Here is a 55063-nt window from a genome sequence, read left to right as displayed (position 1 = left end):
CCGGAGATACCTGGCAGGCCGTCGACTGCACCCTGGCCGTGCCGCCCGCCGCCGTCGCGCGGGTTCTCGACACGGAGAGCGACGAGCCCGTGCACATCGTGCGCAGGCTCCTCGTCTCGCACGGTCAGCCGGTGGCCACCGAACTCCTCTACGTCCCGGGCGCCTCCGTGCCCGATCGCTCCGGGATCGACGCCCCCTCGGGGGCGACCCGCGCCCGAGGGGTGCTGCGCGAGCTGCAGCGTCTGACCCTCGAGGGCCAGGACCGCGCCGTCGAGCTCGGCTCGGCGCGCGCCGACGACGCCAGGGAACTGGACCGCCTCCCCGGCGCCCCCGTCCTCGTCGTCACCACCCGGTACTTCTCGGAGGGCCGTACCGCCATCGCGTCGGTCGCGACCTACCGTGCCGACACCTGCCGGCTGACCTTCGGCGACTCGGGCGACCTGGAGATCCGGCACGACAGCCGGCGCCGCGCCTCCTGACCGCTGCCCGGCTCCCCGCCCCGACACGCTCAACGCCGGGCCGTGACCGCACCCTCGACGGCGAACAGTTGCCCCTCCACATGGTCGAGTGCCAGCCGCAGCGCTCCCGTCGCCACAGCCGCTTCGCCGAGCAGCGAGAGCTCCACGCGAGGCGGTCGCAGACAGTAGCGGGACAGTTCGTTCCGAAGCGGAGCGAGCACACCGTCCAGCCCCGCGGCCCAACCACCCACCACCACCAGCTCCGGGTCCAGCGCGAGCACCAGCGCCGCAACATCGTGCACCAGCCGCTGGATGAACCGGTCGACCGCCGCCAGGGCCCGCTCGTCACCCTCGCGGGCCTCCGCGAACACCTTGGCCACCGCCTGCTCGTCCAGGGGATGCAGCGGCTCTCCGGTCGTCGACAGGAGCGTTTCCGGCGTGACGTCCCTGCCGAGCAGATGCAGAGCGCCGATCTCGCCGGCCGCGCCGCCGTAGCCCCGGTGCAGCCGGCCGCCGATCAACGAACCCGCTCCGGGGCTGAGCCCCGCGAGGACGAAGACGATGTCGTCCGAATCCGTCCCCGCCCCCTTCCAGTGCTCGGCCACGGCAGCCGCGTTGGCGTCGTTCTCCACCAGAACCGGGCACCGGAACGACCGCCTCATCCGCTCGCCCAAGGCCAGCCCCGTCCAGCCGGGCAGCGCCGTGCCCAGCCGGACGGTGCCGTCCGCCTCGACGATGCCCGGCGTTCCCACCCCGACCGCGCGCAGCGAGCTCCTGGCGACCCCGGTCCGCCGCAGTACGTCGGCGACGACGGTGCGGACCCGTTCGAGGCGGTCGTCCGCGCAGGCGGTCTCGCCCACCTCCCGGGAGCCGGCCCCGATGATCCGGCCGTCGAGGCCCGAGAGCAGCGCGGCGACCCGATGAGGACCGATCTCCACACCCAGAAGATGCCCGGCCTCGGCACGGAACCGGAACCGGCGTGCCGGCCGGCCCTGCCTGCGGACCTCGCCCTCGCCGGGTCCGGTCTCCATGACCAGTCCGGAGGCGACGAGCCCTTCGAGGACGCCCTCGACGGTCGGCCGGGACAGACCCGTGATCCGGGTCAGATCGGTGAGCGTGGGGGAGTCCGACCCCCGCAGCGCGTCGAGTACCACCGCGGAATTGATCCGCCGCAGCAGCGACGGGTCGCCTCCGGTCAGCCGGCCCACGGTGTGTCCTCCCAGCTCGTACGCGTGTCTGGCGGATCGTACTCAATGGCGGCGGGGCGCGGCGAGCACTCCGAGCCATGCCTCAGAGGTCCCGGAGGAGCAGCGTCCGGGGTCAGGCCGGGGCGACGAAACCGGACTCGTACGCCGCGATCACAGCCTGGGTGCGGTCCCGGGCGCCCAACTTCGACAGCACGGCGCTGACATGGGTCTTCACCGTCTCCGTCCCCACCATCAGCTCCGTGGCGATCTCCGCATTGGACATGCCCCGTGTCATCAGCCGCAGCACCGTGCCCTCCCGCTCCGTCAGCCCTGCCTTCTCCATCGCTGCGCGTGCCGCGCAGTTGCCGTATTCGGCCGCGAGGGAGCGCACCGCGGCGGGGAACAACAGGGACCCTCCCTCGGCGACCAGGCGTACCGCGTGCACGATCTCCGTCGGCCGGGCGCGTTTGAGGAGGAAGCCGTCCGCTCCCGCCCGCAGCGCTTCATACACGTACTGGTCGTTCTCGAAGGTCGTGATGATCAGGATCCTTGGCGGCTCCGGTACGCCTCGGAGCACCACACGCGTCGCCTCGATGCCGTCGAGGAGCGGCATCCGGACATCCATGGCCACGACGTCGGGACGCAGGCTCCGCACCATGGGCAGCACGGCCGCTCCGTCGGCCGCCTCACCGACGATGGTGATGTCGGGCTGTGCTTCGAGGACCACGCGCAGTCCCGTACGCACCAGGGGTTCGTCGTCGACCAGGAGAACGCTCACGGACACCACGTCAGCGTATTCCGTCCAACGGAAGCTGGACGCGGACCTTCCAGCCCTCCTCGTGCGGGCCCGAGCGCGCTTCTCCACCGAGCAGCGCCGCCCGCTCGTGTATGCCCCGCAGACCGCTGCCGCCTCTCGTCCTACTGATCGTGGCAGAAAGCGGGTTGGTCACCTCCATCTCCAGACTCCGGTCCACGACCGTCACATTCACCTGGACAGGAACGGGACCGCAGTGGCGCAGGACGTTCGTCAGCGCCTCCTGGAGGATGCGGTAACCCTCGCGCGACACCGGCCCGGGCACGGTGTCCAGGGCCCCCGAGATCACGGCATCCACCGGTGCCCCCGAAGCGCGGGCCGACTCCAGCAGGTGATCGGCCTCTCCCAGCGTGGGCCGCGGACCGTTCCTCCCTCCTGATGCGCGGAGGACCGTCAGTACGCGCTCGAGATCGTCCATGGCGGCACGGCCCGTCTCCTCGATCGCCGCGAGTGCGCGTGCGGTGAACTCGCCGTCTCCGGCAGCCCGGGCGGCTCCGGCCTGCACCACGACGATCGTCAGCGCGTGCCCGATCGAGTCGTGCAGCTCCCGGGCGATCCGATTGTGTTCAAGCAGCAGTTCGGTACGGGCTTCGAGCGCGGCCAGCCGCTCGGCCGCGGACGGCCCGAGCAGCCGGCGGGCGACGGCCGTGACCAGTCCGCCCAGCCCCATGATCACCACCGGCAGTGCCAGGAGCGGCAGCGGGGCCAGTGCCCCGTACAGCCAACGCGGTCCGGTGACGGGCGAGAGGAAGTCCTCGCCCGGCGCAGATCCGCCGGCGACCCGGACCAGATCCACCGCGAGCAGGGGAAGCCGCACCGTTGCGAAGGCCGTCGCCACCGCGAGTACCGCCCGTGTCTCCAGCCACAGCACCGTCCGCAACCGGTCCGTCCAGGACGTGGCCGGACCGACGGTGATGCTGGGATGCGGAGCGTCCCGCTCCTCGCGCACGAGCATAAGCCGTGCCTGCAGCCCCTCGGCCGTGCGGACTGAGGGAACGAGCCCGAGAAGCAATGGGAACAGGAACGGAACGAGGACCATCGGTCCGGACGGGAACGTGAACAGCCACACCGCGTAGACCAGCACCGGTATGCACAGGTGCAGCCAACGGGTGTAGGTGACCGACCGGAAAAGTAGCCGGATGAATCGGGACATGCCGCCATCGTGTCAGCACGGTGATCGCCTGGCCTCCCCCGCACGGGGGAAGCGAACCCCCTTTCCGGGGGAAGCCGTTGGATCCGGCTCAGGGCCACGCTGAACCCATGGAAACGATCGACGTTCAGCAACTCACCAAGCACTACGCCGGCGTCCGCGCCGTGGACCGGCTCACGTTCACGGTGCGCCCCGGACGGGTCACGGGATTCCTCGGGCCGAACGGCGCCGGCAAGTCCACGACCATGCGTCTCGTCCTCGGACTCGCCCGTCCGACTTCGGGCAGTGCCTCCGTCGGCGGCCGTGCCTACGGCTCCTTCCACGCACCCCTGCGTCATGTCGGGGCCCTGCTCGACACGCACGCCGCACACGGCTCGCGGACGGCCCGGAACCATCTCCGATCCCTCACCGTCGCCAACGGCATTCCCGATCGGCGTGTGGAGGAGGTGCTGGACGAGACGGGACTCACCGAGACCGCGCACCGCCGGGTCGGGGAGTTCTCGCTGGGCATGCGGCAGCGACTCGGAGTCGCCGCAGCACTGCTCGGCGATCCGGGGGTGGTCATGCTGGACGAGCCGTCCAACGGACTCGACCCGGAAGGCGTCGTCTGGATCCGTGGACTGCTCCGGCGGCTGGCCGCGGAAGGGAGAACGGTTCTTGTCTCCAGCCATCTGATGGGCGAGACCGCCGAGTTCGCCGACCATCTCGTCGTGCTCGGCCGCGGACGGCTTCTGGCCGACACCCCGATACGGACGTTCCTCGCCGGGAGCGCTCCGCCGCGGGCACGGTTCCGCACGACCCAGCCGGCGAGACTGGTCGCCGCCCTGACCCGACGAGGACACTCCGTCGAGTTGGGCGAGGACGGACGCGTCAGCGCCGCAGGGCTGAGGGCGGAGGACGTGGGCACCATCGCCGCGCGCGAAGGGATACCCGTCCTCGAACTGACGGATGAGCGGACGTCGCTGGAGCAGGCCTATCTCCGCCTCACCGCCGACGACGCGCAATTCGTCAGCAGTGCTCCGTCGACCCGTCAGGAGGTATGAGATGCCGCTCATCGCCGTGATCCATTCGGAGTGGATCAAGATCAGATCGCTGCGGTCGTCCGCCGGTTCACTGCTGGCTGTCTTCGGCGTCACGGTCGCCCTCGCCGTGCTGGTCGGTACCACGGTCGGTCAGGCCGAGGCGCACGACACGGGCTACGACCCCGTGTTCGGGTCCTTCTACGCCGTGAACTTCGGGCAGATAGCGGCCATCAGCTTCGGAGCGACCGCCGTGTCGTCCGAGTACCACGGCGGCGCCCTGCGTATCTCGCTCTCGGCCGTGCCCGACCGGACGCGCTTCTACGCCGCCAAGACAACGGTCGTCGGTGTGCTCGCCTTGAGCGTGGGGATCCTGACGACGTTCACCACGTTCCTCTCCGTTCAGTTGTTCATGGGCAGCTACGCGATCGGCCTGGGCGAGCCGGGTGCCCTGCGCGCGACAATCGGAGGCGGTGTCTACCTGGCCCTGCTCGCCCTGCTGGCCGCGGGCGCGACGGCCCTTCTGCACAGCGGTACGGCCGCATTGAGCATTCTCATACCCTTCGTCCTCATTGCCTCCTTCGTCGTGGGTGACACGATGGGAAGCGTCGCGGACTACCTGCCGGACCGGGCCGGGCAACTCGTGCTCCACCAGCACCCGGACGGATCCGTCGGTCCGTGGACCGGCTTGGTGGTCACGGCCGCATGGGCTGCCTCCGCCGTGTTCGCCGGATGGTGGGCGACCCTGCGCAGGGACGCCTGACAGTCCGCCACCTGTCAGTGGGGAAAGGTTTACTGGATCCATGACCATCGCACGGCATCTGGCGACCATCGACCTTTTGCGCTCCCGGCCCTTCCCCGCGCAGCCGGTCCGGTCGGACGTGGGCACCAGTGCCCCGGGTTACCACACGGCCGAGCTGAGCACGAGCGAGGAGTTCTGGGACCAACGGTCGCACATGGAGGTCGTCGGGGAGCAGTACGAAGCCGAGCGAGAGGCGCTCGCCGCCGTGCTCAGCGAACGGTGGGGCCGGCCACAGGTCTTCGGCCTGAGTTCGATGCTGACCAGATCCGTCGAGGAGGAGCACATTCCGCAGCCCTGGGACCTGCTGTGCGCATCGGTGCCGGACGTGCATCTGTGGCACGTCGACGGACAGTGGGTGGTGCTGGGAGTCTCGAAGTGGGACACCGAACTGCCCTACCAGCTGCTGGCTGTCGTCACCGAGATCGACCCACCCTAGGGGTTGCAGGGAATCAAGGTGTTGCTTCCCGTGTGGGGGCTCGTTGGTGTGGTATGCGCATCCCGGACGAGGTTCGTGACCAGCTCTCGGTGAATGTTAATGATCTGCAAGCCCTTAGTGCCGCATCAGACGACGTTCGCCCCGTCACGACGCCCGGCACGGCGACTCGGTGGGTTGCCGTATCGACCGAGTAGGCCCACGGCGAGGTCGATCCGGTGCCTTGCGATCCTTCCCCTCGGCCCTGAGGTCCGGGGAGACCTCGTGCACTGGACGACGCTCCTTGAAGGCACCCCCCACCCGACGCGGCACCGGACACCACCTCCGCGACGTAACCCCGCCTGCGCAAGCGCGGCGTCCGGCGTTCAGGAGCCGGGCGGTGCCGCAGCCGTGCGCAGCCGCCCGTACTCCTCCGCCATGGTCTGCAGCGTCCAGTGGGCGTTGAGCCCGCTGGGGTTCGGCAGGGCCCAGATCCGGGTGTCGCCGATCATGCGGTCCTGTGCGCCGATGCGCGCCCCAGGGTCACCGAAGGCCGTACGGTAGGCCGTTATCCCCGCGACGGCCAGCCAGCGGGGACGATAGTGCTCCACCTTCTCCCTGAGGATCCGGCCGCCCTCGCGGAACTCCTCGTCGGAGAGTTCGTTCGCCCGCGCGGTGGCCCGGGCCGCGACGTTGGTGATGCCCAGGCCGTGGGCCAGGAGTTCGTCCTGCTCGGACGGCTTCAGCTGCCGTGGGGTGAAGCCCGACGCGTGGAGCACGGGCCAGAAGCGGTTCCCGGGCCGGGCGAAGTGGTGACCGGTCGCTGCCGTCATCAGTCCCGGATTGATGCCGCAGAAAAGGACGGACAGACCGTCCGCGATCACATCGGGGACGAGACGATCGCGGGCGGCCTCCAGCTCGGCGGCGGTGATCCGGGGCATGTGCGGGATCGGATCAGAGGATGGAACCCGGCGTGTACGCGGCGGCCTCCGGGTGCTGCTTGGCGATCTCCTCGACGCGGGAGACCACCGAGGCGACCTGTTCACCCGCCGCACCGGTGAAGGACAGCTTGTCCGCCATCAGCGCGTCCAGCCCGGCGCGGTCCAGCGGAATGCGGTCGTCGGCGGCGAGCCTGTCCAGCAGCTCGTTCCGCTCGGCACCCTGCTCGCGCATGGCCAGGGCGGAGGCGACCGCATGCTCCTTGATGGCCTCGTGGGCGACCTCGCGGCCGACACCCGCCCGCACGGCGCCCATCAGCACCTTGGTGGTCGCCAGGAACGGCAGGTACCGGTCGAGCTCGCGGGCCACGACCGCGGGGAAGGCCCCGAACTCGTCGAGCACGGTCAGGAAGGTCTCCAGCAGACCGTCGAACGCGAAGAACGCGTCCGGGAGGGCGATCCGCCGTACGACCGAGCAGGAGACGTCGCCCTCGTTCCACTGGTCGCCCGCCAGCTCGCCGGTCATCGAGGCGTAGCCGCGCAGGATGACCATGAGGCCGTTGACGCGCTCGCAGGAGCGGGTGTTCATCTTGTGCGGCATCGCCGAGGAGCCGACCTGGCCCGGCTTGAAGCCCTCGGTGACGAGTTCGTGCCCGGCCATCAGCCGGATCGTCTTCGCCAACGACGACGGCGCGGCGGCGAGTTGCACCAGCGACGTGACCACGTCGTAGTCCAGCGACCGCGGATAGACCTGTCCCACGGAGGTGAAGGCATGAGCGAAGCCGAGATGACCCGCGATGCGCTGCTCCAGCGCCTCGAGCTTCGTGGCGTCCCCGCCGAGGAGGTCCAGCATGTCCTGAGCCGTGCCGACCGGCCCCTTGATGCCGCGCAGCGGGTAGCGGGCGAGGAGCTCCTCCACCCGGGCGTGGGCGACCAGCAACTCGTCGGCCGTCGTCGCGAACCGCTTGCCCAGCGTCGTGGCCTGTGCCGCGACGTTGTGGGAGCGTCCCGCCATCACCAGCTCGGCGTATTCGGCGGAGAGCTTGCCGAGTCGTGCCAGCACGGCGACCGTCCGGTCCCGCATCAGCTCGAGCGAGAGCCGGATCTGGAGCTGCTCGACGTTCTCGGTGAGGTCGCGGGAGGTCATGCCCTTGTGCACGTGCTCGTGCCCGGCAAGGGCGTTGAACTCCTCGATCCGCGCCTTGACGTCGTGCCGGGTGACCTTCTCCCGCTCGGCGATCGACGACAGGTCGACGTCGTCGAGGACCCGCTCGTAGTCGGCGAGGGCGGTGTCCGGCACCTCGATCCCGAGGTCCTTCTGCGCACGCAGCACAGCCAGCCAGAGCTGACGCTCCAGCTTCACCTTGTGCTCGGGGGACCACAGCTCGGCGAGCTGCACGGAGGCGTAGCGGCCGGCCAGGACGTTGGGAATACGAGGCTTTGCTGTCACGTGTACGGATTCTACTGGCGGTTCACGCAGGCCAGCGCCCCGCCCCGGTTTGTGGCTTGCTACGAGAGGTCGGCGCCCTGCCGTCCCGCCCGACTGCTCCCGTCCGCGTCCCACACCAGCAGCTCGGGCCTCTTCGGCGGCAGACCGTCACCCGACGAGCGTCCGGTCACACGGCGCCCGATCCACGGAATCAGGTGTTCCCGGGCGAACCGGAGATCGGCGGACCGGCGGGCCGCCCAGCCGAGAGGCGCAGGCGGGGGGAGGGGGGACCGCCAGTCGTCCTCGGCGGCCAGGCCCAGCGTCTGCCAGACGGCTTCGGCGACCCTCCGATGGCCCTCGGCCGTCAGATGCAGCCGGTCCACGTCCCACATGCGCTGGTCGCCGAGGACGTCGGCTCCGTACAGGTCGACCACCAGCGCGCCGTGGCGGGCCGCCAGACCGTCGATGTGCTCGAAGAGCTCCTCCATGCGGGGCCGGAAGCGTTCCATCACCGGACCCTGCCGTCCCGGGCTGCGCATCAGTACCAGCCGGCGGCAGCTGGGAGCGAGGCGTTCCACGGCCTCTTCCAGCAGGTCGCGTACCCGGACCAGGTCGCACTTGGGGCGCAGCGCGTCGTTGAGGCCGCCGACCAGCGTCACCACGTCCGCCCGCATGGCGGCGGCGAGGCCCACCTGCTCCTCGACGATCTGCCCGATGAGCTTGCCCCGGACGGCCAGGTTCGCGTACCGGAAGCCGGGGGCGCGGGCTGCCAGCCGGGCGGCGAGGAGATCCGCCCAGCCCCGGTACGTGCCGTCGGGGAGCAGGTCGGACATGCCCTCGGTGAACGAGTCACCGACCGCGACAAGACTGGTGTATGAGGCATTCATCTCCATGGCGATGCGATCATACCGCGCGGTATGCCGCGTGCTCGCCGCTGCTCCCAGCCACCGTCGCCCGTCAGCGGAGCTGCCCCGGAGGCCCGACAAGGATCCGGAGCACGTCCTCCATCGTGACCAGGCCTGCGAGTTTCCCGTTCTCGTCCAGGACCGCAGCGAGGTGGGTGCGGCTGCGTCGCATGGCGGTCAGCACGTCGTCGAGCGGGGTCTCGGCCCGGACCCGGGCGATGGGCCGCAGCGCCGACACGGGGAACGGCCTGTTGCGGGGTGCTTGGTCCAGGGCGTCCTTCACATGCAGATAGCCGAGGATCCGTCGAGTGCTGTCGACGACGGGGAAGCGCGAGAATCCGGACTCCGCAGCGAGCCGCTCCAGCTCTTCGGGCGTCGTGCCGACCTGTGCGTAGATCACGCGCTCAACGGGCGTCACCACGTCCACGACCGGGCGGCGTCCCAGTTCCAGGGCATCCTGCAGCCGCTCGGCGGCCCGGTCGTCGAGCAGCCCGGCGGCTCCGGAATCGCTGACCATCCGGGCGAGCTCGTCGTCCGAGAAGGTCGCGGAGACCTCGTCCCTGGTCTCTACCCGCAGCAGCTTCAGCAGTGCGTTGGCGAAGGCGTTGATCGCGAAGATGACCGGCCGCAGCGCCCGGGTGAGCCCCACCAGGGGAGGGCCGAGGAGCAGCGCGGCTCGGGCGGGCTCCGCGAGGGCGATGTTCTTGGGGACCATCTCACCGAGCAGCATGTGCAGATAGGTGGCGACGCCGAGGGCGATCACGAACGAGATCGGATGGATCAGCCCGTTGGGCACCCCGACGGCGTCGAAGACCGGCTCCAGCAGATGGGCGATGGCCGGCTCCGCGACCACACCCAGCACCAGGGTGCACAGCGTGATGCCGAGCTGGGCCGTGGCGAGCAGGGCCGAGACGTGCTCCAGCCCCCACATGACGCTCCGGGCACGCCGGTTTCCGGCATCGGCCTCGGGCTCGATCTGGCTGCGGCGCACGGAGATCATGGCGAACTCGGCGCCGACGAAGAAGGCATTGACCACCAGGGTCAGCAGACCGATGAAGAGCTGAACCGCGGTCATCGTGCATCCCTCCCTCTGCCGGAGCCCCCGGAGCCCCCGGAGCCCCCGGTGCTTCCGGCCCGGCCCGTGTCTCCCGCGTCCGTCCCTCCCGACCCGCCGGGGAGCCCCGGCCGGTCGGCGGGGCCGGAGGCGTCCGGGTGTCCTCCGGAGGCGTCGGGTGCCTCCGCCCCCGCCCTCGTACCGGGGGACCTGTCGTACCCGTGCGCCGCCCTCTCGCGCGGCCTGCCCGGCATGCCTTCCGTTGTCCTCGCCCGAGAACCGTCGGACCCGTCGGGCGCCGCATCAGGCTCGTCGAGCGCTTCGGGCCCGTCCCGCCCCTCAGGCCTGTCGGACGGGCCGGACCCGGCTCCGGCGGACGACTCGGACCCGGCTCCGGTGGGCGCCGCGTCCCGGCTCCGTCGCTGTCCGCGAAGCCGGCCCTGCTGCCCCGGGGGCTCGTCAGCGACCCGCGGTTCGTGGAGCAGCACCCGTGCCGCCCGCCGCCCCGACGCGTCGACCACGTCGAGGCGCCATCCCGACAGCTCGATGGTGTCGCCGACGGCGGGGATCCGGCCCAGCCGCGTCGCGATCAGGCCCGCCAGGGTCTCGTACGGCCCTTCGGGCACCCGCAGCCCGATGACCTCGAGCTGGTCCATCCGGGCCGCGCCATCGGCCGACCACAGCGCGCGGCCGTCCGCGTCCTCGCCCGCCCGGGCGAGATCCGGCGTCTCGTGCGGATCATGCTCGTCCCGGACCTCCCCGACGACCTCCTCGACGATGTCCTCCAGTGTCACCACACCGGCCGTGCCGCCGTACTCGTCGATGACGACGGCCATGGTCCGCTTGCCGGACAGCAGGTCGAGCAGCCGGTCGACGGTCAGCGTGGCAGGAACGAGCAGCGGTTCGCGCATCAGCTCGGAGACCGGATGGCGCGGTCGGCGCTCGGCCGGTACGGACAGGACGTCCTTGATGGGCACGACCCCCACGACGGTGTCCAGACCGCCCCGGTACACGGGGAAGCGGGACAGCCCCGTGGCGCGCGTGGCGTTCGCGACGTCCTCGGCGGTGGCCTGCGCGTCGAGGGCGGTGACCTGGACGCGCGGGGTCATGACGTTCTCCGCCGTCAGTTCGGCGAGCATCAGGGTCCGGACGAACATCTCCGCGGTGTCCGCCTCCAGCGCCCCCTTCTTGGCGGAGTGGCGGGCCAGCGCGACGAGCTCTTGCGGGCTGCGCGCGGACGCCAGTTCCTCGGTGGGCTCCATGCCGAGCCCGCGCACGACGCGGTTGGCCGTGCTGTTCAGATGGCCGATCAGCGGACGGAAGGCCGCGGAGAAGAACCGCTGCGGTGTGGCGACCACCCTGGCCACCGCGAGCGGTCGCGAGATCGCCCAGTTCTTGGGGACCAGCTCGCCCACGACCATCAGGAACACGGTGGACAGTCCGGTGCCGATGACGAGAGCGAGGGACGACGCCACGGACGGTGAGGCGCCCAGGGCCCTGAGCGGGCCGCTGATCAGCTTGGCGATGGACGGCTCTGCGAGCATGCCGACGACGAGATTGGTGACCGTGATGCCCAGCTGGGCGCCGGAGAGGTGGAAGGTGAGTTCCCGTACCGCCTTCAGGGCGCTGCCGGCGCCGCGCTCTCCCCGTTCGGCCGCCTTCTCGAGCTCGGCCCGCTCGACGGTGGTGAGGGAGAACTCGGCGGCGACGAATCCCCCGCAGGCGAGCGCGAGCAGCACTGCCACGAGAAGCAGGAGCACTTCGGTCATCGGTTCACCTCCGTCCCATGGTCGGCCAGGGCGGGAAGGACCGCGCGGTGTCTGCCACCCGAGGCTCGCGCATGGGCTTGAACTCACACCTTTCGTCCACACGGAGAGGAAGCGGCCTCTCCCGGTCATGGGCCGGTACGGCGGTCCGGGGACCGGCGGGGCCCGGGTGCCCCTACCGGGGGCAGGGGCCCTGCCCCCGTACGTCCGGCGGCCGGCCGGGGCGGGAAGGGGCGGCTCCGGCCGTTTCCGTGCCCGGCCGCTTCCTAGCGGAGCGGTTTCACCCAGCGACTCCACTGCGGCTCGGGCGCGTATCCGGCCGCCTTCCATGCGGGGTGCGCGGACTCGTTCCGGTCGCGCACCATCGCGTCCGAGCGCCGCCCGCCCAAGCGCAGGAAGCGCTCCTCCGCAGCCCCGAGCAGCGCGCCGGCGATCCCCTGCCGCCGGTGATCGGGATGCACCGCCAGCCGGTAGAGATGACAGCGCCAGCCGTCGAAACCCGCGATGACCGTTCCGGCCAGTGCTCCGCCGCGTTCGGCGAGTATCAGTGCCTCGGGGTCCGCGGCCACCAGCCGCTCGATCCCGTCCCGGTCGTCGCTGATGCTCGTGCCCTCGGCGGCCACCTTCCAGAAGGCGAGTACGGCGTCGAGATCGGCCGGGGTGGCGGCCCTTGTCCGAAGATCGCTCATGGCGGCCATCCCATCATCGTCCCGGTCGCGCAGTCGAAGGGATTCCCGGGTGCTTCCCCCGTGCCGCCCGCCGCGTGCGCCGTACCGTCCGGCAGAGCGTCGCTCCGCCGCCGTGCCGGCCCGCACCACCGGCTCCACCGGTGCGCTCGAGGCCGCACCGTGCCGCCGTCCCAGCGCCTGCCCTTGCCCACGTCGGAGTCTCCCCGCACCTGTTTCGGTGGCACGCTCGCGCGCGCCCGCTCCGACACGCGCTTTCCCCCGACCGTCCCGGCCATGCGCCGCAACCGGGTGGTTCAGGTGTCGCGCGGGCTCCTCGACCACCTGGCGGAACGCCTCCGCCGAGGGGTCGAGGACCGTCATCGACGAGAAGCCGCAGCGCTCGCGCCGCGCCCGCTGCCGGACCGCGCGCCTGTCCGGCGGCGGGAACTCCACCCCTGCGGTGTCGTGTTACTTCTCCGTGCCCCTCCGTGCCCCTCCGTGCCCCTCCGTGCCCCTCCGTGCCCCTCCGTGCCCTTCCGTGCCCAGGGCGGGCGTCGCCGCGCTGGGCACGAACCGGACCGGCTTCGTCAACTCTCGTTCTCCGGGAGTCGTTCACGTGAGAGCGGCGACGAGGGACGTCCTCCCTCCGGACTCCCCTTCCTCTTGCCGGTACTAGCGCGGCGGCGCTAGCTTGGACGAGTGGCCAAGACACAGCTGAACGTACGGGTGGACGAGAGCACCGCCGCAGCTGCGCGCCGCAGGGCGCATCAGCGCGGGCTCAGTGTGAATCGGTACATCGAGGAGCTCGTCAAACAGGACGCGGGCGAGGCGGGGCGCGCTTTCGTCGAGGCCGCAGCCGACTTCATGAAGCAGTACGAGTCGGTGTTCGCCGAGGAGTTCGGGGCCCCGGCTGCGCCTCCCGCGGTGGGCCCGTCGGGCGACGGTGGCGCAGAGTCGGGTGCCGCCGTGAAGCCGGACGGTACCGGGCGCCGGTCCCGTCGCGCCAAGTCGGAAATACAGGGCAAGCGTTGAGTCTGTCGATCGATCTCGCCTGGCTGCTCATGGTCGCCGAGCAGAAGACGCCCGGCGATCCGCAGGTCACCGACTGGGGTGCGCTCATCGCCGCGGTCAGCCGCCACGAGGCCGAGATCTTCGGAATGGCCGTCTACGACGACCCGTACACGCGCGCGGCCGCCTTGATGCAGGTGCTGCTGCACGTCCCTGCCCTGGAGCACTCCAACGCGATGTTCGCGACGGCCGTCGCCTACGGCTATCTCGTCGCGAGCGGACTGCGGGTGGCCACGTCCCCGGAGCATGTGCGCGACCTCGCCCGGCTGGTGAAGGAGGGCAAGACCGGCGTTCACGGGATCGCACGCGAGTTGCGCGGCTGGATCGAGTGACCCCCGGGAGTCGGCAGGCGCCTTCCGGCTCGTGGTACACGGTCGGGCCCACCGGCGTACGTCCGGGCGCCGCCACGGGGCCGGAGTTCACGCCGTCGGCGGAAGCCGGGCGGTGCGGCGCGGTGCGGTGCGGCGCGGTCAGCGAGCGTCCTCGTGCGGCCGGCGCGCAACCCCCAGTACGCAGAAGGACGTCGGCAGCCGCGGTCCCTTCACGGGCACGCGCAGTCTGCGGTACGTCCCCAATTCGAAGCCGGCGGCCTCGATCGCGCCGAGCGGATCCCGGGAGGTGTGACAGCCCCCGAAGACCCGTGGCCACACCGTGCGGTCCAGTCCCCGCTGCAGCGCGGCCATCGGGCGGGTCGGAGCGGCCCCGTGTTCGAAGAACCGCAGTTCACCGCCGGGGCGCAGGACGCGCCTGATCTCCGCGAGCGCGCGCGGCAGGTCCCGCACACTGCACAGCACCAGGGAGGCGACCGCCGCGTCGAAAGCCTCGCTCTTCACGGGCAGCGCTTCCGCAGCGCCCGGCACCACGTCGACCGGCACCTCCGCGCGCATCGCGGCCGTGACCGCCAACCGCCGAAGGGTACGCTCGGGTTCCAGGGCGACGACCTCGGAGACCGCCGCCGGGTAGTGCGTGAAGTTGAGCCCGTTCCCCGCGCCGATCTCGATCACACGGCCCGAGAGGCCGGTCAGCAGTTCCCCGCGGTGCGCGGCGATGCCGCCCTTGAGGTCGGCCGCCACACTGAACCGCGCGTAGAAGCGGGCGAACAGCGGATGGTGTACGGCGTCCCGGGGGACCTTGGAGCTGCGCGACGGCATGGCTGGCCTCCTCCGGAGTACGACTCGGGCGCCCGCCGTGCGAACCGTCTCCCGACGGAGCGGCGGCGAACAGGGTGATTCTCCCCCCGGGCGCGCTCACTCACTCAGCCCCGTTCGCCGGCGGCGCACCGCCACCCCGGCGAGACACGCCGCCCCTCCACCGCAAGGAGCCGGGGTTTCCGGCCGGTCTGCCGGCCCCGAGCAGTGCACCGGGCGCCCGTGGCGCCCGGGACCGCGCCGACCCGCCCCCGCCACCCGTGTGCCTCCCGCGTACGGTCCGACCACCTGCCCACCCGTGCCGACGCCCCGGCCGTGAGCAGGCCGTCAGCCGCTGACGAAGCAGAACTCGTTGCCTTCCGGGTCCAGCATCACCTGGAAGCGGCCTTCGCCGTCGGTGACCACGGCTCCCACCGGAGTCGCGCCGAGCCGGGCCGCCTCGGCGGCCGCCGCGTCCACGTCGCCGGCGTCCACGTCCAGATGCAGCCGGTTCTTGGTGGTCTTTGCCTCGGGAACCCGCTGGAAGGCGACGCGAACGAAGCCCGGCGGGTCGACGTACGCCCAGTCGGGGCTCCGGTCGACGGCCTCACCGCCGAGCAGTCCGGCCCAGAACCGTGCGAGGGCCGACGGCTCCGCGCAGTCGAAGACGATCTCCTCAACCCGTGCTCGCACGGCGCTCACCGTACGGCCGGCCCGAAGTCCGCCGCGAACGCCTCCGCGTCCCATGACCCGCCGAGCGCGGGCGTCAGCCAGCGCGGCGCCGCGGCCCGGAACGCCTCGGGCGCCAGCGAGCCGGAGCCCTCCGGGACCGCGCCGAGCAGCCCCGCCCCGGCCGCCTCCGGCAGATCGGCGAGGTTGCAGCGGGCGGCGAGGTCCGGCGCCGCGGGCCAACTGCCCACCACGACACCCAGGGGCTCCAGGGAGCGGGCGCGCAGGGCCTCCGCGGTGAGCGCGGTCGCGTTGAGTGTCCCGAGCCCGGCCGGGGCCACCACCAGCACGGGCGCGCCCAGCAGGCGGGCGGCGTCCGCGAGCGTGCCGCCCTGCCCGTCGAACCGTACGAGCAGCCCGCCCGCCCCCTCGACCAGTACCAGATCGTGCTCCTCCGCCAGCTTCGCGGCGGCGTCGGCGACCTCGTGCGGTCCGACGGGCGCCATACCGGCACGGCGGGCGGCCGTCGCCGGGGCGAGCGGCTCGGGGAACCGGGCGAGTTCGATCCCGGTGACCCCCGGGCCGGCGAGCCGTGCCGCCTCCTGCGCGTCACCCGGCTGGCCCTGCGCGAGGCCCGTCTGAGCGGGTTTCAGTACCGCCACCTTCCGCTCCTGCGCGGCGGCCGCCGCGGCGACGGCCGCGGTGACGACGGTCTTTCCGATCTCGGTACCCGTCCCGCTGACGACGATGACGCCCATGGTGCTCCTTGCTGGTGGGGGACGGACGGGCGGGGGGAATGTCCCCCGGACCGTCGCCGGTTCAGCCCGCCGTGGCGGCGGCGCGGACCGCCCGCGTGATCAGCGCGAGATCCGCGTCGCCGGTGACGTACGGCGGCATGGTGTAGATCAGATCGCGGAACGGCCGCAGCCACACGCCTTCGCGCACGGCCGCCTCGGTCGCCGCCGCCATGTCCACGGGGTGGTCCAACTGGACGACGCCGATCCCGCCCAGAACGCGGACCTCCTGGACGCCGTCGATTCCGGCCGCCTCCGAGAGACCCGCGCGGAGCCCGGTCTCCAGGCGCTTGACCTCCTGCTCCCAGTCCTGGGAGAGCAGCAGGTCGATCGACGCGCACGCGACCGCCGAAGCGAGCGGATTGCCCATGAAGGTCGGCCCGTGCGCCAGCACGGGTACCTCGCCGCGCGAGATGCCGTCGGCCACCCTCCCCGTGCACAGCGTCGCGGCCATGCTCAGATAACCGCCGGTCAGCGCCTTGCCGAGGCACATGACATCGGGTGAGATCCCCGCGTGCTCCGCCGCGAAGAGTCGGCCCGTGCGTCCGAATCCGGTGGCGATCTCGTCGAGGACCAGCAGCACGTCGTGCTCGTCGCACGCCTCCCGCAGCACCCGCAGGTACGCGGGGGAGTGGAACCGCATCCCGCCCGCGCCCTGCACCACCGGTTCCACGATCACAGCGGCGAGTTCGTCCGCATGCCGCGCGACGAGTGCGCGCAGATGGTCCGCGTAGGCGGGGTCGTACGGCAGGTCGTGGCCGGCCGGGGGCGCGTCGGCGAAGATCTGCCGCTGCAGGACCCCGGACCACAACTCGTGCATCCCGCCCTCGGGGTCGCACACCGACATGGGCTGCCAGGTGTCGCCGTGGTAGCCGCCGCGCCAGGTCAGCAGCCGGCGCTTGGCCGGACGGCCCGTCGAACGCCAGTACTGGAGGCACATCTTCACCGCGACCTCGACGGAGACCGAGCCCGAGTCGCAGAGGAAGACGTGCCGCAGGGGCTCCGGAGTGATCTCGACGAGCCGGGTCGAGAGCCGGACGGCCGGCTCGTGGGTGAGCCCGCCGAACATGACGTGACTCATCCGCTCCAGCTGGCCGCGCGCGGCCTCGTTGAGTACGGGGTGGTTGTAGCCGTGGACCGCGGACCACCAGGAGGACATGCCGTCCACCAATTCGGTCTGCCCGTGTGCCGGCTCGGCGAGCCGGAGACGCACCCCGGACGCGGACTCCACGACCAGCGGGTCCGTACGGCCCGGCATGGGACCGTACGGGTGCCAGACGTGGGCCCGGTCCAGGGCCACCAGATCGCGGGCCCCGGAGCTACGCATTGGGGGCGAGGTCGGTTCCCGCGCCGCGGCGGCGGACAGCCACCAGGTCGGGGCGCGCCCCGGAGGCGCCGGCGGCCTCCGGCGCGGATTCCCCGGTGGTGTCGCCGCACGGGGCGCAGCCCCCGCCGCCGTGCGAACCGCAGCCGCCCGACGCGGCGTCCGCACGGTGCGCCGGCAGCGTCGTGGTGTCCGAGCCCTCCACCTCGAAGCCCGCGTCCGTGATCATCTCCAGGTCCGCCTTGCCTGCCTGGCCCTCACTGGTGAGGTAGTCGCCAAGGAAGATCGAGTTGACCAGGTGCAGCGCCAGCGGCTGCAGGGTGCGCAGATGGACCTCGCGACCACCCGCGAGGCGCACCTCCACGTCCGGGCACACGAATCGCACCATGGCGAGGATGCGCAGCGCCCGCTGAGGGGTCAGATTCCATTCCTTCGCCAGGGGAGTGCCCTCGAACGGGATCAGGAAGTTCACCGGCACCGAGTCGGGGTCCAGCTCCCGCAGCGCGAACACCACGTCGACCAGGTCCTCGTCGCTCTCCCCCATGCCCGCGATCAGCCCCGAGCAGGCGGACAGTCCGGCGGCATGGGCCTTCTGGACGGTGTCCACGCGGTCCGCGTACGTGTGGGTGGTCGTGATGTCCCCGTACGTCCCCTCGGACGTGTTGAGGTTGTGGTTGTACGCGTCGGCGCCGGCCTCGCGCAGCCGCTCCGCCTGGCCTTCGGAGAGCAGTCCCAGACACGCGCACACCTCGACGCCGTCGTTCTGCTCCTTGATGGCGGCGATGGTCTTCGAGACGCGATCGACGTCACGGTCCGTGGGGCCGCGGCCGCTGGCGACCAGGCAGACCCGCTTCGCGCCGCCCGCGACCCCGGCGGCCGCCGCCTCGGAGGCCTCGTCCGGCTTCAGCCAGGTGTACTTGAGGATCTCCGCCTTGGAACCGAGCCGCTGGGAACAGTACGAACAGTCCTCCGGACACAGCCCGGACTTGAGGTTGACGAGATAGTTCAGTTTCACCCGCCGCCCGAACCACTGACGGCGCACCTTTCCGGCCGCGGCCACCACATCGAGCAGGTCGTCGTCGGAGGTCGCCAGTACGGCGAGCGCTTCTTCGCGGGTCGGCAGCTCACGCCGCAGGCCCTTGTCCACCAGCGTGTTCAGGAGGTCCATGGCGCAGATCCTCGCCTACCGGGCACCCCCCGGCCAAGGAGGAACTCCACAACAGCCCCCGTTTGAGGTGTGTGTATGGCCACACTCTGACCTCCGGCGTCCCCCGCTAGGGTCTGTTCGCTGCCTACAAAAGGACCGGACCATGCCCCCAGTGCCTCAGGATCCTTTCGACTGGACGGACGACGCGGCACGCCGCCGTGCGGAGGCGGGCCTCGTCCGTGCGCTCCGTCCCCGGCCCGCCGAGTCGGCCCTGCTCGACCTGGCCGGCAACGACTACCTGGGCCTCACTCGCCGGGCGGAGGTCACCGAGGCGGCCGCCTCGGCCGCCCGGCGCTGGGGAGCGGGGGCGACCGGGTCGCGGCTGGTGACCGGAAGTACCGAACTGCACGCGGAACTGGAGCGCGAACTCGCCGAGTTCTGCGGGTTCGAGGCGGCCCTGGTGTTCTCCTCGGGGTACGCGGCGAACCTCGCGGCGCTCACGGCGCTCAGCGCGCACGGGTCGCTCATCGTCTCGGACGCCGGCAACCACGCCTCGATCGTCGACGGCTGCAGGCTGTCGCGGGCGGATACCGCCGTCGTGACGCACGCCGATCCGGAGGCCGTGGCCAAGGTGCTCGACGCCCACTCGGGCCGGCGAGCCCTGCTCGTGACCGACTCGGTCTTCTCGGTGGACGGCGACGCCGCGCCGCTGGCCGCCCTCGCCGGTGTGTGCCGCGCACACGGGGCGGCCCTGGTGGTGGACGACGCGCACGGCTTCGGCGTCCTCGGCGAAGGCGGCAGGGGAGCCCTGAACGCCGCCGGTCTCGCGGGGGCCACGGGTGTCGTCGCCACGCTCACCCTCTCCAAGTCGCTGGGCAGCCAGGGCGGAGCGGTCCTCGGCCCGGCGCGGGTCGTCGAGCACCTCGTCAATGCCGCCCGGACGTTCATCTTCGACACCGGGCTCGCCCCGGCCGCCGTGGGCGCCTCCCTCGCGAGCCTGCGGCTCCTGCGCCGTGAGCCCGCGCTCGCGGACCGGGCCCGGGTCGTGGCGCGCACGTTGCACGGGCGGCTGACGGAGGCGGGACTGACCGCCGCCAGGCCCGACGCGGCTGTCGTCTCCGTACAGGCGCCCTCACCCGAGTCGGCGGTGCGCTGGGCGGCGGACTGCCGTGCCGCAGGTCTGGCCGTGGGGTGCTTCCGGCCGCCGTCCGTGCCGGACGGGATCTCACGGATCAGGCTCACCGCGCGCGCCGACCTCACCGATCGGCAGATCGGGGCGGCGGTCGCCACCATCCTGGAGACGGCGCCCGGTGTCTGACCCGGCACCGCGTGTGGGACGCCGCGCGTCTGGTCCGGTGCCGGGCCTGGGACACGGTGCCGGGCGTCCGGGGTGGCGCCGAGGGGCACCGGTCACGCCGAGGGTACGGGCGGAACCGGGATGAGGAGGCGGGCCGGGCAGGGGATCCGCGCTTGCGGCGCGGGTCCGTTCATCGCGACGGCGCGCCCAGCCCACTGAGGAAGCCGGTCCAGGCGGCCGGTGAGAACACGAGGAGCGGCAGTCCGGGATTCTTCGAGTCGCGCACCGCCAGGGCGCCGTCGGCGCACAGGGCGGTCTCCACGCAGTTGTTCATTCCCACGCTGCGGCTGCTGCGCTGCCAGGACGTGCCCGGCAGAGGGCGTACACGTGCGTCGTGAGCAGACATTGGGGGGTGCCTTCCCTACACGCCGTCACGGATCCCTGCGACGAGATCCAACGAGTCAGTCGGCGAGAGCGCATGCGCCTGCATGGTGCGGAAAGCAGCGCCGTACGTCTCGAGGTCTTCCTTCCGTTCGAGGTAGAGACTACTCGTCAAGTGGTCGAGAACAACCACGTCTAGATCAGAAGTGTTCGGAAAGGAGAAGATAACGAAAGATCCAGTCAGTCCCACGTAGCCGCCCGTCGAGAAGGGCAGCACCTGCAACCGAACATGCGGGAGTTGGGCCATCTCCAGCACCCGACGAAGCTGTCCCCGCATCACCTCCCGACCGCCCACCTGGCGCCGCAGGACCGCCTCGTCCAGCACGGCACTGAAGGTCAGCGGGCGTTCCGCCCGCAGCACGCGCTGACGCGCGATGCGCACTTCCACCAGTGAGTCGACCGTCGCCGTCGGCACGCTCTCCAGTGCCGAACGGGTCACCGCCCGCGCGTAGTCGGGCGTCTGCAGCAGCCCGGGCACCACCGAGGTCTCCAGGGTGCGCGCCGCGCTCGCCTGGGACTCCAGGCTGATGAAGTCCCGGTACTGCGGCGGAATCACCCCGCGGTACGCGTGCCACCAGCCCTTTCCTCCACCGTCCGCCGTACCGGCCAGCGTCCCCAGCAGCTCGCGCAGCCGTTGGTCGGCGACTCCGTAGGCGTCCAGCAGCCGGGCCACATCGGCCGGTTTCACACCGCTCGTTCCGGTCTCTATGCGGCTCACCTTCGACTGGTTCCAGCCCACGAGCAGCGCCGCCTCCCGGCTCGTCAGGCCGACGCCCAGCCGCAGACCGCGCAGTTCCTCCCCGAGCTTGCGCCGGCGCACCGCGGGACCCTGCCGCATGCCGAATCTCCTCCTGTTCCCCGCTGCCCCACGGCCGCCGGGCACCGGCGGACGCAGCGCCAAGTGTGCGCCCAAATACGCTCTCGCGTAGCAGAGTTCACCGCTTTGAGCGACAGATATATGCATATCCAGGTGGATCCCCTGCCATGGGGGTGGCAACAGTGGCAGTCTGGCGCGAAGCGCAGTCCGAGGCTGTTCCGGCATCCAATCCGCTACGTGCCGCGCTCCGGCAGCCCCGGTGGGAAAGGGACAGCTCGCCATGGCAGACCATCAGGAAGCCTCCGTCACTCTGCCGAGCGATCCCGCCTCGGTATCCGCCGCGCGCAGATACGTCTCCGAGGTCCTCGCCGAATGGGGAGTGCCGGGGGAGACCGACACCGCCGACACGGTGCGTCTCATCGTCTCCGAGCTCACCACCAACGCCGTCCAGCACACCTTCGGGCTGTCCCCGACCTTCACGGTGGACGTCCGGCTGGAGCGCGACGAGCGTCTGTGCATCGGCGTCACGGACAGCCATCCCCGCAGGCCCCAGCGCCTGCCCGCGGCCGTGCAGCAGGACAACGGCCGCGGCATGGTCATCATCCGCTGGCTCATCGCGGAATGCGGGGGAAGGCTGCACGTCGACCCCACGCCCGAGGGCGGCAAGACCGTCTGGATCGCGATCCCCTGGAGCGTGGCCGGCGCCGAGCCTCCGCACTGAGTGCCCGGACCGGTCACCGCAGTGGTGGGCCCGCGCCGGCCGACGTGCCCGCGCCGAACGACGTGCCCGCGCCGGCCGACGTTCCACGCTCGGGGGCCGACGCCGGAGACCGCCCCGCCGCTGCGCGGCGCCACCTCGGCCGACGGGGCATCGGCGCCGCCGGTGCGCACGGCCGGCGGCGCCGATGTCCGCTAGCGCACGCGGCCGTACCGGACGCCCTTGGACCAGATCTTGGTCAGCTTCACGACGGAACCGGTCTTCGGCGAGTGCCAGATCTTCCCTGCCCCGGCGTAGATGCCGACGTGGTACACGTACCCTCGCGACTGGAAGAACACCAGGTCACCGCGCTGCCGCTGGGAAGCGGAGACGTGACGGGTGCGGTTGTACTGCTGCTGGGCCGTGCGCGGCAGTCGCTTGCCCGCCTTCTTGTAGGCGTAGAGCGTGAGCCCCGAGCAGTCGAAGCGGCTCGGACCGGTGGCCCCGTACCTGTACGGGGCCCCCTTCTTCGACGCGGCGACCTTGAGAGCCTTCGTCGCGTGCGCCGAGGCCGCCTGTGCCTCCGGCGCACCGCCCGGCACGATCAGCGAGCCGCCGACGGCGGCGATCGTGAGTGCCGAGACGGCACCCGTCCGGGACAGCAGGGACGGGAGATGTGTCTGCGCAGCCATGCGCAACCCTTCGTCAGCCGCCTGTGAAGGATGACCTGTCGGGTTCGGACTGGCGAAGACGCCCGGCCGCTCACACGGCTTCACCCCAAGGACCAGCCACCGTCGCGGTGGTCGGCCCGCAATGCTGGGTCCTCCACTCCTGCCGAAGCCCTCATGTCGACCAGGCATCCGGTGCGGCGGCAGGACTCGGCGTCCGCCCGGACCGCCCCGCCGCGGTGGCGGGGGCTTGTCGTCCCAGGGATCTTGACCCACGAGCTGCCGGATTTCCGAGTCGAAACGACGATTTGTGAGGCTCCTCACCACTGATCTGTTCGAGTGGACAGGGCCGTTCGGGGGACCGGGTGTCGCCGGGTGACGAGCCCCGTACCTGCGGCGGAGTGCGTCATTGGGCCGACCGGGCGATGCGGTTGCGCAACTTGCACAGGACGAAAGTCGAAGCCCTCACTGGTCCGGATGGGCGACACCCGGTCGTACGCCTCTCGGGCGGGTCGCGGGCGCCGGATCGCCCCTATCGCAGTGGGTCGTCAACTGTGTTGCTCCGGTGGCACGGTGATCCGGGAGGCTCGGCGTTCCCCGTCCAATACCCGTAGCGCGCGGGCCAATGTGACGGTGTGCAGCTCGCTCTCGCCGCGCATGTGCATCACCGTCAGAGCGTCGCGAAGCGCCGTGGCCTGCGCGACCAGGGCCTGTGCGGCGCGGAGGGCTCCATACGTGTGTGTCCCGCGTGCCGGGTTGATCCTTCCCAGCTGGTCGACCACTTCGAGATAGCTGTCGACGAACTCGCTCTCGGCGCGTGTCAGCGCGGGCAGCGGCGGCAGTTCGGGTGGCAGCACCGCCCGCTCACCCGCGGCCGACGGAAGTGAGGAACGTCTTCCGGTTCTTGACGATGTGGTCGACCAGCCCGTAGTCACGGGCTCCCGCAGCGTCGAACACGGTGTCGCGGTCGAGGTCGGCGGCGATGCGTTCGGCGCTCCGGCCGGTGTGGTGGGCGAGCATGGCCGTGAGTTGATCCCGCAGCCGCAGCAACTCCTGTGCCCGGATGTCCAGATCGGTGGGCTGCCCCTGCACCGGCTCGGGCAGCGAGGGCTGCTGGACGACCACGCGCGCACCGGGCAGGGTCGCGCGCTTGCCCGGGGTTCCGGCGGCGAGCAGTACGGCGGCGGTCGACGCGGCCTGTCCCAGGCAGGTGGTGACGACGTCGCAGGTCACCGTCTGCATCGTGTCGTAGATGGCGGACATGGCGCCGACGGGGCCGCCGGGCGAGTTGATGTAGAGCGAGATGTCCTGGTCCGGCGCGGCGTACTCCAGGTACAGGAACTGCGCGATGACGTCGTTGGCGGAGGTGTCGTCGACCGGGGCGCCGAGGAAGACGATCCGTTCGTCGAGCAGCTTGGCGTAGGGGTCGAGCGTGCGCTTCCCGCCGCTCGTGTGTTCGGTGAACTCGGGCAGGACATGGCGGGCGGACGGACCGTTCATGGCGTACCACTCCTCTAACGGCCGCACCCGGCGGCCAAGTCTGCGGCGTCTGCTGCGACCTCCGTAAGAAATGTACAGGACGTACATTCCTTTATGATGGGGAGCATGGCCTACGAGATTCCGGTGACGCAAGCCCGAGCTGAACTCGCCGAGCTGATCAATCGCGTCGTCTACGGTGGCGAACGGGTGGTGGTGACCCGGCACGGGAAGCCGCTCGTGGCCCTGGTGTCCGCGGCTGACCTGGAGCGGTTGGAGGTCGCGGGGCAGGCTGCCGGGGAGTCCGTGATCACCTCCGTGTCGTCGCTTCGCTCCACGGAGCCGTCCGCTCCCGGCGAACGCGGCCGCTTCGGCATCGCGGCGGAGCACCGGCCACCCGGCACGGGCGGCGGCTCCTGACCGGCCGGCGCGTCACGGTGCCGGCCGGGACGTCGCCCGGGGGCACGGTGGACGGCATCGCCACGGCTCCGTATACGACTCGGTCCTCGGTCGCCTCCCGGGCCGCGCCTCGCCGCCGTGGCGGTGCACGTCGAACGCCCCCCTGCCGGTGCTCGACGCGCTGCTCCAGGGTGCGGCAGCGGTGGCGGGGCCCGTGAAGTCGACGGGCGGATCGTGCGGTGCCGCACGGGACGCGGGCCGGCGAAGGCCCCGGGGCGAGGGCCGCGACTGGCCGGTAGCGGGAGCGCCACCGCGATCGCGCGGCGGGCCGGGAGACGCCGGCACAGCCCGTCGCGGAGCGAGCGGGATCCGTGCCGGCGAGCCCGCGGACCACGTGGCCAGGGCGGTGATCGCCACGGCCCGGGGTTCCGCCGCGTGGCAGGGGCTCTCGGGTGACATACGCGTCGAGGTGCCGGAGGGCGGGCTGCCCGCGCCGATGCCCATGCAAGTGCCAAAGATCAGTTAACGCGCCGGAAAAACTTCCGGCCTAACGTTCAAACCTTGGCGGCGGAAGGGCCGTGGAGAGTCAACAGGCTGTTGACGTCCACTACCGTCCGCCGCACCCGGTTGCGTCCGGGCAGGCCGACTGTGAGGTGGAGAACGTGCAACTGACGCCGCATGAGCAGGAACGACTGCTCATCCATGTCGCCGCGGACGTCGCGGAGAAGCGCAGGGCACGCGGGGTGAGGCTCAACCACCCCGAGGCCGTCGCCCTCATCACCACGCACATCCTGGAGGGCGCCCGCGACGGGCGCACCGTCGCCGAGATCATGGCGTCCGGACGGAAGGTGCTCACCCGCGACGACGTCATGGACGGGATCCCGGAGATGATCCACGACGTCCAGGTCGAGGCGACGTTCCCCGACGGGACCAAGCTCGTCACCGTCCACGACCCGATCGTCTGACGGGAGCGCCGATGATCCCCGGAGAGATCCTGCACGCCGACGGACCCGTCAGGCTCAACGAGGGCCGCGAGGCCACACGGCTGACCGTCCTCAACGCGGCCGACCGGCCCGTACAGGTCGGCTCCCACTACCACTTCGCCGAGGCCAACCCCGGGCTCGACTTCGACCGCGCGGCCGCGCGCGGCCTCCGGCTGAACATCGCCGCGGGCACCGCCGTCCGGTTCGAGCCCGGAGTCCCCGTCGAGGTCGAACTCGTACCGCTCGCCGGACTGCGCGTCGTCGCGGGTCTGCGCGGAGAGACCGCGGGACCGCTCGACACGAGCGGGATCCCGGCGGAGAACGGAGCCTCCCGTGCCTGAGCTGACGCGCGCCGCGTACGCCGATCTCTTCGGCCCCACCACCGGTGACCGGATTCGTCTCGCCGACACCGATCTCCTCGTCGAGATCGAGGAGGACCGCTCGGGCGGCCCCGGACGCGCGGGCGACGAAGCGGTCTTCGGCGGTGGAAAGGTGATCCGCGAGTCCATGGGCCAGTCCCGCGCGACACGGGCGGAGGGTGCCCCGGACACGGTCGTCACCGGTGCGGTGATCATCGACCACTGGGGAGTCGTCAAGGCCGACATCGGCATTCGCGACGGCCGAGTCACCGGCATCGGCAAGGCGGGGAACCCGGACACGATGGACGGGGTCCACCCGGACCTCGTCATCGGGCCGGAGACCGAGGTCATCGCGGGCAACGGGAAGATCGTCACCGCGGGCGCCGTCGACGCCCACGTCCATTTCATCTCGCCCACGGTCGTCGAGCAGGCCCTGACCTCCGGGATCACCACCCTCGTCGGCGGGGGCACCGGACCCGCCGAGGGGACCAAGGCGACCACGATCACCCCCGGACCCTGGCATCTCGCCCGGATGTTCGAGGCGCTCGAGTCGTTCCCCGTCAACATCGGGCTGCTCGGCAAGGGCAACACGACGTCCCGTGAGGCCATGTACTCCCAACTGCGCGGCGGCGCGCTCGGCTTCAAGATCCACGAGGACTGGGGTGCCACACCGGCCGTCATCGACGCCTGCCTCGGCGTGTGCGAGGAGACCGGCGCACAGCTCGCCATCCACACCGACACGCTCAACGAGGCCGGCTTCGTGGGCGACACCCTCGCGGCGATCGCGGGCCGCACGATTCACGCGTACCACACGGAAGGGGCGGGCGGAGGGCACGCACCGGACATCATCACGGTCGTCTCGGAGCCGTACGTCCTGCCCAGCTCCACCAACCCGACGCGACCGCACACCGTCAACACCATCGAGGAACACCTCGACATGCTGATGGTCTGCCACCACCTCAATCCGGCGGTGCCTGAGGACCTCGCCTTTGCCGAGTCCAGGATCAGGCCGTCGACGGTCGCAGCCGAGGACGTCCTCCACGACATCGGCGCCATCTCCATCGTGTCGTCCGACTCCCAGGCCATGGGGCGCGTCGGCGAGGTCGTGCTGCGGACCTGGCAGACCGCGCACGCGATGAAGCGGCGTCGCGGTGCCCTGCCGGGCGACGACCGCGCCGACAACCTGAGGGCCCGGCGGTACGTCGCCAAGTACACGATCAACCCGGCCGTGGCCCAGGGCCTCGACCACGAGATCGGCTCGGTCGAGCCCGGCAAGCTCGCCGATCTGGTCCTGTGGGAGCCGGCCTTCTTCGGGGTGAAGCCCCAACTCGTGCTCAAGGGCGGACAGATCGCCTACGCACAGATGGGCGACGCCAACGCCTCCATCCCCACCCCCCAGCCCGTGCTCCCTCGCCGCATGTTCGGCGGCCTCGGCCGGGCCCCGGCCGCCAACTCGTTCAACTTCGTGGCCGAGGCGGCGGTGGAGGACGGACTGCCCGAACGCCTCGGCCTGGGCAAGCGCTTCGTCCCGATCCGCAGCACCCGCGGCGTCACCAAGTCGGACATGAAGGAGAACGACGTCCTGCCCCGCGTCGAGGTCGACGCCGACACCTTCACGGTCACCATCGACGGCGACCCGGTGGAGCCCGCGCCCGCCGAGGAACTGCCCATGGCCCAGCGCTACTTCCTGTTCTGATCATGAGCGAAGTCGTGGATTCGGACACGGAGGCCCCTGCGTGCGGCCTCCGTCAGCTCCCGTCGCCCGGCCGGGGCCAGTGCGCCGGGCCCGCCGGGGACGGGCACGCGGCCGGGGGAGCACGCCGGGCGGAGGAGGCCGGACCACGGTCCGGTGCCCCGGCGCGCGCCGCGCTGCTCGTCCTCGCCGACGGGCGGTTCCCCGCCGGCGGACACGCCCACTCCGGCGGGGCGGAGGCCGCGGTGAGGGCGGGCCGGCTCGGCGATGCCCGGGACCTCGCGGACTTCTGCCGGGGACGGCTGCACACCACGGGACTGACCGCCGCCGGTCTCGCCGCCGCTGCGGCGCTCGGGCTCGACCCGGTCGCACTGGACGCGGCGGCCGACGCCCGCACCCCGTCCCCCGCCCTGCGCGCATCGGCACGGAAACTCGGCCGGCAGCTGATGCGTGCCGCACGCGCCACCTGGCCGTCACCGGAACTGGACGCCCTCGCCCGTGCCCGGCCGAAGGGGGCGCACCAGCCCGTCGTGCTGGGGGTCACCGCCCGTGCCGCAGGCCTCGGCCCCGAGGACGCCGCGTACTGCGCCGCGTACGAGGCGGTCGGCGGACCGGCCACCGCCGCCGTGCGGCTGCTCAGCCTGGACCCGTACCAGGCCACCGCAGTCCTCGCCCGCCTGGCCCCCGACATGGACCGGGTCGCCGGGCGAGCGGTGACCGCAGCCCGGCGGGCGGCCGAGCGGGGTCCGGACGCGCTTCCCGCCGCGTCGGCCCCGCTGCTGGACATCACCGCCGAGCAGCACGCCGCCTGGCCCGTACGGCTCTTCGCCTCCTAGTGCTTGATGCGGGACCAGCACCTTCCACCCCGCGGCACCACGAGCCTCACGAACCGGAGCCCGCAGCACCGCACAACGAACGGCCACAGCCCGCAGCTCCGACGCAGACACCACGACCGCCCACGTACCAGCACCACGGAGCGCGGAGCCGCACACGCTCCGCAGCACCACGAGGGAGCCGCCCCATGCATCTCGACCACACGCACGAGCATCCCGGCCAGGCCGCGGTGAGCGCCGACGCCGTACGCCCCGACGGCACCCGGCGCGCGCTGCGCATCGGACTCGGTGGACCGGTCGGATCCGGCAAGACCGCCACCGTCGCCGCTCTCTGCCGGGCCCTGCGCGACCAGTTGTCCATCGCCGTGGTCACCAACGACATCTACACCCGCGAGGACGCCGAGTTCCTGCTGCGCAACGCCGTCCTGCCGCCCGAGCGGATCCAGGCCGTCGAGACCGGCGCCTGCCCGCACACCGCGATCCGCGACGACATCTCCGCCAACCTCGAAGCCGTCGAGGACCTGGAGGACGCGGTCGGACCGCTCGACCTGATCCTGGTCGAGTCCGGCGGCGACAACCTCACCGCCACCTTCTCCAAGGGCCTCGTGGACGCCCAGATCTTCGTGATCGACGTGGCCGGCGGCGACGACATCCCGCGCAAGGGTGGACCGGGAGTCACCACCGCGGACCTCCTCGTCGTCAACAAGACGGACCTCGCCCCCTACGTAGGCTCCGATCTGCAGCGCATGGCCCGCGACGCACAGGAGCAACGGGGGGAGCTCCCCGTGCTCTTCACCTCGCTGACCGGTGAGGACGGTGTCCGTCCCGTCGCCGGGTGGGTCCGCGACCGGCTCCGCGCCTGGACCGCGGCGTGAGCGCCGGATGAGCGTCCGGGCGACCGCACGGGTCGTCGCCGAACACGACGGGCTGCCCGTGCTGGAGAGCGACGGTCCACTGGCCCTGCGCCGTACCCGGGCCGGTGGACCGTACACGCGCGTCACCGTGGTCGGCGCCATGAGCGCCCCGCTCGGCGGGGACCGGCTCGCGATCGAGGCGCACGTGTGCGAAGGCGCGCGGCTGCAGGTGGACTCCGCAGCGGCCACCGTGGCGCTTCCCGGGCGCACCCCGGGAGCCGCCGACTACGACATCTCGCTGGACGTGGGGGAGGACGCCGAACTGCGCTGGCTGCCCGAGCAACTGATCTCGGCGCGCGGCAGCGAACTGCGGATGCACACACGTGCGGTGCTGGCCGCGACGGCGCGTCTCGTGCTGCGCGAGGAGCAGATCCTCGGCCGGCACGGCGAGGAGACCGGCACCCTCACCACACGTCTCACCGTCCGTCGCGCGGGTCGCCCCCTGCTGGACCAGGAACTCGCCCTCGGTCCCGGCGCACCCGGCGGCTGGGACGGCGGTGCGGTGCTCGGCGGGCACCGGGCGGTCGGCCAACTGCTCGTCGTGGACCCCGGTTTCGACGACAAACCCCCGAAGCCGCGGCGGCTCGGGGAGACCGCCGTGCTCACCCCCCTCGCGGGGCCGGCCCTGCTGGTCACGGCGGTCGCCCCGGACGCGCTGCGCCTGCGCGGGCTGCTCGACACCGCCCTGGGCGATCTCGCCGGCGGCTGACCCGCGGGCCGCTTCCCGTGTCCGGCACGAGGGCCGCACACGGGCGTGCGGTGCGAAGGCCGACAGACCGGGCACCCGCCGCCGAGGTGCCGCCGCCGTCCCCGACGCGCTGTGCCGGGCCGCCGGACGCGGCCCCCGGCCACCCGGCCCGGACCGCAGCCGTCCACCGCGCGTCAGCGTCCGAGCCGGGGAATCCGTCCGCTCTTCTGCCGGTCCGCCTCGGCGGCCTTCGCCTTCACCGCGTACTCGTCGACGTACTGCTGTCCGGACAGGGCGAGGATCTCGTACATGATCTCGTCCGTCACGGCGCGCAGTACCGCCTTCTCGTTCTCCATCCCCGCGTAGCGGGAGAAGTCCAGCGGCTCGCCGAAGCGGATCGTCACCCGCTTGATCTTCGGCAGTACCTGCCCGGGAGGCTGGATCTCGAAGGTTCCGACCATCGCACAGGGCACGACGGGCACCCGCGCGGTGAGCGCCATGACCGCGACGCCGACCTTGCCCTTGTAGAGCCGTCCGTCGTGCGACCGCGTACCCTCCGGGTAGATGCCGAGCAACTCGCCCTTGCCCAGCACGCCGAGGCCCTCACGGATGGCCGCCCGGCCCGCCTCCTTGCCGGAACGGTCCACCGGGATTTGTCCGGCGCTGCGGAAGAAGGCGGCCGTCAGCCGGCCCTTGATCCCCGGCCCGGTGAAGTACTCGGCCTTGGCGAGGAAGGTGATGCGCCGCTTCAGGATGGCCGGCATCAGGAAGTGGTCGGAGAACGACAGGTGGTTGCCGGCGACGATCGCCGCGCCGTGCGCCGGGATGTGCTCGAGGCCCTCGATCCTGGGCCGGAACAGCAGCCGCAGCAGTGGCCCCAGGACGACGTATTTGAGCACGTAGTAGAACACGATGTCGCTCCCAACTCTGCCGATTCGGCTCAGGGGCCGCTTGGTGCGAGGATCAGGGCGCGAATGCACCCGGCGCAGCGATCCGCACGGCCGGTCGTCCTCCCCGGTCCGACCGGACTCGTGCCGACTGCCTTGCCCAGTTGTATGACAGCCCTTCAGGCGCCGCCACGGGTGGGGGACGCCGCGAATGCCGTGGTGGCCGATCGTAGTCACGTGGGTCCTGACGCCGGCGTGCCCGGCGGCCGGAGCGTCGCGACGCAGCGGGCGTGACACGGAGGTGTCGGGGTCCAGCGGGCTCGCTCACCTCTCACCTTCGGCGACCGGGACGACGGCGAGTGGACGACAAGGGAACTCCGCCCGTGGAGCGCCTCAGGGCCGCCCTCGACGCGGCCGGAGTGACCGCCGGCGTGCCCGACGACACCGGCGGGAGCTGTGGGCGACGTTCCTGTTCGTCGTCCCGTTCGGGGGCCTCGGCCGTCACGGATGCCACGGTCGGCGGCTTCCGCTCCCGGTCCGGCACCCGGCGGCTGCCGGAAGAGGCCATGGCCGAGCCCACCGGCGCACACAGGCACACGGCATCGCGCTCCCGTGCGGGGGGACACGCCCGCCGCCGACGGGCGGACCGGCCGCCCTCAGGTGGGCTTGGACACGAGCATCCCCACGGTGACGAGGCCCAGCACGACCCAGGTGAACCACAGCCAGCCGTTGCTGCCGAGCGCCACGGTGTAGGCGGTCACGACCACCAGGGACGCCACGGTCAGCACACCCATCGTCTTCGTGGAACCAGACATGCGCGCCCTCCTCCGGGCCGGTGCCGCGGCTGACGGCCACGGTCGGGGCCGTGGAGCCATCGTCACCCCTGACCGGGCGAGCGCGCTACTCCCGGGCAGCGGCCACCGCGCTCCGGGCCGGCAGCCCGCGAGCCCGGGCGTCACCGGTCCGGCCGGGCCGCCCGGGTCCCGGTCAGCGGCTGCGTGCCTGGAGGGAGGCCAGATACGCGTTGTAGGCCTCCAGCTCCTTGTCACCGTCCCGGTCCGCGGCCCGGTCCTTGCGGACGGCCTGGCGCTGCTCGGAGCGGTACCACTGGAACACCAGGGCGATCAGTACCAGCACCGACGGGATCTCGCTGAAGGCCCAGGCGATGCCGCCCGCCGCGTTCTGGTCGGAGAGCGCGTTGATCCCGAGTGAGGCCGGGGGATCGGCGTACGCCCGCACCATCGGCTCGGAGGCCATCATCAGCGCGATACCGAAGAACGCGTGGAAGGGCATGCCCGCGAAGAGCTCCAGCATCCGCATCACATAGCCGGGGCGGTGCGGGCCCGGGTCCACGCCCATGATCGGCCAGAAGAAGATCAGTCCGACGGCGAGGAAGTGCACCATCATCGCGATGTGGCCGGTCCTGGACCCCATGAGGAAGTCGAAGAGCGGGGTGAAGTACAGGCCGTAGAGGCTCGCGATGAACATCGGGATCGTGAACGCGGGGTGCGTGACGATCTTCATGTAGCGGCTGTGCAGCAGGGCCAGCAGCAGCTCGCGCGGTCCCTTGCGGCCGCGGCCCGCCGGCGGCAGCGCGCGCAGCGCCAGGGTGACCGGAGCACCGAGCAGCAGCAGGATCGGCGACAGCATGCTGATCACCATGTGCTGGACCATGTGCACGCTAAACATGACCATGCCGTAGTCGTTCAGCTTGGTGCACATCACCAGCGCGATGCTCAGCACACCGACGGTGAAGAAGACCGTCCGGCCCACCGGCCAGGCGTCGCCGCGCCGGCGCAGCCGTGCCACGCCCCAGCCGTAGAGCGCGAGCCCCAGGAGACAGCCGGCCAGGAAGAACGGATCCGCGGAGAACTCCAGCCCCCTGCCCAGCGTGAACGGCGGCAGGTCCATCGGCATCCCGTGCTCGCCGTGCCCGCTGTGATCCATCTGCGTACTCCTGGAGCGTCCTGTTTCGCGCGTGTTGTCCGGACAAGACTAGAACCGCCCCCGGCCGCGGCTGCGACCGGGGGCGGTTCCTCGCTCGGGAGGCCCCTCAGAGGACCGTCTCGGCCTCTTCGTACCGGTCCTGCGGGACGGTCTTCAGCGTCTCCACCGCCTGCGCCAGCGGCACCATCGTGATGTCCGTGCCGCGCAGCGCGGTCATCATGCCGAACTCGCCGCGGTGCGCCGCCTCGACGGCGTGCCAACCGAACCGGGTGGCGAGGACGCGGTCGTACGCGGTCGGCGTACCGCCGCGCTGGACGTGGCCGAGGATCACCGGCCGGGCCTCCTTGCCGAGCCGCTCCTCCAGCTCGACGGACAGCTGCCGGGCGACTCCGGCGAAGCGCTCGTGGCCGTACATGTCCTTGCCGCCCTCGTCGAAGTCCATGGAACCCTCGCGCGGCTTGGCGCCCTCGGCGACCACGACGATCGCGAACCGCTTGCCGGCCTCGAACCGGGCACCGACCCGCTTGGTCAGTTCCTCGATGTCGAAGGGACGCTCGGGGACGACGATGGCGTGCGCACCGGCCGCCATGCCGGAGTGCAGGGCGATCCAGCCGGTGTGCCGGCCCATGACCTCGACGATCAGCACCCGCTGGTGGGACTCGGCGGTGGTCTTCAGCCGGTCGAGGGCCTCGGTCGCGACACCGACGGCGGTGTCGAAGCCGAAGGTGACGTCGGTCGACGCGATGTCGTTGTCGATGGTCTTCGGCACACCGACGATCGGCAGACCGGCCTGGGCCAGCAGGTTCGCCGCCTTCAGCGTGCCCTCGCCACCGATCGGGATGATCGCGTCGAGGCCCAGTTCGGCGACGTGCCCCTTGGCCCGCTCGACGCCGTCGACGAGATGAGCGGGCTGTACCCGCGACGACCCGAGGATCGTGCCGCCGCGGGCGAGGATGCCGGCGACGGCGTCGAGGTCGAGCTTGCGGTAGTCGGCCTCCAGCAGGCCTTTCCAGCCGTCGTGGAAGCCGATCACCTCGTCACCGTGGTCGACGACGGCGCGGTGCACGACAGAGCGGATGACCGCGTTGAGCCCGGGGCAGTCGCCGCCGGAGGTGAGGACACCAATGCGCATAGCCCGAAAACCTTTACAACGTGGGCCGACTCCCGGACCACGTCGTCCGGTTGGATCCCCGCCACCCTACCGGCGCAAGGTGGCGGGTGCCGAACCGGACGTCCGCACAGTGGACACCGTATGTTCGTACGATCCGGTTTGCCGTACGAACGGCGCTTCAGAGGCCCGTCAGGCGGGCTGGGTGGCGGCGGCGATGCGCTCCGCGCGCAGCGCCTCGTACCACCGGTCGTCGGTGGGCGGCAGCGCGTTCACGTCGAGCGCCAGCTTCAGCAGCAGATCCGCGATCTGCGGATTGCGGGCCATCACCGGACCGTGCATGTACGTGCCGAACACGGTGTCGTTGTACGCGCCCTCGGTGCCGTCCCCGGTGCCGTTCCCCCTGCCGAAGACGGTCCGGGCGAACGGCCGGGCCGTCGGCCCGAGATGCGTGATGCCCTGGTGGTTCTCGAAGCCCGTGAGCTGCGGCAGGCCCAGCTGCGGGTCGATGTCCGCCAGCACGTCGCCGACGCACCGCTCGCCCTCGCCGCGGGTGGAGACCACGTCGAGCAGGCCGAGGCCGGGCTCCCGCTCGCCCAGATCGTTGATGAACTCGTGGCCGAGGATCTGGTAGCCGGCGCAGACCGAGAAGATGATCGCCCCGTTGGCGGCGGCCCGGGAGAGCCCGCCGTCGCGGCGAAGCCGTTCGGCCGCGAGGCGCTGCGGCCGGTCCTCGCCGCCGCCGATCAGATAGATGTCGCCGGACGTCGGCACCGGCTGGTCGCTGCGGACGTCGACGCGGGTGACGTCCAGGCCGCGCTGGCGCGCGCGGCGCTCCACGACCAGGGCGTTGCCCTGGTCGCCGTACGTGCTGAGCAGGTCCGGGTAGACCCACACCAGGCGCAGGCTGCTGTCGCTCATGCTCTGTGTTCCTCTGCGGTGAGTGGGGTCAGTTGCCGACGCGGCGGCGGACGTCCTGGAAGGCCGTGTAGTTGGCGATCAGCTCGATCCGTCCGGGTGGGGCGAGCCGCACGGCCTCGTCGACGTCCTCGGCGACACGGAAGTCCAGCCCGGCGACCTCCAGACGCACCGCGAGGTCCAGCTTGCGGTCGCCGATCACGAAGATCGGGTGGCCGGCGAGCCGGGTGTAGTCGACGTCCCACAGCCAGGAGGTGTCGGTGCCGTCGGCGCCGCGCGCGTTGACGGAAAGGATCACCGGGGTGGGTGGCGGGTCGATCAGGGAGAACGTCTCGAGCCAGCCGGCCGGGTTCTTCGCCAGCAGCAGTCGCAGGTCCCGTCCCTGGAACGAGACGACGTCGTACCGGCCGGCCACGGCCTGCACCTGGTACATACGCTCCAGGGCCACCTGCGGCGGGACGCCGAAGACGGCGGCGACCGCGGCGGAGGTGGTGGCGTTGGCCTTGTTGGCCCGACCCGGCAGCTGGAGGTGGATCGGCCAGGCGGACCCGTGCGGGTCGAGGACGTGGTCACCGCTGAGGGCCCAGCTCACGGCCGGCCTGCGGAAACCGCACTCGCCGCAGAACCAGTCGTCCCCCGGCCGCTGCATCACACCGCCGCAGGCGGGGCAGGACCAGGCGTCGTCCTTCCACTCCTGGCCGGCGGCCACCCACACCACGTTGGCGGAGGAGGAGGCGGCCCACACGATCAGCGGGTCGTCGGCGTTGGCGACGATGACGGCCTTGCTGCCGGACAGCCCCTCGCGCCACTTCTCGGCCAGCATCCGGGTCTCGGCCGCGCGGTCCAGCTGGTCGCGGGAGAGGTTGAGCAGGGCGATGGCCTTGGGCGTGGTGTCGCGGGCGACCCCGGCGAGGTACTTCTCGTCGACCTCGATCACGCCGTAGCGTGCGTCCGAGCCGCCGGCCAGCGCGGAGGTGATACCGGCCGGCATGTTCGCGCCAAGGGCGTTCGACACGACCGGGCCGGCCGCGCGCAGGGCCTCGGCGATCAGCCGGGTGGTGGTGGTCTTCCCGTTCGTCGCCGACACCAGGATCACGTCCAGGTGCTGCGCCAGCCTGCTCAGCAGATCGGGGTCGAGTTTGAGGGCAACCCGGCCGCCGATCACCGATCCGCTGCCGCGTCCCGCTGCGCGCGACACCGCCGCTGCGGCCTTGCCGGCCGTCACGGCCAGCTTGGCGCGCGGCGACAGCGGCTCTGCGTTGCCAGGGTGTCCTGCCATCGTCCTTGATCCTCCTTGCGTCGGTCGGGGTTCAGCCTATCGACCTCCGGGCGGCGGCCCGAACTGCGGCTCCGTCACGAAACCCGGAGGTCACCGGCGCGATGTGCGGAACGTACCCTTACGGCCATGCGAAACCGTCCGATCCCCGGCAGTTCCGGCCTCGTACGGGCCATGAGCCTGTTCGGAGATCCGGTGCTCCACGCGCCCTGCGAACCCGTCACCGACTTCGGCCCGTCCCTGACGCGGCTGATCGAGGACATGTACGCGACCATGTACGCCGCGAACGGAGTGGGTCTCGCCGCCAACCAGGTCGGTGTTCCGCTCCGGGTATTCGTCTACGACTGCCCCGACGACGAGGACGTCCGCCACGTCGGGCACGTGGTCAACCCGCGGCTCGTCGCCGTCGACGGCATCGAGGTGCGCGGCCCCGAGGGATGTCTGTCGCTGCCGGGCATCGAGGCGGGGACGCTGAGGCACGACCATGCGGTGGTCGAGGGGGTGACGGGGGACGGCGCGCCGGTGCGGGTCGAGGGTACGGGGTTCTTCGCCCGGTGCCTGCAGCACGAGTGCGACCATCTGGAGGGCGGGGTCTATGTGGACCGGCTCGCCGGCCTGCGCCGCGTCCGTGCCCTGCGCAAGGTCCGCCGCGCCCCGTGGGGCCGGCGGTAGCGCGCGTTGCCGTACCGGCACGGCGGGTCCGGCGAGGAACCCGCACCGGTGCCGAGGCCCGCGTCAGAAGCCCGGACTGCCCGGGCGGTCCTCGGCGACGGAGAGGCCACCCCAGAGCAGGTCCGCGAGGCTGCGCACCAACTGCGCCCGGGAGCAGGGGCGTTCCCCCAGCCACCAGTCGCCCGCGCCGTGCATCATGCCGACGATGCCGTGGGCCCAGATCCTGGCCAGCTCGTCCCCGCCGGGACCGAGGTCGACGCGTTCGGCGATCACCATGCCCAGTTCCTCGCCCAGTCTGCGCAGCAGCGGCGCGGTGTGCCGGCCGACGTCGAAGCCCTGCTCGGACTGCTGGGAGTCCTCGGCGGGGTGCATCAGGAAGCGGTACACCTGCGGCCGGGTCTCGATCGCGGCGAGGTAGGTGTCGAGGGTGTGCTCGACACGCTCCCGTCGGTCGGAGCTGGCGTCGATCGCCGTGCGCAGTGCCGCCAGCAGACCGTCGGTGTGACGCTTGGCGAGCGCGCGGTAGAGCCCGCTCTTGTCGCCGAAGTGCCGGTACAGGATCGGCTTGGTGATGCCGGCCTCCGCGGCGATCGCGTTCATGGACGCCTGCGGGCCGTCCCGGAGCACCACGCGGTCGGCGGCTTCGAGCAGCTCGCGCCGCCGCTGCTCGGCCGACCGCTGCTGGTCGCCCTGCTGAGTGGTGGTGGTCTCCATGGTCTCTCCCCGCCCGTACTGAATCCTGAGGCCTGCGCAACGTAACACTCCGCAGGGTCCGCCCGCCGACCGCACTGTGGCGGTTGACAGCCGCTACACACCGGTAACAGACTGCGGTTACCGGTAGTAACATGCGTGCCCAGCACATCAGGAGGGGACATGACCGAGTTCGCGCTCGATCTCAACGACGACCAGAAGCAGGTCCGCGACTGGCTGCACGGCTTCGCCAGGGACGTGATCCGCCCGGCCGCCGCCGAGTGGGACGAGCGCGAGGAGACGCCCTGGCCGGTCATCCAGGAAGCCGCCAAGGTCGGCATCTACTCCCTCGACTTCTACGCCCAGCAGTTCTTCGACCCCACCGGGCTCGGCATCCCGATGGCCATGGAGGAGCTGTTCTGGGGCGACGCCGGTATCGCCCTCTCCATCGTCGGCACGGGCCTCGCCGCCGTCGGTGTCCTCGCCAACGGCACCGAGGAGCAGATCGGCACCTGGATCCCGCAGATGTACGGCGACGTCGACGACGTGAAGGTCGCCGCGTTCTGCTCCTCCGAGCCCGACGCCGGCTCCGACGTCGGTGCGATGCGGACCCGAGCCGTCTACGACGAGGGCAAGGACGAGTGGGTGCTCAACGGCACCAAGACCTGGGCCACCAACGGCGGCATCGCCAACGTCCACGTCGTCGTCGCCGTCGTCGACCCCGACCTCGGCTCCAAGGGGCACGCCTCCTTCATCGTGCCGCCGAACACCACCGGCCTCTCCCAGGGCCAGAAGTTCAAGAAGCACGGCATCCGCGCCTCGCACACCGCCGAGGTGGTTCTGGAGAACGTCCGCGTCCCCGGCTCCTGCCTGCTCGGCGGCAAGGAGAAGCTCGATGAGCGGCTCGCCCGCGCCCGGGAGCGGGCCCGGGCCGGCGGGGAGCGCCTGAAGAACGCCGCCATGGCCACCTTCGAGGCATCCCGCCCCGCCGTCGGTGCGATGGCGGTCGGCACCGCGCGGGCGGCGTACGACTACGCCCTCGAGTACGCCAAGGAGCGTACGCAGTTCGGCCGCCCGATCATCGACAACCAGGGCGTCGCCTTCCAACTGGCGGACATGCGCACCCAGATCGACGCCGCCCGGCTGCTGGTGTGGCGGGCCTCCTGGATGGCGGTGAGCGGCAAGCCGTTCACCGCGGCCGAGGGTTCCATGTCCAAGCTCTTCGCCAGCGAGGTCGCCAAGAAGGTCACCGCCCAGGCCGTGCAGATCCTCGGGGGGAACGGCTTCACCCGCGAGTACCCCGTCGAGCGTATGCACCGCGACGCCGCCATCTACACCATCTTCGAGGGCACGAGCGAGATCCAGCGCCTGGTCATCGCCCGCACCCTCTCCGGCCTGCCCATCCGCTGACGCGCGGGCCCCCGCACGTCACGGGGCGCCGGCCCGGCCGTCCGGGCCGGCGCCCCGTCGCGTTCACGAGCCCGTCAGGCCACGAGCTGCGCCTCGATCGCCGCGACGACCTCCGCGGCCTCCGGCTCCGTCCGCGGCCGGAAGCGGGCCACCACGCCGCCCTGCGGGGAGACGAGGAACTTCTCGAAGTTCCACTGCACGTCGCCGGCCTCCCCGTCGGCATCGGCGAAACGGGTCAACTCGGCGTAGAGCGGATGCCGCTGGTCGCCGTTCACGTCCGACTTCTCCAGCAGCGGGAACGTCACACCGTACGTCGCCGAGCAGAACGTGGCGATCTCCTCGGCACTGCCGGGCTCCTGGCCCAGGAACTGGTTGCACGGCACTCCGAGCACCGTGAAACCGCGGTCCGCGTAGGTCTTCTGCAGCCGTTCCAGCCCCGCGTACTGGGGTGTGAGGCCGCAGCGGGACGCCACGTTCACCACCAGCACGGCCTTGCCGCGATGCTCGGCCAGAGACGTCTCCTCGCCGGACAGAGTGCGCAGAGGGATGTCATAAACGGACATCAGGGACTCCTTCGTACCTCGTATTTATGTGGTTCTTATTCTTCGTGTAGCGTGCGCGCGTTCGATCTCCAGCGACTCGAGGAAGACCGCAGATGAGCGCACCCAAGCCCTCCCCCGCCCCGCAGGAACCGCAGTTCCCGGAGGGCCAGCCCATACCCGGCGCCGCACCCGCGCCCGCACCCGCCAAGAAGAGCAAGGTCAAGAAGTTTCTCGGCGTGGTCGCGCTCATTGTCGTCGCCGTGGTGGTGAAGTTCGGCATCGGCTACCTCTTCAACGCCCCCGTCCGCGCCGAGGCCGGCGACTGCGTCAAGGTCACCGGAGAGGAGAACAACCCCGAGGTCGAGACCAAGGGGTGTGACGACAAGGACGCCAACTACAAGGTCGTCAAGGTCGTCGAGAACAGCTTCGACGTCAACGCCTGCACCGTCGGTGAGGCCGCCCTCGCGCAGAAGTGGGACGCCGACAAGTTCGTGCTCTGCCTCGACCCCGTCAAGAAGTGATCCGCCCGGGGACGTGACCCCGTACGGGACGTGACGCCGGCTGGGCGGCCCTCAGCCGCCCAGCCGGCGGAACAGCCCCTCCTGCACGACCGAGACGAGCAGCCGGCCCTCCCGGTCGTAGATCCGGCCGCGCGCCAGCCCCCGGCCGCCCGTGGCGACCGGGGACTCCTGGTCGTACAGGAACCATTCGTCCGTGCGGAACGGCCGGTGGAACCACATCGCGTGGTCGAGCGACGCCATGTCGAATCCGCGCGGGCCCCAGAGCGGTTCGACCGGGATGCGGACGGCGTCCAGCAAGGTCATGTCCGAGGCGTACGTCAGCGCGCACGTGTGCACCAGCGGGTCGTCACCCAGCGGTCCGACCGCCCGCATCCACACCGCGCTGCGCGGATCGGCCACCTTGACCTCCTCCTCGGTCCAGCGCAGCCGGTCGACGTAGCGGATGTCGAAGGGCTGACGCCGCGCCATCCGCTCCAGCGTCTCCGGCAGTGCGCCCAGGTGCGCGCGGATCTCCTCGCTTACGCTCGGCAGGGACTCCGGTGGCGGGAAGTCCAGCCGCGGCGGCAGTTGGTGCTCGAAACCGGCCTCCTCGGGCTGGTGGAAGGACGCGGTCAGATTGAAGATCGTCCGTCCCCGCTGGACCGCCGTGACCCTGCGGGTCGTGAACGACCGGCCGTCCCGGACCCGTTCGACCTGGTAGACGATCGGCATGCCCGGAATCCCCGGCCGCAGGAAGTAGGCGTGCAGCGAGTGCACCGGCCGGGTGCCGTCCGTCGTCCTGCCCGCCGCCACCAGCGCCTGGCCCGCGACCTGCCCCCCGAAGACCCGCTGCAGGGACTCGTTCGGGCTGACCCCGCGGAAGATGTCGACCTCGATCCGCTCCAGGTCGAGCAGATCGACGAGCCGCTCCACGGGACCGGACGCGGCGCGTGCGGTCTCCTCGGGGCGGCCGCCGTCGGCGGGGTCGTGTCCGGCGGGGTGGGTCATGTCCGCTCCTGTCTCACAGCCGGCCGACGGACGTCACGCGGACGACGGCCCGGCCCTCCTCGTCGGAGGCCGCCAGGTCGACCTCCGCGCTGATACCCCAGTCGTGGTCGTCGTTCGGGTCGGCGAACGTCTGCCGGACCCGCCAGAGACCGTGCCCGGGGTCCTCCTCGATGGCGAGCAGCTTGGGGCCGCGCGCGTCCGGACCGGTTCCGAGGTCGTCGTACTCGTCCCAGTACCCGTCCATCGCCTCGCCCCAGGCGTCCTCGTCCCAGCCCGACTCCGCGTCCAGCCGGCCCAGTTCGTCGACGCGGTCCAGCGCCGCCAGCTCCACCCTGCGGAACATGGCGTTGCGGACCAGCACCCGGAAGGCGCGGGCGTTCGCGGTGACCGGCTTGACCTGGTCGGCCTTCTCCTGGGCCTCCTCCGCGGTCTCCACCTCGGGATTGGCCAGCTGCTCCCACTCGTCGAGGAGGCTGGAGTCGACCTGGCGGACCATCTCGCCCAGCCAGGCGATCAGATCCTGCAGGTCCTCGGTCTTCAGATCGTCCGGGACGGTGTGGTCCAGGGCCTTGTACGCGCTCGCGAGATACCGCAGCACGATGCCCTCGGTGCGGGCCAGCTCGTAGAAGGACGTGAACTCGGTGAAGGACAGCGCCCGTTCGTACATGTCCCGGATGACCGACTTCGGCGAGACCGGGTGGTCGCCCACCCACGGGTGCGACTTCCGGTAGGTGTCGTACGCGTGCCACAGCAGTTCCTCCAGCGGCTTCGGGTACGAGATCTCCTGGAGTCGCTCCATCCGCTCCTCGTACTCGACGCCGTCCGCCTTCATCGCGGCGACCGCCTCGCCCCGCGCCTTGTTCTCCTGGGCCCCGAGGATCTGCCGCGGGTCGTCGAGAGTGGACTCGACGACGGACACCATGTCCAGGGCGTACGACGGCGATTCGGGGTCCAGCAGGTCGAAGGCCGCGAGGGCGAACGTGGAGAGCGCCTGGTTGAGTGCGAAGTCCTGCTGGAAGTCGACGGTCAGCCGGACGATACGGCCCTGGGCGTCGGGGGCGTCGAGGCGTTCGACGATCCCTCCGTCGAGGAGCGAACGGTAGATGGCGATGGCCCGGCGGATGTGCCGGAGCTGCTGCTTGCGCGGTTCGTGGTTGTCCTCGAGCAGCTTGCGCATCGCCTCGAAGGCGTTCCCCGGGCGGGCGATCACCGACAGCAGCATCGCGTGGGTGACCTTGAAACGGGAGGTGAGCGGCTCGGGGTCGGAGGCGATCAGCTTCTCGAAGGAGTTCCGCGTCCAGCCGACGAAGCCCTCGGGGGCCTTCTTGCGGACGACCTTGCGCTTCTTCTTGGGGTCGTCGCCGGCCTTGGCGAGGGCCTTCTCGTTCTCGACGACGTGGTCGGGCGCCTGGGCGACGACGAAGCCGGCGGTGTCGAAGCCCGCGCGGCCCGCGCGGCCCGCGATCTGGTGGAACTCCCGGGAGCGGAGCGTCCGCACACGGCTGCCGTCGTACTTGGTGAGCGCGGTGAAGAGCACCGTGCGGATGGGGACGTTGACACCCACGCCGAGGGTGTCCGTACCGCAGATCACCTTCAGCAGGCCGGCCTGCGCCAGCTTCTCCACGAGGCGCCGGTACTTGGGCAACATGCCCGCGTGGTGCACGCCGATGCCGTGGCGGACGAAGCGGGAGAGGTTACGCCCGAACTTGGTGGTGAAGCGGAAGTTGCCGATCAGCTCGGCGATGCGGTCCTTCTCCTCGCGGGTGCACATGTTGATGCTCATCAGCGACTGTGCCCGCTCGACGGCCTGTGCCTGGGTGAAGTGCACGATGTAGACCGGTGCCTGCCTGGTCTCCAGCAGCTCGGTCAGCGTCTCCGTGATGGGGGTGGTGCGGTACTCGTAGGAGAGGGGGACCGGGCGGGTCGCCGAGCGGACGACGGCGGTCTCACGGCCGGTGCGGCGGGTGAGGTCCTCCTCGAACATCGACACGTCGCCGAGCGTCGCCGACATCAGCACGAACTGCGCCTGCGGGAGCTCGAGGAGGGGGATCTGCCAGGCCCAGCCGCGGTCCGGTTCCGCGTAGAAGTGGAACTCGTCCATCACGACCTGGCCGATGTCGGCGTTCTTGCCGTCCCGCAGCGCGATCGACGCCAGCACCTCGGCGGTGCAGCAGATGACCGGGGCGTCCGCGTTCACGGACGCGTCGCCGGTGAGCATGCCGACGTTCTCCGTGCCGAAGAGCTTGCAGAGGTCGAAGAACTTCTCCGACACCAGGGCCTTGATCGGCGCGGTGTAGAACGTGACCTCGTCGCGGGCGAGGGCGGCGAAGTGGGCACCCGCCGCGACCAGGCTCTTTCCCGAGCCGGTCGGTGTGGAGAGGATCACGTTGGCCCCGGAGACCACCTCGATCAGCGCCTCCTCCTGGGCCGGGTAGAGGGAGATGCCCCGGCCCTCGGCCCATGAGGCGAAGGCTTCGAAGAGGGCATCGGGGTCGGCATCCGGCGGCAGCTGATCGATAAGGGTCACCCCACCATCTTGCCTGGCCTCCGGCCGGGATCGGGAACCGGCCGACGGAAGGAAGATCGCTACCGGTAGCCTGTCCCCTCAACTGGGCACGAGCAGAACAGCAGATGGGGCGGGAACGAGCATGATGGGACCGGCGCACTCCCTGTCCGGGGCGGCGGCCTGGCTGGGGGTGGGCGCGGCGGCGGCCGCCCTGGAGCATCCGATGCCATGGCCTGTCCTCGTCGTCGGCGCGCTGATCTGCGCGGGAGCGGCGCTCGCGCCGGACCTCGACCACAAGGCGGCGACGATCTCCCGCGCCTTCGGGCCGGTCTCACGCGGCCTGTGCGAAGTGGTCGACAAGCTCTCGTACGCGGTCTACAAGGCGACGAAGAAGCCGGGGGACAAGCGCCGGACCGGCGGTCACCGCACGCTCACCCACACCTGGCTGTGGGCCGTGCTGATCGGCGGCGGCACCTCGGCGCTGGCGATGACCGGAGGGCGCTGGGCGGTCCTCGCAATCCTCTTCGTGCACCTGGTGCTCGCCGTCGAGGGACTGCTGTGGCGGGCCGCACGGGTGTCCAGTGACGTCCTGGTGTGGCTGCTCGGCGCGACGAGCGCCTGGATCCTGGCCGGCGTCCTGGACAAGCCCGGCAGCGGTGCGGACTGGCTCTTCACCGGGCCCGGCCAGGAGTACCTGTGGCTGGGGCTCCCCGTCGTCCTCGGTGCCCTGGTGCACGACGTCGGTGACGCCCTCACCGTCTCGGGCTGCCCGATCCTGTGGCCCATACCCATCGGGAACAGGCGCTGGTTCGCCGTGGGGCCCCCGAAGGGGATGCGCTTCCGGGCCGGCAGCTGGGTGGAACTGAAGGTACTGATGCCCGCGTTCATGCTGCTCGGGGGGGTGGGCGGCGCTGCGGCGCTGAACTTCATCTGACCGGGGCGCCGCGAGGTCGTCCGACGGGGGTGCCGGCGCGCCGCGGCCGGCTCCGGCGCGGATCGGGACGGTCGGCCCCGGACGGTCGTGCGCCCCCTTTCGGCACGGCCTCTCGGTACGGCCCGGGAGGCCGGGCACCGCGTCCGGCGTTCGGCCCAGCAGCGGGTGCCTGCGCCCGCGACCGCCGGTAGCGTCCCCGCCGTGAGCCCACCGACAGATGAGCGGGAGGACGAGAGCCCCGGTGCGATCATCGGGCCCGATCGGTTGCTCGCGTTCGGTGACGCGGTCTTCGCCATCGCGATCACCCTCCTCGCCCTCGACATCACCGTGCCCGACGATCTGGAGGCCGGTGACCTCGGTACGGCGCTCCACCGGGCCCTCTCCGACATCGGGGCGTACCTGCTGAGCTTCGTCGTCATCGGCGTGCTGTGGCTCAGCCAGCACGCCCTGTTCCACCGGGTCGCCCGGCTCGACTCCTGGCTGCTGTACCTCTATCTCGCGCTGCTCGCCGTGATCGCCGCACTGCCGTTTCCCACCCGTCTGATCAGCGAGTACGCGGACACCGCCGCGGCGACCGCCGTGTATGCCGGATCCATCGCCGCCGCCTCGGGCCTGATCACCGCGATGACACTGCGGCTGCTGCTGCGGCCGGGCCTGGCCACTCCGGTCACGGTGCCCCGACGGCTGCGCCTCGCCGTGTACGAGGGGCTGGTCATGGTGGCCGTCTTCGCCGCTTCGGTGCCCCTGGCCTTCGCCTCACCGAAGATCGCCCAGTACTGGTGGCTGGCCGCGATCCCGGCGCGCGCTTGGCTCTCCCACTGGAGTCGCTCCGTCCCGCCCCGGGCCTGACCCGGTGGCGCGTACCCGCCGGGCCGGAGGCGTACCGGTGTCGGTCATCCGTGTCGGGGCGGCCGCGCCCCCGTCCGCCGGCCCTCGGCCGACCGAGCCGGGGCAGCCCCTACCTCTCGGGGCAGGGCACCTGGCCCGCCGCTCCCGGGCCGCCGTCGAGCAGCGCCGACAGCAGTCCGCCCAGTGCCTCGCGCTGATCGGCGGTCAGGGGCGCCAGGATGTCCTCCGCAGCCGCGCGCCGGGCGCCGCGCAGCTCGCGCAGCGTGGTGCGTCCGAGGTCGGTGAGCTCCACGCGCACCACGCGGCGGTTCGTCGGGTCGGGCGCCCGGCGGACGCGGCCGCCGGACTCCAGTCCGTCGACCAGCGTGGTGACGGCGCGCGGTACCACCTCCAGGCGGTCGGCCAGATCGGCCATCCGCGGGGCCCCCTCGTACTGGGCCACGACGCGCAGCAGCCGGGCCTGGGCCGGCGTGATGCCGACCGGCTGCAGATGCTGCTTCTGGATGCGGTGCAGCCGACGGGTGAGCCGCAGCAGCTGCTCGGCGAGCACGCCGTCCGCGTCGGGAACGGGGCCTGGGGTGGTCATGCAGGGACGATATCAGGACCATGTTCATTGTGAGCATAGGTAATAATGAGCTATGCTCTTCGAGCTGTCAGGTCCCCGACCCGCGGAAGGAGCGCATGCGCGCCCACGACGGTCCGTCCTGGACACCTCCCGATCGGCCGCTGGACCCCACGCGGCCCGCCCAGCCCGCCCAGGTGCGGCGCATCCTCCGGCTCTTCTGTCCCTACCGCGCGCGGCTCGCCGTGGTGGGGCTGCTGGTCGGAGCCTCGTCGCTCGTTTCCGTCGCCTCGCCGTTCATGCTGCGCGAAATCCTGGACACCGCGATCCCGCAGGGGCGTACGGGCCTGCTCTCGCTGCTCGCCCTCGGGATGATCGTCGCCGCCGTGACGACGAGTGTGTTCGGCGTTCTGCAGACGCTGATCTCGACCACGGTCGGCCAGCGCGTGATGCACGACCTCCGCACCGGCGTCTACGCCCAGCTGCAGCGCATGCCGCTCGCGTTCTTCACCCGGACGCGGACCGGTGAGGTCCAGTCCCGCATCGCCAACGACATCGGGGGCATGCAGGCGACCGTCACCTCCACGGCGACCTCCCTGGTCTCCAATCTGACCGCCGTCGTCGCCACGGTCGTCGCCATGCTCGCGCTCGACTGGCGGCTCACGGTCGTCTCCCTGGTCCTGCTGCCGGTCTTCGTCTGGATCAGCCGCCGGGTCGGGCGTGAGCGCAAGGCCATCACCACCCAGCGGCAGAAGCAGATGGCGGCCATGGCCGCGACGGTCACCGAGTCGCTGTCGGTCAGCGGTATCCTCCTCGGCCGCACGATGGGCCGGGCGGACTCGCTCACCCGGTCGTTCGCCGACGAGTCCGAGCGCCTCGTCGGTCTCGAGGTCCGTTCCAGCATGGCCGGCCGCTGGCGGATGGCCGTCATCGGCATCGTCATGGCCGCGATGCCCGCCTTCCTGTACTGGTCGGCGGGACTCGCGCTGCAGTCCGGCGGGTCCACGATCTCGATCGGCACCCTGGTCGCCTTCGTCTCGCTGCAGCAAGGGCTGTTCCGTCCGGCCGTGAGCCTGCTGTCCACGGGTGTCCAGATCCAGACGTCGCTCGCCCTGTTCCAGCGGATCTTCGAGTACCTGGACCTGCGGGTGGACATCACCGAGCCGGAGGATCCGGTCCGGCTGGCCGAGATCGCCGGGGAAGTGCGGTTCGAGAAGGTCGGCTTCCGTTACGACGCCAGGAGCGGGCCGACTCTCGACGGTATCGGGATCACCGTGCCGGCCGGCGGGAGCCTCGCCGTGGTCGGGCCCACCGGGTCCGGCAAGTCCACGCTCAGCTATCTGGTGCCCCGGCTCTACGACGTCACGGAAGGCAGGGTCACCCTGGACGGAGTCGACGTCCGCGACCTCGATTTCGACACCCTCGCCCGGGCCGTGGGAGTCGTCTCCCAGGAGACCTACCTCTTTCATGCGTCGGTCGCGGACAACCTGCGCTTCGCCAAGCCGGACGCCACCGACGCCGAGATCGAGGCGGCGGCGCGGGCGGCGCAGATCCACGACCACATCGCCTCGCTGCCCGACGGCTACGACACGCTCGTGGGCGAGCGCGGTTACCGGTTCTCCGGCGGCGAGAAGCAGCGGCTCGCCATCGCCCGGACGATCCTGCGCGATCCGCCGGTGCTCATCCTGGACGAGGCCACGAGCGCGCTCGACACCCGCACCGAGCACGCCGTTCAGCAGGCGATCGACGCACTCTCCGCCGGGCGCACGACGATCACCATCGCCCACCGGCTCTCCACCGTGCGGGACGCCGACCAGATCGTCGTCCTCGACGGCGGACGGATCGCCGAGCGCGGGACGCACGAGGAACTGGTCGAGCGGAACGGGCGCTATGCCGCCCTGGTGCGCGGGGACGCCCGGTTGGCGCCGGTTGTGTCCTGAGCGTCCCGTCGTTCTTCCCCGTCGACCGCGGCGCACGGAGCGGGCGGCCGAGCCGCGTCCTGTGGCCGGGCGTGCGCCGGGTCCCTGGCGTCCGTTGCCGCTGGGGCCGGTTCGCCGGAAGACTGACGGCGCGGGTTCCGTTATGTGAGCTTTTCGCCGGGTTAGCGTGCCCGTATGAAGAGGGAGTTCCCGAAGGCCCGGCGCCGTCGGCGCAGGCTCCGTCTGACGCGCCGCGGCCGACTCCTGCTGTTCACGGGTGCGGTCGGCCTCATCGGCGCGGTGACGGCCGCCGTCCTGACGCTGCTGCCCCAGTCGAAGAAGAAGCCCACCGCGCCCCAGGCGCGGCCGAAGACCCTGCTCATCCCTGAGGGATGGCGCTCCTCCCAGGTCTACGCCGCCGTCGACAAGGCACTTGGTGTCCGGGCCGGCACCACCCGCCGGACGGCGACCGCCGCAGGCCCGCGGCTGAGGCTGCCAGCGGCCGCCCGCGGCAATCCCGAGGGCTATCTCTTCCCGGCGACCTATCCCGTCGGCCCCGAGTCGTCCCCGGGCAGTCTGCTCAGCTTCATGGTCAACACGGCGGGCCATCGCCTCGGCACCTCGTCCCTTACCGACGCGGCGCGACGCCACGGTATGACGCTCCACCAGACAGTGATCATCGCCAGCATTGTCCAGGCGGAGGCGGACAGTGCCGAGGACATGGCAAGGGTGGCGCGCGTCGTGCACAACCGGCTTGCCCGGAACATGCCGCTCCAGATGGACTCCACCCTCAACTACGCACTGAACCGCTCCACCCTCGACACCACCCGTCAGGACACCGGACTCCGGAGCCCGTACAACACCTATGCGCAGAGAGGTCTGCCGCCGACGCCGATCGGGAACCCGGGCGAGGCGGCGATGAAGGCGGCCGTCGGGCCGGCGGAGGGCGACTGGCTGTACTTCGTGACCGTCAGACCCGGGGACACGCGTTTCACCGCCGACTTCGAGGAACACAACCGCAACGTCGCCGAGTTCAACAGGACCCGCAGCAGCGCGGGGCCCGACGCCGGGTGACCGCCGGATTCCACCCGGGGTGCCCCCGGGGGCCGCGGCCTTCCCCCGGGGCGCCTCAGCCGGACGAGGCGGCCAGGTCCCCGGCCGCCTCGTCCGCGGGCCCGTGGTCCAGGAGTCGCATGATCTCCCGGACCGCGGCCCGTCCGGCCCGGTTGGCGCCGATCGTCGAGGCGGAGGGTCCGTAGCCGACGAGATGGACGCGCTCGTCCCGAACCGCGCGAGTGCCCTCCACCGCGATGCCGCCACCCGGCTCGCGCAGCTTCAGGGGGGCGAGATGGTCGATCGCGGCGCGGAACCCGGTGGCCCAGAGGATGACGTCCGCCTCGACCGCGCGACCGTCGTCCCACGCCACTCCCTCCGGGGTGATCCGGTCGAACATCGGCAGCCGGTCGAGGACGCCCTTCCGGCGGGCTCGCCGGATCGCTTCGTTCAGCGGCAGGCCCGTCACCGACACCACACTCCGCGGCGGCAGGCCCTTCCGGACCCGCTCCTCCACCAGGGCGACCGCCGCGCGCCCCTGCACCTCGCCGAACGGGCCCTCACGGAACACCGGCGGCCTCCGGGTCACCCAGGTGGTCCCCGCCGCCACCTCGGCGATCTCCATCAGGTGCTGGGTCCCCGAGGCGCCGCCGCCGACCACGACCACCCGCTTCCCGGCGAACGCCTCGGGCCCCGGGTACTGGGCCGTGTGCAACTGCCTGCCGCGGAAGGTCTCCTGGCCCGGGTAGCGCGGCCAGAACGGCCGGTCCCAGGTGCCGGTGGCATTGATCAGCGCCCGTGCGGCGTACGTACCCTCCGACGTCTCGACCAGCAGCCGGCCGCCCACGCCCGCGCGCACCGCGCCCACGTGGACGGGCCGGTGCACCCGGAGCCCGAAGGCGTCCTCGTAACGAGTGAAGTACTCGCCGATGACCTCGGAGGACGGGCGGCCTTCGTCGGCGCCGGTCAGCTCCATGCCGGGCAGCGCGTGCATGCCGTGGACCCTGCCGTACGTCAGCGACGGCCACCGGAACTGCCACGCTCCGCCGGCTCCCGGTGCATGGTCGAGGACCACGAAGTCGACGTCGGGGCGCAGGCCCACGCGCCGCAGGTGGTAGGCGCCGGACAGGCCGGCCTGTCCGGCGCCTGTGACGACCACGTCCACGTCTCGCGTCGCAAGGTTGTTCACGGTTCTACTAACGAAGGTGGAGTCGTGGATCTTCCCGTCCCGGCCGGAGCAGCCACAGGGGCGGCTCCGGGACACGGCGAGGCCGGCCGTCGGCGGGGTCGGGCAGGATCAGAGAAAGGTGACCCCCTGGGCCAGGGGAAGCTCCTCCGAGTAGTTGACGGTGTTCGTGGCCCGGCGCATGTACGCGCGCCAGGCGTCCGAGCCCGACTCACGGCCCCCGCCGGTCTGCTTCTCGCCGCCGAACGCGCCCCCGATCTCCGCCCCGGACGTGCCGATGTTGACATTGGCGATCCCGCAGTCGGAGCCGTCCACGGCGAGGAACCGCTCGGCCTCCCGCTGGTCCCGGGTGAAGATCGATGACGACAGCCCCTGGGGGACGCCGTTGTGCAGCTCGATCGCCTCCTCCAGCGTCCGGTACGTCAGGACGTACAGGATCGGCGCGAACGTCTCCTCGCGGACGACGGCGGTCTGCGCCGGCATCCGCACCACCGCCGGGCGCACATAGGCCGCCGACGGCGCCTGCTCCCGCAACCGGCGGTCGCCCCCGGTCAGCAGCTCCCCGCCGTCCCGCTGCGCCGTGTCGAGGGCCTTCGCCATGGCCTCCAGGGCCCGCTCCGAGATCAGCGGACCCACCAGGGTGTCCTCCCGGAACGGATCGCCGACCGGCAGCCGGGCGTAGGCGTGGACGATTCGCCCGGTGAGATCGTCGGCGATGTCCTCGTGCACGATCAGCCGCCTCAGGGTCGTGCAGCGCTGTCCGGCCGTGCCGGCCGCCGCGAAGACGACGGCGCGCACGGCCAGGTCCGGATCGGCGGCCGGGGTGACGACCGCTCCGTTGTTGCCGCCGAGTTCCAGCAGGCAGCGGCCGAAGCGGGCGGCAACCCGGGGGCCCACCTCCCGCCCCATCCGCACCGATCCGGTGGCGCTGACCAGCGCCACCCGCGGATCGTCGACCAGGCGCTCGCCGCACTCACGGCCGCCGAGCAGCAGCCGGTGGATCCCGTCCGGGGCACCGGTCTCCGCGGCCGCCCGGCGAAGCAGGGCATCACACGCCACGGCGGTGAGTGGGGTCAGCTCCGAGGGCTTCCACACCACGGGGTCGCCGCAGACGAGCGCGATCGCTGTGTTCCACGACCAGACCGCGACCGGGAAGTTGAAGGCGGAGATCACCCCGACGACCCCCAGAGGGTGCCAGCTCTCCGACAGCCGGTGGCCAGGTCGCTCCGACGCCATCGTGCGCCCGTACAGCTGACGCGAGAGGCCGACCGCGAACCCGCAGACGTCGATCATCTCCTGCACTTCGCCCAGCGCCTCGGAGCGGATCTTCCCGGCCTCGACGGTGACGAGCTCGGCCAAGTCCTCCTTGTGCGCGGCCAGCAGCTCACCGAGGCGTCCGACCACGGCTCCGCGGCGCGGGGCCGGAACCGTGCGCCACTCCCGGAAGGCCGCCGCAGCCTCGGTGACGGCGCGGGCGGTGTCCTCGGCCGAAGCGACCGGCAGGGTGAAGAGCGTCTCACCGGTCAGCGGCGTCCGGGCGGCGAGCCCGTCGGCCGGGCCCCCCGAGCCGGCCTCGGGCACGGATGCGCCGCAGCGGTGCAGCGCCCTCGCGGCCCGGTCCCGCAGGGCTTCCGTGCCGGGCAGTGCGGTGGTGGTCATGCTGCGCTCTCCTCGGTTCGTCGCGGTCGTCGCGGTCGTCGCGGTCGTCGTGGTCGTGGCGGGCGCGGCGGGCCGTCAGGCCGGACGGTCCCTGCCCGTCCCGGGCTCCGTCCCGTTCGCCGTACGGGCCGCTCCCCGTCGTCCTTCGGGGCACGGGCGGGCGCGGCGCAGATCTGCCGTCCCGCGCAGTTCGCCCGGAGTGCCGACCCGGATGGTGCCGTGCCGCTCCGCCGTGACCCGTTCGATGCTGCCGAACCGCTGGGCCCGTTCCCCTCCCGCCGCCCGCATCACCGTGTCGTTCACCCGGCCGGCCCTGGCAGTGCGAAGCCGTCGTCGGGGGAGTGGGCGGCCGTGATGATCGCGTCGGGGTCGACGTAGGGGCACAGCCGGTGGGCCTCGCGTGGACCGACGAGGCGGCTGTCCACGCCGAGTCCCCGCTGCACCGCGACGGCCTCGCGGAACGCGGCCACGTCCTCGTCGCGGCGCAGCAGGAACAGATAGCCGACCCGCTCCAGCCCCACGTCCGCACCCGGCCGGTCGCCGAACTCCCGCCACGCCCGCAGACTGCGTTGCCCCAGCAGGATGTTGAGCGGGTCCGAGAACTGCGCCCGCACACCGCCGATCGGCTTTCCGGAGGAACCGGAAGAGGGTGTGTCCCGCTCCAGGAGCAGGACGTCACGGACGCCCGCCTCGGCGAGATGGAACGCCGTGCTCGCGCCGATGACCCCGCCTCCGATCACCACCACCTCGGCCGCGCGGGGGAACGGCTCGGAGCCGGGTGGTTCCCGGAGGGCCTGACGAGCGGTCTCGTGAGCCATGAGGCCATGGTGACCGCGGGGGCGCCCCGGGTCCATGGAGCGTGCGGGAGCCCCCGTTCCACCGGCGGTCGACGGTGGCCCGCCATGCGGACGCGCGATCCTGTGGCGCGGGCGGGAGGATGGGGGTATGCCCCAGGCCTTCACTACTCGAGTCCTCGACCTCACCACCGGCACGGCGGAGGCCGTGACCGACCTGACGGCCGCGTGCGAGAAGTTCCTCGCCGAGACCGCCGACGGCCGCGACGGCCTGCTCAACGTGTTCGTTCCCCATGCCACGGCGGGCATCGCGCTGATCGAGACCGGCGCCGGCAGCGACAACGACCTGCTGTCCGCGCTGCACGTACTGCTCCCCGCCGACGACCGCTACCAGCACCGCCACGGCAGCCCGGGCCACGGCCGGGACCACGTCCTGCCCGCGCTGGTGCCGCCGCACGCCACCCTGCCAGTCGTCGGCGGGAGCCTGGAGCTCGGCACCTGGCAGTCGGTCTGTCTGGTCGACACCAACAAAGACAAAGACAACCGTCAAGTGCGGTTGAGCTTCCTGGGCTGATCGAGGCGATCAAGATCGTCCTGGGCGTGGCCGCCAATTCTCCTTGCGCTCCTGCGAAACGGGAGAATGATGCGCGGTACCACCATGGACGGGATCGAGCGGCCGTATGACGGCTGCGGACAGTGCCTGCTCGGAGTACGCCGGCTGTCGCGGGTCAAGGCCGCCACGACCTCGCCGGAGCGGCAGCGGGAGGACGTGCTGACGGCTGCCGCTGCCATCGGCGGGCCCACGTCTGGGCGGACGACTGGGAGGTGTCCGGCACCACCGACCCGATGACCCGTCCGAAGCTCGGCCCGTGGCTCCGTGACGAGCGGGGTAAGTACGACGGGCTCGTTGCCGCGGCCGTCGACCGGCTCGGCCGCAACGTGGTCGACTGCCTCAGCACCGGCCACAAGATGCGCGACGAGGGCAAGCTCATCGTCTCCTACGGGCACGACGGCGTCTGGAACCTCGACGACCCGAACGACGAGAACCGCTTCACGATGGAGGCCTGGGGCGCGCAGATGGAGCCGCGCGCCATCCAGCGGCGCAACCGACGCCACCAAGAAGATACGCCCCGCGGGCCGCCGGAAGGGCGAGCCGTCGTACGGCTTCCAGTACGTCCGTACCGTGCCGAACGGCAGGGTCGAACGCGTCGAGCTCCACCCGCATGCGGCCGAGGTCCTGCGGACCGTCGCCCACCGGATCCTCGCGGACCCCGAGACCGTGTCGGTGAGCAGCGAGCCGCCCGCCTGAACCGACTCGGCGAGCTGTCGCCGACCGACCACCTCGCCGTTGTGTACGGCACGCCGGCCGGTGGACGGCCTTGGTACCCCACGAGCTTGCGCAACATGCTGTTGTCCGAGGCGGCCATGGGCTACCTCGTCCACCACGGCAAGCCCGTCATCGACCGGACGGGAAACCCGGTGCGTCTGTGCGAGGCGTTGTGGAACCGCACCACGCACCACGCACAACGCCTTGAAGGAGGTGCTCCGTGCCAGGGGCACCCCGTATCGGGGTGGCAAGACCAACCGGTCGTACCTCCCGACGGAAGTGGCCGTGTGTGGCCATTGCCACAACCGTCTCTTTACCCAGACGTCCGCCGGTGCCCCGCCTCGCTACGCGTGCACCGCCCGGAGCAAGGGCTGGAAGAACGCGCAGCATTGCCGCCCGGCTCCCGACATGCGCATCGCGAATCTCGACGCCGTGGTCGAGGGCTGGTTCCTGGAGAAGTTCGGGAGGCGAAGGCCGCTGACCTGGCCGCCCGTCTCGGAGGAAGGGTGAGGGAGGTGCCGGCAAGGGCCGGGGCCACCGAGGTTCTTCTGGGTGGGAACGCCGTCGAAGCGACACTCGACGCGGCCTCCGCCGATGTAACTCGGTCGGGGGCCGACGAGCCTGGTGGACGCATGAGGACCTGCGACCAGACGGTCAAGGCTCGCGCAGGCAACCGCCCGCGACCTGAAGTGTCGCTGCTGATCCGTATCACCGGGGCTGAAGACCTTGGTACGTTCCGGCTGACCTCGACATCCTGGGACTTTGCCGAGTGGGTGCATGCCCTGGCGGCTGACGCAGATCCTGTCGGCCGTCTGGCGCTCGTCATCTCTCGGGCGTCTCCGGTATTGGCCTTGTACGCGAGGCCGAGCAGCAGGATCCGGGAGCCGTTCACGGACTTCTTCCGCCGGTTGAGTCCGTCGACGAGACGCCGGACCACATAGTCGGGCATGTGGGAGTTGACGTCGTTGGCCAGCTCGACGAAGCGGAAGTTGCGGCCCAGGGACCGCTGTACGCGCCAGGACAGATACGAAGGATCCATCGGAAGGCAGTGGCCTCCGACGCCCGGCCCGGGCGTGAAGCGCATGAAGCCAAACGGCTTGGTGGAGGCGGCGTCAATGGCTGCCCAGACGTCGATGTCCGGTGCGGATCTGCGGCAGCGCGGTGGCCCTAAGCTTGGCGTTTAACCGCGCGGGTCACCCGACCTGCTGATCTGCGGTTCTTTCCGGGACAGCGGAGGCGGCCGTTCTTCACGCTTCGAGGTGTCGAGCAACGAAGCATCGAGGAACGGCCGCTGTGTATGAGTGTCCCTGCCGGAGCGTC

General features: G+C 71.5%; 57 protein-coding genes, 3 pseudogenes and 1 riboswitch (1 of these 61 cut by a window edge). Of the genes and pseudogenes, 25 read left to right on the top strand and 35 right to left on the bottom strand.

The annotated features are described in order from the left end of the window. Positions 1-479, top strand: the 3' portion of a protein-coding gene (locus QMZ92_RS11165; protein ID WP_283297098.1) for a GntR family transcriptional regulator. It extends 283 nt beyond the left edge of the window; the window shows 479 of its 762 coding nt (coding positions 284-762); its start codon lies off the left edge, out of view; its stop codon occupies positions 477-479. A 29-nt stretch (positions 480-508) separates the two neighbouring features. Here QMZ92_RS11165 and QMZ92_RS11160 read toward each other — a convergent pair whose 3' ends face one another. From QMZ92_RS11160 to QMZ92_RS11150, 3 genes are all read right to left on the bottom strand, one after another. Beyond that, entirely contained in the window at positions 509-1666 is a 1158-nt protein-coding gene (locus tag QMZ92_RS11160) for an ROK family protein (protein WP_283297096.1), read from the bottom strand. 112 nt (positions 1667-1778) lie between these two features. Beyond that, positions 1779-2429: a response regulator transcription factor gene (locus tag QMZ92_RS11155; RefSeq protein ID WP_283297095.1), complete on the bottom strand. Its 651-nt coding sequence runs from the start codon at positions 2427-2429 to the stop codon at positions 1779-1781. Between the two features lie 4 nt (positions 2430-2433). Next, positions 2434-3612, bottom strand: coding sequence for a sensor histidine kinase (locus QMZ92_RS11150; RefSeq protein WP_283297094.1), 1179 nt, complete (start codon positions 3610-3612; stop codon positions 2434-2436). A gap of 107 nt (positions 3613-3719) precedes the next feature. Here QMZ92_RS11150 and QMZ92_RS11145 point away from each other — a divergent pair, with 107 nt between their 5' ends. The 3 genes from QMZ92_RS11145 to QMZ92_RS11135 are packed head-to-tail and all read left to right on the top strand — an operon-like array spanning position 3720 to position 5866. Further along, positions 3720-4652 carry an ATP-binding cassette domain-containing protein gene (locus tag QMZ92_RS11145; protein WP_283297093.1) on the top strand — a complete coding sequence of 311 codons (933 nt, stop codon included), beginning with the start codon at positions 3720-3722 and terminating at the stop codon, positions 4650-4652. 1 nt (position 4653) lies between these two features. Continuing rightward, positions 4654-5391: an ABC transporter permease gene (locus QMZ92_RS11140; RefSeq protein WP_283297092.1), complete on the top strand. Its 738-nt coding sequence runs from the start codon at positions 4654-4656 to the stop codon at positions 5389-5391. Between the two features lie 40 nt (positions 5392-5431). Further along, on the top strand, positions 5432-5866 hold the full coding sequence (locus QMZ92_RS11135) for a hypothetical protein (protein WP_283297091.1): 435 nt from the start codon (positions 5432-5434) through the stop codon (positions 5864-5866). A gap of 362 nt (positions 5867-6228) precedes the next feature. On the opposite strand, the gene mug is transcribed toward QMZ92_RS11135, so the two are convergent. The 6 genes and pseudogenes from mug to QMZ92_RS11105 form a co-directional block, all read right to left on the bottom strand. Further along, entirely contained in the window at positions 6229-6783 is a 555-nt protein-coding gene (gene mug, locus QMZ92_RS11130; RefSeq protein WP_283297090.1) for a G/U mismatch-specific DNA glycosylase, read from the bottom strand. A 13-nt stretch (positions 6784-6796) separates the two neighbouring features. Further along, positions 6797-8230 carry an adenylosuccinate lyase gene (purB, locus tag QMZ92_RS11125; protein WP_283297088.1) on the bottom strand — a complete coding sequence of 478 codons (1434 nt, stop codon included), beginning with the start codon at positions 8228-8230 and terminating at the stop codon, positions 6797-6799. Between the two features lie 59 nt (positions 8231-8289). Beyond that, a complete protein-coding gene (locus QMZ92_RS11120) occupies positions 8290-9102 on the bottom strand; it encodes an SGNH/GDSL hydrolase family protein (RefSeq protein ID WP_283297087.1) in 813 nt (270 codons plus the stop codon). 64 nt (positions 9103-9166) lie between these two features. Next, positions 9167-10189, bottom strand: a complete 1023-nt coding sequence (locus QMZ92_RS11115; RefSeq protein ID WP_283297086.1) for a hemolysin family protein — start codon at positions 10187-10189, stop codon at positions 9167-9169. 413 nt (positions 10190-10602) lie between these two features. Further along, positions 10603-11937 (bottom strand): annotated as a pseudogene (locus QMZ92_RS11110) (hemolysin family protein); the annotation flags it as partial. Between the two features lie 263 nt (positions 11938-12200). Then, positions 12201-12623: a GNAT family N-acetyltransferase gene (locus QMZ92_RS11105; RefSeq protein WP_502962035.1), complete on the bottom strand. Its 423-nt coding sequence runs from the start codon at positions 12621-12623 to the stop codon at positions 12201-12203. 678 nt (positions 12624-13301) lie between these two features. Between QMZ92_RS11105 and QMZ92_RS11100 the strand changes: the two genes are divergently transcribed. Together QMZ92_RS11100 and QMZ92_RS11095 are read left to right on the top strand one after the other, a co-directional pair. Next, a complete protein-coding gene (locus QMZ92_RS11100; RefSeq protein WP_283297084.1) occupies positions 13302-13634 on the top strand; it encodes a hypothetical protein in 333 nt (110 codons plus the stop codon). Further along, entirely contained in the window at positions 13631-14002 is a 372-nt protein-coding gene (locus QMZ92_RS11095) for a fic family toxin-antitoxin system, toxin component (protein ID WP_283297083.1), read from the top strand. The genes QMZ92_RS11100 and QMZ92_RS11095 overlap by 4 nt, the downstream gene beginning before the upstream one ends. Positions 14003-14140: 138 nt before the next feature. Here the strand turns inward: QMZ92_RS11095 and QMZ92_RS11090 are convergent, their stop codons facing one another. From QMZ92_RS11090 to bioB, 5 genes are all read right to left on the bottom strand, one after another. Then, the gene (locus tag QMZ92_RS11090) at positions 14141-14821 is read right to left on the bottom strand and encodes a class I SAM-dependent methyltransferase (protein WP_283297082.1); all 681 of its coding nucleotides are present in this window, start codon (positions 14819-14821) and stop codon (positions 14141-14143) included. A gap of 324 nt (positions 14822-15145) precedes the next feature. Beyond that, positions 15146-15490, bottom strand: coding sequence for a VOC family protein (locus QMZ92_RS11085; protein ID WP_283297081.1), 345 nt, complete (start codon positions 15488-15490; stop codon positions 15146-15148). 5 nt (positions 15491-15495) lie between these two features. Beyond that, positions 15496-16224, bottom strand: coding sequence for a dethiobiotin synthase (gene bioD, locus QMZ92_RS11080; protein WP_283297080.1), 729 nt, complete (start codon positions 16222-16224; stop codon positions 15496-15498). A gap of 61 nt (positions 16225-16285) precedes the next feature. Beyond that, on the bottom strand, positions 16286-17587 hold the full coding sequence (locus tag QMZ92_RS11075) for an adenosylmethionine--8-amino-7-oxononanoate transaminase (RefSeq protein ID WP_283297079.1): 1302 nt from the start codon (positions 17585-17587) through the stop codon (positions 16286-16288). Next, the gene (bioB, locus tag QMZ92_RS11070) at positions 17580-18752 is read right to left on the bottom strand and encodes a biotin synthase BioB (RefSeq protein ID WP_283297078.1); all 1173 of its coding nucleotides are present in this window, start codon (positions 18750-18752) and stop codon (positions 17580-17582) included. Before bioB ends, QMZ92_RS11075 begins: the two co-directional genes overlap by 8 nt. Positions 18753-18894: 142 nt before the next feature. On the opposite strand from bioB, the gene QMZ92_RS11065 reads away from it, so the two are divergent. Further along, entirely contained in the window at positions 18895-20049 is a 1155-nt protein-coding gene (locus QMZ92_RS11065) for an 8-amino-7-oxononanoate synthase (RefSeq protein ID WP_283297077.1), read from the top strand. Positions 20050-20218: 169 nt separating this feature from the next. Here QMZ92_RS11065 and QMZ92_RS11060 read toward each other — a convergent pair whose 3' ends face one another. Together QMZ92_RS11060 and QMZ92_RS11055 are read right to left on the bottom strand one after the other, a co-directional pair. Further along, positions 20219-20434 (bottom strand): DUF397 domain-containing protein, encoded by a 216-nt coding sequence (locus QMZ92_RS11060; protein WP_283297076.1) that lies wholly within the window; start codon positions 20432-20434, stop codon positions 20219-20221. A gap of 15 nt (positions 20435-20449) precedes the next feature. Next, positions 20450-21307, bottom strand: coding sequence for a helix-turn-helix domain-containing protein (locus tag QMZ92_RS11055; RefSeq protein ID WP_283297075.1), 858 nt, complete (start codon positions 21305-21307; stop codon positions 20450-20452). A gap of 259 nt (positions 21308-21566) precedes the next feature. Between QMZ92_RS11055 and QMZ92_RS11050 the strand changes: the two genes are divergently transcribed. After that, positions 21567-22007, top strand: coding sequence for an ATP-binding protein (locus tag QMZ92_RS11050; RefSeq protein ID WP_283297074.1), 441 nt, complete (start codon positions 21567-21569; stop codon positions 22005-22007). Positions 22008-22198: 191 nt separating this feature from the next. Here QMZ92_RS11050 and QMZ92_RS11045 read toward each other — a convergent pair whose 3' ends face one another. The 3 genes from QMZ92_RS11045 to QMZ92_RS11035 all read right to left on the bottom strand — a co-directional run bounded on the left by QMZ92_RS11045 (position 22199) and on the right by QMZ92_RS11035 (position 24151). After that, on the bottom strand, positions 22199-22675 hold the full coding sequence (locus tag QMZ92_RS11045; RefSeq protein ID WP_283297073.1) for a C40 family peptidase: 477 nt from the start codon (positions 22673-22675) through the stop codon (positions 22199-22201). Between the two features lie 3 nt (positions 22676-22678). Then, a riboswitch (cyclic di-AMP (ydaO/yuaA leader) is annotated at positions 22679-22852 on the bottom strand. A 347-nt stretch (positions 22853-23199) separates the two neighbouring features. After that, positions 23200-23508, bottom strand: a complete 309-nt coding sequence (locus QMZ92_RS11040) for a hypothetical protein (RefSeq protein WP_283297072.1) — start codon at positions 23506-23508, stop codon at positions 23200-23202. 7 nt (positions 23509-23515) lie between these two features. Further along, positions 23516-24151, bottom strand: a complete 636-nt coding sequence (locus QMZ92_RS11035; protein ID WP_283297070.1) for an ATP-dependent Clp protease proteolytic subunit — start codon at positions 24149-24151, stop codon at positions 23516-23518. Between the two features lie 105 nt (positions 24152-24256). Between QMZ92_RS11035 and QMZ92_RS11030 the strand changes: the two genes are divergently transcribed. From QMZ92_RS11030 to QMZ92_RS11000, 7 genes are all read left to right on the top strand, one after another. Further along, positions 24257-24547 carry a type II toxin-antitoxin system Phd/YefM family antitoxin gene (locus QMZ92_RS11030; protein ID WP_283297069.1) on the top strand — a complete coding sequence of 97 codons (291 nt, stop codon included), beginning with the start codon at positions 24257-24259 and terminating at the stop codon, positions 24545-24547. A gap of 641 nt (positions 24548-25188) precedes the next feature. After that, complete coding sequence (locus tag QMZ92_RS11025; protein WP_283297068.1) at positions 25189-25491, top strand: urease subunit gamma; 303 nt, start codon at positions 25189-25191, stop codon at positions 25489-25491. An 11-nt stretch (positions 25492-25502) separates the two neighbouring features. After that, positions 25503-25850, top strand: coding sequence for an urease subunit beta (locus tag QMZ92_RS11020; RefSeq protein WP_283297067.1), 348 nt, complete (start codon positions 25503-25505; stop codon positions 25848-25850). Next, the gene (locus QMZ92_RS11015) at positions 25843-27564 is read left to right on the top strand and encodes an urease subunit alpha (protein WP_283297066.1); all 1722 of its coding nucleotides are present in this window, start codon (positions 25843-25845) and stop codon (positions 27562-27564) included. The genes QMZ92_RS11020 and QMZ92_RS11015 overlap by 8 nt, the downstream gene beginning before the upstream one ends. A gap of 2 nt (positions 27565-27566) precedes the next feature. Next, positions 27567-28397 carry an urease accessory protein UreF gene (locus QMZ92_RS11010; RefSeq protein ID WP_283297065.1) on the top strand — a complete coding sequence of 277 codons (831 nt, stop codon included), beginning with the start codon at positions 27567-27569 and terminating at the stop codon, positions 28395-28397. 185 nt (positions 28398-28582) lie between these two features. Next, complete coding sequence (ureG, locus tag QMZ92_RS11005; protein WP_283297064.1) at positions 28583-29269, top strand: urease accessory protein UreG; 687 nt, start codon at positions 28583-28585, stop codon at positions 29267-29269. A gap of 7 nt (positions 29270-29276) precedes the next feature. Further along, the gene (locus tag QMZ92_RS11000) at positions 29277-30017 is read left to right on the top strand and encodes an urease accessory protein UreD (protein WP_283297063.1); all 741 of its coding nucleotides are present in this window, start codon (positions 29277-29279) and stop codon (positions 30015-30017) included. A gap of 173 nt (positions 30018-30190) precedes the next feature. Here the strand turns inward: QMZ92_RS11000 and QMZ92_RS10995 are convergent, their stop codons facing one another. From QMZ92_RS10995 to QMZ92_RS10970, 6 genes are all read right to left on the bottom strand, one after another. Continuing rightward, positions 30191-30907, bottom strand: coding sequence for a lysophospholipid acyltransferase family protein (locus QMZ92_RS10995; protein ID WP_283297062.1), 717 nt, complete (start codon positions 30905-30907; stop codon positions 30191-30193). A gap of 632 nt (positions 30908-31539) precedes the next feature. Then, positions 31540-31698 carry a hypothetical protein gene (locus tag QMZ92_RS10990; protein ID WP_283297061.1) on the bottom strand — a complete coding sequence of 53 codons (159 nt, stop codon included), beginning with the start codon at positions 31696-31698 and terminating at the stop codon, positions 31540-31542. A 172-nt stretch (positions 31699-31870) separates the two neighbouring features. After that, positions 31871-32830, bottom strand: coding sequence for a cytochrome c oxidase assembly protein (locus QMZ92_RS10985; protein WP_283297060.1), 960 nt, complete (start codon positions 32828-32830; stop codon positions 31871-31873). Between the two features lie 106 nt (positions 32831-32936). Beyond that, positions 32937-33962 carry a 6-phosphofructokinase gene (locus QMZ92_RS10980; protein WP_283297059.1) on the bottom strand — a complete coding sequence of 342 codons (1026 nt, stop codon included), beginning with the start codon at positions 33960-33962 and terminating at the stop codon, positions 32937-32939. Positions 33963-34130: 168 nt separating this feature from the next. After that, positions 34131-34859, bottom strand: a complete 729-nt coding sequence (locus QMZ92_RS10975; RefSeq protein WP_283297058.1) for a type 1 glutamine amidotransferase — start codon at positions 34857-34859, stop codon at positions 34131-34133. Between the two features lie 28 nt (positions 34860-34887). Further along, positions 34888-36135, bottom strand: coding sequence for a Mur ligase family protein (locus QMZ92_RS10970; protein ID WP_283297057.1), 1248 nt, complete (start codon positions 36133-36135; stop codon positions 34888-34890). Between the two features lie 126 nt (positions 36136-36261). On the opposite strand from QMZ92_RS10970, the gene def reads away from it, so the two are divergent. Next, the gene (gene def / locus QMZ92_RS10965) at positions 36262-36804 is read left to right on the top strand and encodes a peptide deformylase (protein ID WP_283297056.1); all 543 of its coding nucleotides are present in this window, start codon (positions 36262-36264) and stop codon (positions 36802-36804) included. A 63-nt stretch (positions 36805-36867) separates the two neighbouring features. Here def and QMZ92_RS10960 read toward each other — a convergent pair whose 3' ends face one another. Beyond that, a complete protein-coding gene (locus QMZ92_RS10960) occupies positions 36868-37518 on the bottom strand; it encodes a TetR/AcrR family transcriptional regulator (protein ID WP_283297055.1) in 651 nt (216 codons plus the stop codon). Positions 37519-37677: 159 nt separating this feature from the next. Here QMZ92_RS10960 and QMZ92_RS10955 point away from each other — a divergent pair, with 159 nt between their 5' ends. Next, entirely contained in the window at positions 37678-38904 is a 1227-nt protein-coding gene (locus QMZ92_RS10955) for an acyl-CoA dehydrogenase family protein (protein WP_283297054.1), read from the top strand. A 74-nt stretch (positions 38905-38978) separates the two neighbouring features. On the opposite strand, the gene QMZ92_RS10950 is transcribed toward QMZ92_RS10955, so the two are convergent. Beyond that, on the bottom strand, positions 38979-39467 hold the full coding sequence (locus QMZ92_RS10950; RefSeq protein WP_283297053.1) for a glutathione peroxidase: 489 nt from the start codon (positions 39465-39467) through the stop codon (positions 38979-38981). A 92-nt stretch (positions 39468-39559) separates the two neighbouring features. On the opposite strand from QMZ92_RS10950, the gene QMZ92_RS10945 reads away from it, so the two are divergent. After that, entirely contained in the window at positions 39560-39967 is a 408-nt protein-coding gene (locus tag QMZ92_RS10945) for an LppU/SCO3897 family protein (protein WP_283297052.1), read from the top strand. 51 nt (positions 39968-40018) lie between these two features. Here the strand turns inward: QMZ92_RS10945 and QMZ92_RS10940 are convergent, their stop codons facing one another. Both QMZ92_RS10940 and QMZ92_RS10935 read right to left on the bottom strand, forming a co-directional pair. Further along, complete coding sequence (locus QMZ92_RS10940) at positions 40019-40954, bottom strand: acyl-CoA thioesterase (protein ID WP_283297051.1); 936 nt, start codon at positions 40952-40954, stop codon at positions 40019-40021. A 13-nt stretch (positions 40955-40967) separates the two neighbouring features. Then, on the bottom strand, positions 40968-43481 hold the full coding sequence (locus QMZ92_RS10935) for a DEAD/DEAH box helicase (RefSeq protein WP_283297050.1): 2514 nt from the start codon (positions 43479-43481) through the stop codon (positions 40968-40970). A gap of 121 nt (positions 43482-43602) precedes the next feature. Between QMZ92_RS10935 and QMZ92_RS10930 the strand changes: the two genes are divergently transcribed. Both QMZ92_RS10930 and QMZ92_RS10925 read left to right on the top strand, forming a co-directional pair. Next, the gene (locus QMZ92_RS10930; RefSeq protein ID WP_283297049.1) at positions 43603-44394 is read left to right on the top strand and encodes a metal-dependent hydrolase; all 792 of its coding nucleotides are present in this window, start codon (positions 43603-43605) and stop codon (positions 44392-44394) included. Positions 44395-44595: 201 nt separating this feature from the next. Beyond that, positions 44596-45243, top strand: a complete 648-nt coding sequence (locus QMZ92_RS10925; protein ID WP_283297048.1) for a TMEM175 family protein — start codon at positions 44596-44598, stop codon at positions 45241-45243. 109 nt (positions 45244-45352) lie between these two features. Here the strand turns inward: QMZ92_RS10925 and QMZ92_RS10920 are convergent, their stop codons facing one another. Then, positions 45353-45829, bottom strand: a complete 477-nt coding sequence (locus QMZ92_RS10920) for a MarR family winged helix-turn-helix transcriptional regulator (protein WP_283297047.1) — start codon at positions 45827-45829, stop codon at positions 45353-45355. 95 nt (positions 45830-45924) lie between these two features. Here QMZ92_RS10920 and QMZ92_RS10915 point away from each other — a divergent pair, with 95 nt between their 5' ends. Further along, entirely contained in the window at positions 45925-47745 is a 1821-nt protein-coding gene (locus tag QMZ92_RS10915; RefSeq protein ID WP_283297046.1) for an ABC transporter ATP-binding protein, read from the top strand. A 174-nt stretch (positions 47746-47919) separates the two neighbouring features. Next, the gene (gene mltG / locus QMZ92_RS10910; RefSeq protein WP_283297045.1) at positions 47920-48798 is read left to right on the top strand and encodes an endolytic transglycosylase MltG; all 879 of its coding nucleotides are present in this window, start codon (positions 47920-47922) and stop codon (positions 48796-48798) included. Positions 48799-48853: 55 nt separating this feature from the next. Here the strand turns inward: mltG and QMZ92_RS10905 are convergent, their stop codons facing one another. The 4 genes from QMZ92_RS10905 to QMZ92_RS10890 all read right to left on the bottom strand — a co-directional run bounded on the left by QMZ92_RS10905 (position 48854) and on the right by QMZ92_RS10890 (position 52440). Beyond that, positions 48854-49966: an NAD(P)-binding domain-containing protein gene (locus QMZ92_RS10905; protein WP_283297044.1), complete on the bottom strand. Its 1113-nt coding sequence runs from the start codon at positions 49964-49966 to the stop codon at positions 48854-48856. A 108-nt stretch (positions 49967-50074) separates the two neighbouring features. Beyond that, positions 50075-51622, bottom strand: coding sequence for an L-piperidine-6-carboxylate dehydrogenase (gene amaB / locus QMZ92_RS10900; protein ID WP_283297043.1), 1548 nt, complete (start codon positions 51620-51622; stop codon positions 50075-50077). Positions 51623-51697: 75 nt separating this feature from the next. After that, a complete protein-coding gene (locus QMZ92_RS10895) occupies positions 51698-51925 on the bottom strand; it encodes a hypothetical protein (protein ID WP_283297320.1) in 228 nt (75 codons plus the stop codon). Continuing rightward, positions 51922-52440 carry an NAD(P)/FAD-dependent oxidoreductase gene (locus QMZ92_RS10890; protein WP_349307718.1) on the bottom strand — a complete coding sequence of 173 codons (519 nt, stop codon included), beginning with the start codon at positions 52438-52440 and terminating at the stop codon, positions 51922-51924. Before QMZ92_RS10890 ends, QMZ92_RS10895 begins: the two co-directional genes overlap by 4 nt. Before the next feature lie 127 nt (positions 52441-52567). Between QMZ92_RS10890 and QMZ92_RS10885 the strand changes: the two genes are divergently transcribed. From QMZ92_RS10885 to QMZ92_RS10875, 3 genes and pseudogenes are all read left to right on the top strand, one after another. Continuing rightward, on the top strand, positions 52568-52990 hold the full coding sequence (locus QMZ92_RS10885; protein WP_283297040.1) for a secondary thiamine-phosphate synthase enzyme YjbQ: 423 nt from the start codon (positions 52568-52570) through the stop codon (positions 52988-52990). A 272-nt stretch (positions 52991-53262) separates the two neighbouring features. Then, positions 53263-53472, top strand: a pseudogene (locus tag QMZ92_RS10880) (recombinase family protein); the annotation flags it as partial. A 127-nt stretch (positions 53473-53599) separates the two neighbouring features. After that, positions 53600-53725: a hypothetical protein gene (locus tag QMZ92_RS10875; protein WP_283297319.1), complete on the top strand. Its 126-nt coding sequence runs from the start codon at positions 53600-53602 to the stop codon at positions 53723-53725. Positions 53726-54554: 829 nt separating this feature from the next. On the opposite strand, the pseudogene QMZ92_RS10870 reads toward QMZ92_RS10875, so the two are convergent. After that, positions 54555-54878 (bottom strand): annotated as a pseudogene (locus QMZ92_RS10870) (nucleotide sugar dehydrogenase); the annotation flags it as partial. Positions 54879-55063 lie beyond the last annotated feature (185 nt).

Source organism: Streptomyces sp. HNM0645 (genome assembly GCF_030056615.1).
GTDB lineage: Bacteria > Actinomycetota > Actinomycetes > Streptomycetales > Streptomycetaceae > Streptomyces > Streptomyces marianii.
Note: the sequence above shows the minus strand (reverse complement) of the source record. Positions and strands in the feature narration are given on the sequence as shown.

What these genes read in the sequence shown, in the direction of transcription:
- QMZ92_RS10990 (WP_283297061.1), bottom strand. Translation starts at nt 31,698, where the DNA reads ATGTCTGGTTCCACGAAGACGATGGGTGTGCTGACCGTGGCGTCCCTG.
- QMZ92_RS10940 (WP_283297051.1), bottom strand. Translation starts at nt 40,954, where the DNA reads ATGACCCACCCCGCCGGACACGACCCCGCCGACGGCGGCCGCCCCGAG.
- QMZ92_RS10930 (WP_283297049.1), top strand. Translation starts at nt 43,603, where the DNA reads ATGATGGGACCGGCGCACTCCCTGTCCGGGGCGGCGGCCTGGCTGGGG.
- QMZ92_RS10985 (WP_283297060.1), bottom strand. Translation starts at nt 32,830, where the DNA reads ATGGATCACAGCGGGCACGGCGAGCACGGGATGCCGATGGACCTGCCG.
- QMZ92_RS11090 (WP_283297082.1), bottom strand. Translation starts at nt 14,821, where the DNA reads ATGCCGTCGCGCAGCTCCAAGGTCCCCCGGGACGCCGTACACCATCCG.
- QMZ92_RS11045 (WP_283297073.1), bottom strand. Translation starts at nt 22,675, where the DNA reads ATGGCTGCGCAGACACATCTCCCGTCCCTGCTGTCCCGGACGGGTGCC.
- QMZ92_RS10885 (WP_283297040.1), top strand. Translation starts at nt 52,568, where the DNA reads ATGCCCCAGGCCTTCACTACTCGAGTCCTCGACCTCACCACCGGCACG.
- QMZ92_RS10950 (WP_283297053.1), bottom strand. Translation starts at nt 39,467, where the DNA reads ATGTCCGTTTATGACATCCCTCTGCGCACTCTGTCCGGCGAGGAGACG.
- QMZ92_RS11030 (WP_283297069.1), top strand. Translation starts at nt 24,257, where the DNA reads ATGGCCTACGAGATTCCGGTGACGCAAGCCCGAGCTGAACTCGCCGAG.
- QMZ92_RS11055 (WP_283297075.1), bottom strand. Translation starts at nt 21,307, where the DNA reads ATGCGGCAGGGTCCCGCGGTGCGCCGGCGCAAGCTCGGGGAGGAACTG.
- QMZ92_RS10970 (WP_283297057.1), bottom strand. Translation starts at nt 36,135, where the DNA reads ATGGCAGGACACCCTGGCAACGCAGAGCCGCTGTCGCCGCGCGCCAAG.
- QMZ92_RS11000 (WP_283297063.1), top strand. Translation starts at nt 29,277, where the DNA reads ATGAGCGTCCGGGCGACCGCACGGGTCGTCGCCGAACACGACGGGCTG.
- QMZ92_RS11060 (WP_283297076.1), bottom strand. Translation starts at nt 20,434, where the DNA reads ATGTCTGCTCACGACGCACGTGTACGCCCTCTGCCGGGCACGTCCTGG.
- QMZ92_RS10915 (WP_283297046.1), top strand. Translation starts at nt 45,925, where the DNA reads ATGCGCGCCCACGACGGTCCGTCCTGGACACCTCCCGATCGGCCGCTG.
- mltG (WP_283297045.1), top strand. Translation starts at nt 47,920, where the DNA reads ATGAAGAGGGAGTTCCCGAAGGCCCGGCGCCGTCGGCGCAGGCTCCGT.
- amaB (WP_283297043.1), bottom strand. Translation starts at nt 51,622, where the DNA reads ATGACCACCACCGCACTGCCCGGCACGGAAGCCCTGCGGGACCGGGCC.
- QMZ92_RS10960 (WP_283297055.1), bottom strand. Translation starts at nt 37,518, where the DNA reads ATGGAGACCACCACCACTCAGCAGGGCGACCAGCAGCGGTCGGCCGAG.
- QMZ92_RS10975 (WP_283297058.1), bottom strand. Translation starts at nt 34,859, where the DNA reads ATGAGCGACAGCAGCCTGCGCCTGGTGTGGGTCTACCCGGACCTGCTC.
- bioB (WP_283297078.1), bottom strand. Translation starts at nt 18,752, where the DNA reads ATGGACCTCCTGAACACGCTGGTGGACAAGGGCCTGCGGCGTGAGCTG.
- QMZ92_RS11065 (WP_283297077.1), top strand. Translation starts at nt 18,895, where the DNA reads ATGCCCCCAGTGCCTCAGGATCCTTTCGACTGGACGGACGACGCGGCA.
- QMZ92_RS11035 (WP_283297070.1), bottom strand. Translation starts at nt 24,151, where the DNA reads ATGAACGGTCCGTCCGCCCGCCATGTCCTGCCCGAGTTCACCGAACAC.
- QMZ92_RS10920 (WP_283297047.1), bottom strand. Translation starts at nt 45,829, where the DNA reads ATGACCACCCCAGGCCCCGTTCCCGACGCGGACGGCGTGCTCGCCGAG.
- QMZ92_RS11105 (WP_502962035.1), bottom strand. Translation starts at nt 12,623, where the DNA reads ATGAGCGATCTTCGGACAAGGGCCGCCACCCCGGCCGATCTCGACGCC.
- QMZ92_RS11075 (WP_283297079.1), bottom strand. Translation starts at nt 17,587, where the DNA reads ATGCGTAGCTCCGGGGCCCGCGATCTGGTGGCCCTGGACCGGGCCCAC.
- QMZ92_RS11020 (WP_283297067.1), top strand. Translation starts at nt 25,503, where the DNA reads ATGATCCCCGGAGAGATCCTGCACGCCGACGGACCCGTCAGGCTCAAC.
- QMZ92_RS11150 (WP_283297094.1), bottom strand. Translation starts at nt 3,612, where the DNA reads ATGTCCCGATTCATCCGGCTACTTTTCCGGTCGGTCACCTACACCCGT.
- QMZ92_RS10945 (WP_283297052.1), top strand. Translation starts at nt 39,560, where the DNA reads ATGAGCGCACCCAAGCCCTCCCCCGCCCCGCAGGAACCGCAGTTCCCG.
- QMZ92_RS11140 (WP_283297092.1), top strand. Translation starts at nt 4,654, where the DNA reads ATGCCGCTCATCGCCGTGATCCATTCGGAGTGGATCAAGATCAGATCG.
- QMZ92_RS11050 (WP_283297074.1), top strand. Translation starts at nt 21,567, where the DNA reads ATGGCAGACCATCAGGAAGCCTCCGTCACTCTGCCGAGCGATCCCGCC.
- QMZ92_RS10980 (WP_283297059.1), bottom strand. Translation starts at nt 33,962, where the DNA reads ATGCGCATTGGTGTCCTCACCTCCGGCGGCGACTGCCCCGGGCTCAAC.
- QMZ92_RS11010 (WP_283297065.1), top strand. Translation starts at nt 27,567, where the DNA reads ATGAGCGAAGTCGTGGATTCGGACACGGAGGCCCCTGCGTGCGGCCTC.
- QMZ92_RS11115 (WP_283297086.1), bottom strand. Translation starts at nt 10,189, where the DNA reads ATGACCGCGGTTCAGCTCTTCATCGGTCTGCTGACCCTGGTGGTCAAT.
- bioD (WP_283297080.1), bottom strand. Translation starts at nt 16,224, where the DNA reads ATGGGCGTCATCGTCGTCAGCGGGACGGGTACCGAGATCGGAAAGACC.
- def (WP_283297056.1), top strand. Translation starts at nt 36,262, where the DNA reads ATGCGAAACCGTCCGATCCCCGGCAGTTCCGGCCTCGTACGGGCCATG.
- QMZ92_RS11120 (WP_283297087.1), bottom strand. Translation starts at nt 9,102, where the DNA reads ATGGAGATGAATGCCTCATACACCAGTCTTGTCGCGGTCGGTGACTCG.
- QMZ92_RS11135 (WP_283297091.1), top strand. Translation starts at nt 5,432, where the DNA reads ATGACCATCGCACGGCATCTGGCGACCATCGACCTTTTGCGCTCCCGG.
- ureG (WP_283297064.1), top strand. Translation starts at nt 28,583, where the DNA reads ATGCATCTCGACCACACGCACGAGCATCCCGGCCAGGCCGCGGTGAGC.
- QMZ92_RS11145 (WP_283297093.1), top strand. Translation starts at nt 3,720, where the DNA reads ATGGAAACGATCGACGTTCAGCAACTCACCAAGCACTACGCCGGCGTC.
- mug (WP_283297090.1), bottom strand. Translation starts at nt 6,783, where the DNA reads ATGCCCCGGATCACCGCCGCCGAGCTGGAGGCCGCCCGCGATCGTCTC.
- QMZ92_RS10890 (WP_349307718.1), bottom strand. Translation starts at nt 52,440, where the DNA reads ATGGCTCACGAGACCGCTCGTCAGGCCCTCCGGGAACCACCCGGCTCC.
- QMZ92_RS10955 (WP_283297054.1), top strand. Translation starts at nt 37,678, where the DNA reads ATGACCGAGTTCGCGCTCGATCTCAACGACGACCAGAAGCAGGTCCGC.